This is a genomic window from Kosakonia sp. 1610, assembly GCF_050435845.1.
GTDB classification, from domain to species: Bacteria; Pseudomonadota; Gammaproteobacteria; order Enterobacterales; family Enterobacteriaceae; genus Kosakonia; species Kosakonia cowanii.
In genome coordinates, this window is record NZ_JBNDKZ010000003.1 from 1 (window position 1) to 56,380 (window position 56,380).

The 56,380-nt window shown below is 47.3% G+C and carries 61 protein-coding genes, 1 tRNA gene and 2 pseudogenes (1 of these 64 cut by a window edge); 40 read left to right on the plus strand and 24 right to left on the minus strand.

Features of this window, described 5'->3' with window-relative positions; translation table 11 throughout:
* The first annotated feature begins 18 nt into the window (after positions 1 to 18).
* From ABIC80_RS10590 to ABIC80_RS10645, 12 genes and pseudogenes are all read left to right on the plus strand, one after another.
* A complete protein-coding gene (locus ABIC80_RS10590) occupies positions 19 to 147 on the plus strand; it encodes an HNH endonuclease (protein ID WP_429177408.1) in 129 nt (42 codons plus the stop codon).
* Positions 141 to 686 (plus strand): SMI1/KNR4 family protein, encoded by a 546-nt coding sequence (locus tag ABIC80_RS10595; protein ID WP_429177029.1) that lies wholly within the window; start codon positions 141 to 143, stop codon positions 684 to 686. Before ABIC80_RS10590 ends, ABIC80_RS10595 begins: the two co-directional genes overlap by 7 nt.
* 280 nt (positions 687 to 966) lie before the next feature.
* Positions 967 to 1,333: pseudogene (locus ABIC80_RS10600) on the plus strand (RHS repeat-associated core domain-containing protein); the annotation flags it as partial.
* A 165-nt stretch (positions 1,334 to 1,498) separates the two neighbouring features.
* On the plus strand, positions 1,499 to 1,720 hold the full coding sequence (locus tag ABIC80_RS10605) for a hypothetical protein (protein ID WP_429177032.1): 222 nt from the start codon (positions 1,499 to 1,501) through the stop codon (positions 1,718 to 1,720).
* Between the two features lies 1 nt (position 1,721).
* Positions 1,722 to 2,051 (plus strand): hypothetical protein, encoded by a 330-nt coding sequence (locus ABIC80_RS10610; RefSeq protein ID WP_429177035.1) that lies wholly within the window; start codon positions 1,722 to 1,724, stop codon positions 2,049 to 2,051.
* Between the two features lie 363 nt (positions 2,052 to 2,414).
* Complete coding sequence (locus ABIC80_RS10615; protein WP_429177038.1) at positions 2,415 to 2,669, plus strand: hypothetical protein; 255 nt, start codon at positions 2,415 to 2,417, stop codon at positions 2,667 to 2,669.
* 12 nt (positions 2,670 to 2,681) lie between these two features.
* On the plus strand, positions 2,682 to 2,852 hold the full coding sequence (locus ABIC80_RS10620) for a DUF6756 family protein (RefSeq protein ID WP_429177040.1): 171 nt from the start codon (positions 2,682 to 2,684) through the stop codon (positions 2,850 to 2,852).
* 373 nt (positions 2,853 to 3,225) lie between these two features.
* Positions 3,226 to 3,422: pseudogene (locus ABIC80_RS10625) on the plus strand (RHS repeat-associated core domain-containing protein); the annotation flags it as partial.
* A gap of 18 nt (positions 3,423 to 3,440) precedes the next feature.
* Positions 3,441 to 4,031, plus strand: a complete 591-nt coding sequence (locus tag ABIC80_RS10630) for an imm11 family protein (protein WP_429177410.1) — start codon at positions 3,441 to 3,443, stop codon at positions 4,029 to 4,031.
* 935 nt (positions 4,032 to 4,966) lie between these two features.
* Positions 4,967 to 5,296, plus strand: a complete 330-nt coding sequence (locus tag ABIC80_RS10635) for a hypothetical protein (RefSeq protein WP_429177042.1) — start codon at positions 4,967 to 4,969, stop codon at positions 5,294 to 5,296.
* A 948-nt stretch (positions 5,297 to 6,244) separates the two neighbouring features.
* Entirely contained in the window at positions 6,245 to 6,565 is a 321-nt protein-coding gene (locus tag ABIC80_RS10640) for a DUF7716 domain-containing protein (protein ID WP_429177045.1), read from the plus strand.
* A gap of 39 nt (positions 6,566 to 6,604) precedes the next feature.
* Entirely contained in the window at positions 6,605 to 7,147 is a 543-nt protein-coding gene (locus ABIC80_RS10645) for an SMI1/KNR4 family protein (RefSeq protein WP_429177048.1), read from the plus strand.
* 278 nt (positions 7,148 to 7,425) lie between these two features.
* Here ABIC80_RS10645 and ABIC80_RS10650 read toward each other — a convergent pair whose 3' ends face one another.
* Positions 7,426 to 7,743, minus strand: a complete 318-nt coding sequence (locus tag ABIC80_RS10650) for a hypothetical protein (protein WP_429177051.1) — start codon at positions 7,741 to 7,743, stop codon at positions 7,426 to 7,428.
* Positions 7,744 to 8,333: 590 nt separating this feature from the next.
* On the opposite strand from ABIC80_RS10650, the gene ABIC80_RS10655 reads away from it, so the two are divergent.
* The 8 genes from ABIC80_RS10655 to ABIC80_RS10690 all read left to right on the plus strand — a co-directional run bounded on the left by ABIC80_RS10655 (position 8,334) and on the right by ABIC80_RS10690 (position 12,804).
* Positions 8,334 to 8,666, plus strand: a complete 333-nt coding sequence (locus ABIC80_RS10655) for a hypothetical protein (protein WP_429177054.1) — start codon at positions 8,334 to 8,336, stop codon at positions 8,664 to 8,666.
* Positions 8,667 to 9,009: 343 nt separating this feature from the next.
* Positions 9,010 to 9,372 (plus strand): hypothetical protein, encoded by a 363-nt coding sequence (locus tag ABIC80_RS10660; protein WP_429177057.1) that lies wholly within the window; start codon positions 9,010 to 9,012, stop codon positions 9,370 to 9,372.
* 752 nt (positions 9,373 to 10,124) lie between these two features.
* Complete coding sequence (locus tag ABIC80_RS10665) at positions 10,125 to 10,985, plus strand: DUF6387 family protein (RefSeq protein WP_080893857.1); 861 nt, start codon at positions 10,125 to 10,127, stop codon at positions 10,983 to 10,985.
* A gap of 175 nt (positions 10,986 to 11,160) precedes the next feature.
* Complete coding sequence (locus ABIC80_RS10670; RefSeq protein WP_080893858.1) at positions 11,161 to 11,379, plus strand: helix-turn-helix transcriptional regulator; 219 nt, start codon at positions 11,161 to 11,163, stop codon at positions 11,377 to 11,379.
* A gap of 139 nt (positions 11,380 to 11,518) precedes the next feature.
* Positions 11,519 to 11,836 carry a hypothetical protein gene (locus tag ABIC80_RS10675; protein ID WP_000030115.1) on the plus strand — a complete coding sequence of 106 codons (318 nt, stop codon included), beginning with the start codon at positions 11,519 to 11,521 and terminating at the stop codon, positions 11,834 to 11,836.
* A gap of 65 nt (positions 11,837 to 11,901) precedes the next feature.
* Positions 11,902 to 12,138 carry a hypothetical protein gene (locus ABIC80_RS10680; protein ID WP_080893859.1) on the plus strand — a complete coding sequence of 79 codons (237 nt, stop codon included), beginning with the start codon at positions 11,902 to 11,904 and terminating at the stop codon, positions 12,136 to 12,138.
* Positions 12,139 to 12,208: 70 nt separating this feature from the next.
* Positions 12,209 to 12,505, plus strand: a complete 297-nt coding sequence (locus ABIC80_RS10685) for a hypothetical protein (RefSeq protein WP_000032534.1) — start codon at positions 12,209 to 12,211, stop codon at positions 12,503 to 12,505.
* Between the two features lie 62 nt (positions 12,506 to 12,567).
* A complete protein-coding gene (locus ABIC80_RS10690) occupies positions 12,568 to 12,804 on the plus strand; it encodes a DNA-binding protein (RefSeq protein ID WP_217076034.1) in 237 nt (78 codons plus the stop codon).
* Between the two features lie 48 nt (positions 12,805 to 12,852).
* Here ABIC80_RS10690 and ABIC80_RS10695 read toward each other — a convergent pair whose 3' ends face one another.
* Both ABIC80_RS10695 and ABIC80_RS10700 read right to left on the minus strand, forming a co-directional pair.
* A complete protein-coding gene (locus ABIC80_RS10695; RefSeq protein ID WP_080893861.1) occupies positions 12,853 to 13,320 on the minus strand; it encodes a DUF4756 family protein in 468 nt (155 codons plus the stop codon).
* 93 nt (positions 13,321 to 13,413) lie between these two features.
* Positions 13,414 to 14,082, minus strand: coding sequence for a DNA-binding protein (locus ABIC80_RS10700; protein ID WP_368898949.1), 669 nt, complete (start codon positions 14,080 to 14,082; stop codon positions 13,414 to 13,416).
* A 1,043-nt stretch (positions 14,083 to 15,125) separates the two neighbouring features.
* Between ABIC80_RS10700 and ABIC80_RS10705 the strand changes: the two genes are divergently transcribed.
* The 5 genes from ABIC80_RS10705 to ABIC80_RS10725 all read left to right on the plus strand — a co-directional run bounded on the left by ABIC80_RS10705 (position 15,126) and on the right by ABIC80_RS10725 (position 17,156).
* Positions 15,126 to 15,407 (plus strand): hypothetical protein, encoded by a 282-nt coding sequence (locus tag ABIC80_RS10705; protein WP_429177059.1) that lies wholly within the window; start codon positions 15,126 to 15,128, stop codon positions 15,405 to 15,407.
* A 103-nt stretch (positions 15,408 to 15,510) separates the two neighbouring features.
* The gene (locus ABIC80_RS10710) at positions 15,511 to 15,714 is read left to right on the plus strand and encodes a hypothetical protein (RefSeq protein ID WP_429177062.1); all 204 of its coding nucleotides are present in this window, start codon (positions 15,511 to 15,513) and stop codon (positions 15,712 to 15,714) included.
* Position 15,715: 1 nt separating this feature from the next.
* Positions 15,716 to 15,916 (plus strand): CPCC family cysteine-rich protein, encoded by a 201-nt coding sequence (locus tag ABIC80_RS10715; protein WP_080893864.1) that lies wholly within the window; start codon positions 15,716 to 15,718, stop codon positions 15,914 to 15,916.
* 423 nt (positions 15,917 to 16,339) lie between these two features.
* Positions 16,340 to 16,870 (plus strand): membrane lipoprotein lipid attachment site-containing protein, encoded by a 531-nt coding sequence (locus tag ABIC80_RS10720; protein ID WP_080893865.1) that lies wholly within the window; start codon positions 16,340 to 16,342, stop codon positions 16,868 to 16,870.
* 10 nt (positions 16,871 to 16,880) lie between these two features.
* Positions 16,881 to 17,156 (plus strand): hypothetical protein, encoded by a 276-nt coding sequence (locus ABIC80_RS10725; protein WP_080893866.1) that lies wholly within the window; start codon positions 16,881 to 16,883, stop codon positions 17,154 to 17,156.
* A 92-nt stretch (positions 17,157 to 17,248) separates the two neighbouring features.
* Here the strand turns inward: ABIC80_RS10725 and ABIC80_RS10730 are convergent, their stop codons facing one another.
* Complete coding sequence (locus ABIC80_RS10730) at positions 17,249 to 18,211, minus strand: hypothetical protein (protein WP_429177065.1); 963 nt, start codon at positions 18,209 to 18,211, stop codon at positions 17,249 to 17,251.
* Between the two features lie 93 nt (positions 18,212 to 18,304).
* Entirely contained in the window at positions 18,305 to 19,801 is a 1,497-nt protein-coding gene (mobQ, locus tag ABIC80_RS10735; protein ID WP_429177067.1) for a MobQ family relaxase, read from the minus strand.
* 837 nt (positions 19,802 to 20,638) lie between these two features.
* Here mobQ and ABIC80_RS10740 point away from each other — a divergent pair.
* On the plus strand, positions 20,639 to 20,950 hold the full coding sequence (locus tag ABIC80_RS10740; protein WP_429177068.1) for a conjugal transfer protein TraD: 312 nt from the start codon (positions 20,639 to 20,641) through the stop codon (positions 20,948 to 20,950).
* Positions 20,951 to 21,578: 628 nt separating this feature from the next.
* Here the strand turns inward: ABIC80_RS10740 and ABIC80_RS10745 are convergent.
* The 5 genes from ABIC80_RS10745 to ABIC80_RS10765 form a co-directional block, all read right to left on the minus strand.
* Complete coding sequence (locus ABIC80_RS10745; RefSeq protein ID WP_429177071.1) at positions 21,579 to 24,488, minus strand: type III restriction-modification system endonuclease; 2,910 nt, start codon at positions 24,486 to 24,488, stop codon at positions 21,579 to 21,581.
* A 2-nt stretch (positions 24,489 to 24,490) separates the two neighbouring features.
* On the minus strand, positions 24,491 to 26,374 hold the full coding sequence (locus ABIC80_RS10750) for a site-specific DNA-methyltransferase (RefSeq protein ID WP_429177073.1): 1,884 nt from the start codon (positions 26,372 to 26,374) through the stop codon (positions 24,491 to 24,493).
* A gap of 11 nt (positions 26,375 to 26,385) precedes the next feature.
* Positions 26,386 to 26,670, minus strand: coding sequence for a hypothetical protein (locus ABIC80_RS10755; protein ID WP_080396139.1), 285 nt, complete (start codon positions 26,668 to 26,670; stop codon positions 26,386 to 26,388).
* A 178-nt stretch (positions 26,671 to 26,848) separates the two neighbouring features.
* Complete coding sequence (locus ABIC80_RS10760; protein ID WP_429177076.1) at positions 26,849 to 28,096, minus strand: tyrosine-type recombinase/integrase; 1,248 nt, start codon at positions 28,094 to 28,096, stop codon at positions 26,849 to 26,851.
* Between the two features lie 179 nt (positions 28,097 to 28,275).
* Positions 28,276 to 28,351 (minus strand) — tRNA-Phe (locus ABIC80_RS10765).
* Positions 28,352 to 28,533: 182 nt separating this feature from the next.
* On the opposite strand from ABIC80_RS10765, the gene ABIC80_RS10770 reads away from it, so the two are divergent.
* Together ABIC80_RS10770 and ABIC80_RS10775 are read left to right on the plus strand one after the other, a co-directional pair.
* Positions 28,534 to 29,379 carry an AraC family transcriptional regulator gene (locus tag ABIC80_RS10770; protein ID WP_200580388.1) on the plus strand — a complete coding sequence of 282 codons (846 nt, stop codon included), beginning with the start codon at positions 28,534 to 28,536 and terminating at the stop codon, positions 29,377 to 29,379.
* 38 nt (positions 29,380 to 29,417) lie between these two features.
* Positions 29,418 to 30,023 (plus strand): LysE family translocator, encoded by a 606-nt coding sequence (locus ABIC80_RS10775; RefSeq protein WP_124970485.1) that lies wholly within the window; start codon positions 29,418 to 29,420, stop codon positions 30,021 to 30,023.
* Here the strand turns inward: ABIC80_RS10775 and ABIC80_RS10780 are convergent.
* From ABIC80_RS10780 to aspA, 5 genes are all read right to left on the minus strand, one after another.
* Complete coding sequence (locus tag ABIC80_RS10780; RefSeq protein WP_042718485.1) at positions 30,020 to 30,595, minus strand: transcriptional regulator; 576 nt, start codon at positions 30,593 to 30,595, stop codon at positions 30,020 to 30,022. The two genes, ABIC80_RS10775 and ABIC80_RS10780, sit on opposite strands and share 4 nt — an antisense overlap.
* 46 nt (positions 30,596 to 30,641) lie before the next feature.
* On the minus strand, positions 30,642 to 32,336 hold the full coding sequence (locus ABIC80_RS10785; RefSeq protein ID WP_429177078.1) for a protein-disulfide reductase DsbD: 1,695 nt from the start codon (positions 32,334 to 32,336) through the stop codon (positions 30,642 to 30,644).
* The gene (gene cutA, locus ABIC80_RS10790) at positions 32,312 to 32,635 is read right to left on the minus strand and encodes a divalent cation tolerance protein CutA (RefSeq protein WP_042718488.1); all 324 of its coding nucleotides are present in this window, start codon (positions 32,633 to 32,635) and stop codon (positions 32,312 to 32,314) included. The genes ABIC80_RS10785 and cutA overlap by 25 nt, the downstream gene beginning before the upstream one ends.
* An 84-nt stretch (positions 32,636 to 32,719) precedes the next feature.
* Positions 32,720 to 34,021: an anaerobic C4-dicarboxylate transporter gene (locus ABIC80_RS10795; RefSeq protein WP_094419171.1), complete on the minus strand. Its 1,302-nt coding sequence runs from the start codon at positions 34,019 to 34,021 to the stop codon at positions 32,720 to 32,722.
* 115 nt (positions 34,022 to 34,136) lie between these two features.
* Positions 34,137 to 35,573, minus strand: a complete 1,437-nt coding sequence (aspA, locus tag ABIC80_RS10800; protein ID WP_023478344.1) for an aspartate ammonia-lyase — start codon at positions 35,571 to 35,573, stop codon at positions 34,137 to 34,139.
* 338 nt (positions 35,574 to 35,911) lie between these two features.
* Here aspA and ABIC80_RS10805 point away from each other — a divergent pair, with 338 nt between their 5' ends.
* Entirely contained in the window at positions 35,912 to 36,376 is a 465-nt protein-coding gene (locus ABIC80_RS10805; RefSeq protein WP_042718491.1) for an FxsA family protein, read from the plus strand.
* A 31-nt stretch (positions 36,377 to 36,407) separates the two neighbouring features.
* Here ABIC80_RS10805 and yjeH read toward each other — a convergent pair whose 3' ends face one another.
* The gene (gene yjeH / locus ABIC80_RS10810; protein ID WP_042718492.1) at positions 36,408 to 37,664 is read right to left on the minus strand and encodes an L-methionine/branched-chain amino acid transporter; all 1,257 of its coding nucleotides are present in this window, start codon (positions 37,662 to 37,664) and stop codon (positions 36,408 to 36,410) included.
* 237 nt (positions 37,665 to 37,901) lie between these two features.
* Between yjeH and ABIC80_RS10815 the strand changes: the two genes are divergently transcribed.
* Positions 37,902 to 38,195: a co-chaperone GroES gene (locus ABIC80_RS10815; RefSeq protein ID WP_007372708.1), complete on the plus strand. Its 294-nt coding sequence runs from the start codon at positions 37,902 to 37,904 to the stop codon at positions 38,193 to 38,195.
* Positions 38,196 to 38,239: 44 nt separating this feature from the next.
* The gene (groL, locus tag ABIC80_RS10820; RefSeq protein WP_042718495.1) at positions 38,240 to 39,886 is read left to right on the plus strand and encodes a chaperonin GroEL; all 1,647 of its coding nucleotides are present in this window, start codon (positions 38,240 to 38,242) and stop codon (positions 39,884 to 39,886) included.
* Positions 39,887 to 39,973: 87 nt separating this feature from the next.
* Here the strand turns inward: groL and ABIC80_RS10825 are convergent, their stop codons facing one another.
* Positions 39,974 to 40,681: a winged helix-turn-helix domain-containing protein gene (locus ABIC80_RS10825; RefSeq protein WP_429177081.1), complete on the minus strand. Its 708-nt coding sequence runs from the start codon at positions 40,679 to 40,681 to the stop codon at positions 39,974 to 39,976.
* 493 nt (positions 40,682 to 41,174) lie between these two features.
* Between ABIC80_RS10825 and ABIC80_RS10830 the strand changes: the two genes are divergently transcribed.
* From ABIC80_RS10830 to ABIC80_RS10845, 4 genes are all read left to right on the plus strand, one after another.
* Positions 41,175 to 41,615, plus strand: coding sequence for a hypothetical protein (locus ABIC80_RS10830; RefSeq protein ID WP_042718497.1), 441 nt, complete (start codon positions 41,175 to 41,177; stop codon positions 41,613 to 41,615).
* Positions 41,616 to 41,692: 77 nt separating this feature from the next.
* A complete protein-coding gene (locus tag ABIC80_RS10835) occupies positions 41,693 to 45,757 on the plus strand; it encodes an Ig-like domain-containing protein (protein WP_429177083.1) in 4,065 nt (1,354 codons plus the stop codon).
* A gap of 155 nt (positions 45,758 to 45,912) precedes the next feature.
* Positions 45,913 to 46,269, plus strand: a complete 357-nt coding sequence (locus ABIC80_RS10840) for a DUF4156 domain-containing protein (protein WP_429177085.1) — start codon at positions 45,913 to 45,915, stop codon at positions 46,267 to 46,269.
* A 319-nt stretch (positions 46,270 to 46,588) separates the two neighbouring features.
* Positions 46,589 to 48,232, plus strand: a complete 1,644-nt coding sequence (locus tag ABIC80_RS10845) for a methyl-accepting chemotaxis protein (protein WP_305207011.1) — start codon at positions 46,589 to 46,591, stop codon at positions 48,230 to 48,232.
* 78 nt (positions 48,233 to 48,310) lie between these two features.
* Here the strand turns inward: ABIC80_RS10845 and epmB are convergent, their stop codons facing one another.
* Positions 48,311 to 49,339: an EF-P beta-lysylation protein EpmB gene (gene epmB / locus ABIC80_RS10850; RefSeq protein WP_429177088.1), complete on the minus strand. Its 1,029-nt coding sequence runs from the start codon at positions 49,337 to 49,339 to the stop codon at positions 48,311 to 48,313.
* Between the two features lie 41 nt (positions 49,340 to 49,380).
* Here epmB and efp point away from each other — a divergent pair, with 41 nt between their 5' ends.
* The 3 genes from efp to ecnB all read left to right on the plus strand — a co-directional run bounded on the left by efp (position 49,381) and on the right by ecnB (position 50,391).
* Positions 49,381 to 49,947: an elongation factor P gene (gene efp, locus ABIC80_RS10855; protein WP_076769010.1), complete on the plus strand. Its 567-nt coding sequence runs from the start codon at positions 49,381 to 49,383 to the stop codon at positions 49,945 to 49,947.
* Between the two features lie 57 nt (positions 49,948 to 50,004).
* Positions 50,005 to 50,136, plus strand: coding sequence for an entericidin A/B family lipoprotein (locus tag ABIC80_RS10860; RefSeq protein ID WP_042718504.1), 132 nt, complete (start codon positions 50,005 to 50,007; stop codon positions 50,134 to 50,136).
* A gap of 108 nt (positions 50,137 to 50,244) precedes the next feature.
* On the plus strand, positions 50,245 to 50,391 hold the full coding sequence (ecnB, locus tag ABIC80_RS10865; protein ID WP_023478333.1) for a lipoprotein toxin entericidin B: 147 nt from the start codon (positions 50,245 to 50,247) through the stop codon (positions 50,389 to 50,391).
* A gap of 29 nt (positions 50,392 to 50,420) precedes the next feature.
* On the opposite strand, the gene ABIC80_RS10870 is transcribed toward ecnB, so the two are convergent.
* Positions 50,421 to 51,020, minus strand: a complete 600-nt coding sequence (locus ABIC80_RS10870) for a helix-turn-helix transcriptional regulator (protein WP_429177091.1) — start codon at positions 51,018 to 51,020, stop codon at positions 50,421 to 50,423.
* 266 nt (positions 51,021 to 51,286) lie between these two features.
* Here ABIC80_RS10870 and sugE point away from each other — a divergent pair, with 266 nt between their 5' ends.
* Positions 51,287 to 51,604: a quaternary ammonium compound efflux SMR transporter SugE gene (gene sugE, locus ABIC80_RS10875; protein WP_023478475.1), complete on the plus strand. Its 318-nt coding sequence runs from the start codon at positions 51,287 to 51,289 to the stop codon at positions 51,602 to 51,604.
* On the opposite strand, the gene ABIC80_RS10880 is transcribed toward sugE, so the two are convergent.
* From ABIC80_RS10880 to frdA, 5 genes are all read right to left on the minus strand, one after another.
* Positions 51,601 to 52,131, minus strand: a complete 531-nt coding sequence (locus ABIC80_RS10880) for a lipocalin family protein (protein ID WP_042718507.1) — start codon at positions 52,129 to 52,131, stop codon at positions 51,601 to 51,603. The genes sugE and ABIC80_RS10880 overlap by 4 nt on opposite strands.
* Positions 52,132 to 52,214: 83 nt before the next feature.
* A complete protein-coding gene (gene frdD / locus ABIC80_RS10885; protein ID WP_094419183.1) occupies positions 52,215 to 52,574 on the minus strand; it encodes a fumarate reductase subunit FrdD in 360 nt (119 codons plus the stop codon).
* 10 nt (positions 52,575 to 52,584) lie between these two features.
* On the minus strand, positions 52,585 to 52,980 hold the full coding sequence (gene frdC, locus ABIC80_RS10890; RefSeq protein ID WP_242388396.1) for a fumarate reductase subunit FrdC: 396 nt from the start codon (positions 52,978 to 52,980) through the stop codon (positions 52,585 to 52,587).
* Between the two features lie 10 nt (positions 52,981 to 52,990).
* Positions 52,991 to 53,725: a succinate dehydrogenase/fumarate reductase iron-sulfur subunit gene (locus ABIC80_RS10895; protein WP_054803043.1), complete on the minus strand. Its 735-nt coding sequence runs from the start codon at positions 53,723 to 53,725 to the stop codon at positions 52,991 to 52,993.
* Positions 53,718 to 55,508, minus strand: coding sequence for a fumarate reductase (quinol) flavoprotein subunit (gene frdA, locus ABIC80_RS10900; RefSeq protein WP_023478379.1), 1,791 nt, complete (start codon positions 55,506 to 55,508; stop codon positions 53,718 to 53,720). Before frdA ends, ABIC80_RS10895 begins: the two co-directional genes overlap by 8 nt.
* Before the next feature lie 307 nt (positions 55,509 to 55,815).
* Here frdA and epmA point away from each other — a divergent pair, with 307 nt between their 5' ends.
* A protein-coding gene (gene epmA, locus ABIC80_RS10905) for an elongation factor P--(R)-beta-lysine ligase (RefSeq protein WP_346439928.1) crosses the window boundary here: on the plus strand, positions 55,816 to 56,380 show its 5' portion. It continues 413 nt past the right edge of the window; the window shows 565 of its 978 coding nt (coding positions 1–565); its start codon is at positions 55,816 to 55,818; its stop codon lies beyond the right edge, outside the window.

The window sequence follows — 56,380 nt, forward strand, 5'->3', positions numbered from 1 at the left end:
AAGGCCGCCCAGAATTTATTGCGGGAAAAAGGACTTACCCCACATCATCTGAGCACAAATACTATAATTCTCGTTCCGGGAGACCTTCATGGCAACGTGCCACATATAGGCTCCGCATCAGATATGAGGAGAACCGGAAGATGCTAAGAAAGTTAGAAAGCTTCGGAGCAGTGCCAGCATCCTTACCGAAGGATGTCTTGAGGCAAAACGTCAATACGCTTGAGAGTATCACTACTAAACTCCCTGACAACTACAGAGATTTTTTGCTGCATTTTGGCGCGTCAATACTGTTCAATGTGACGGTTGTTTTCAGAGCACGACAAGCCTCGCCCTGGGCAGACACCAAAGGCTTTGATTCACTAGAGTCCTTATACGGGCTTTGTAAAGGTAGTAATGAATATACGGTTTTTGAAGCCTTAGATACCTACCGGGAAGATTTGCATGACCAATGGCTTCCTATAGGAGCTTCGGCGGGGGATAACCAGATTTGTATTTGCCTCAAAGGAGCCCTGTTCGGGCAGGTCTGGTACTGGGATCACGAGGCCGATCCTGTCTTCAATTATGCGGAAGTTGTTTCTGGCATGACCAAGGTAGCAAATACTTTTGAAGAATTTATTGGATTGCTTGAATCCCGGGATGAAGAAGTAGATATGTCAGGTGTGGTTAAAGTTGATCTGGATTTTTAAGGTTCACTAAAACGCTTCATGCAGAAAATGAAAGCCTCCTTAAGCAATTCCGCGCGCTGACACCAAGCTATGCAAAACTTCGTGCTGAAATAAAAGTCGTCAGGGAGGAGAACGAAATCAACGGTTACATCAAATCTGCAGTGGCAGCGTGGCTATCTACGACGGGATTATGATGATGACCACCATGACTCCGCTGGGCGTGCTTAGTGGCACTATCATTATAGTTAATGGCGTTAACACCATTTCCTGTGCAGCTGCACGCACCCTACTTGCCCGTTGAACGGGGCCGCAGGGGCGCTTTGAAGCGCACTACCCTTATGACACGCTGGGCAGGCGCATCCGCAAGACTATCACCACCGGTCATGGCATTAGTGAAACGCGTTTTCTCTGGCAGGATACCGTCTGTTGCAGGAGCAACATCAAGGCGGGCAGTGCAGCACCGCGCTGATGCACCAGCCCCTGCGCTATGCCGGGCAGCATGCAGACAGCGAAACCGGGCTGCACTACAACCTGTTCCGCTATTACGACCCACAAACGGGAAGGTTCATTGTTCAGGACCCTATAGGTTAAGTGGTGGGCTGATCTTATATACCTATGCGCCCAATCCTTTAGGTTATATTGATCTGCTAGGATTGACTGAAACATCTCTGGTTAAAGGCGCTCCATTTCCTGATGGAACTAAAGTTTAGAGAATTAGTTTTGATGGCCCTTATAACTTCGATTTTAATCCGCGGGAAATTGATGCCATCAACAAAGGTAAATTAAATCCCCCAGGCATATCTGTTATCAGAGCTGATAGTGCAGATGGGGCTGTGAAAATATGGAATAATACATTTCCAAATCGTCCCGCAGTTAGTGCTGGAGAGGTTCATGCTGAAGAACTCAGGAAAGTTGGTTTTGATGTTATTCATGATCCTTCTTCAAAAGGAGTTTTGGGGCAAAATCATGCAAGGTTAATCCATCCTGACGGATTCGATGGATTTAGTGCTAATAAAGGAAAGCTTTCCAGTAAGTTCAAAATTTGCGAGGTGTAGAATGTTTGATTATGTTATTTCTCATAAGACCAATGAAATATACGCAACAATTAATTACGAAAAACATAGCAACATAGACTATTTCCATGAAGGAACTATATTGGAATTTAAATTCCCTGATGCTTTGTACGCTCTTATTGTGGATTATGATGGAATTATGAGTGCGATGGCTTTATCAATTTTAGATGAAGTAGAAGAGAAAATACAAAATTATGACCTCAGGCTAAAAAATGCAAAGCAAAGGATGTTTTGCATTGTTATAAAAGATAAAAAAGAGATTTCTTTTTTTACAAAATATCCAACGGGTCAAGGGTGGCGGGAACTGTATTAAGTAATTTAATTTATTTGAACCGGGGTTATTAGGTTCCCCCAATTTTAATAATTTACTGTTTTTAATGCTTGCGAAAAGCATAGCAATAGCGTATCAGCAGCCGGACGGCACTATAATCTGTTTCGCTATTAAAACCCACAGGCCGATGATTCATAATTCAGGATCCGATAGGGTTGGCTGGGGGCTGGATCTTTATTAATATGCGATAAACCCGCTAACACGGATCGATCCATCTGGTCTTGTTACTGTTGAACACAAGCCAGATTTTGATTCTGCAAGAAGAGCCGGAGGAGCTAATTGTTGAAACATTCATTATAAAGGCCCCCAACATCCACACCGTTCAAATACGAAAGGAACAGGCCAATGTTGAATGAACAAAACTCAGAGTTAAGAGCAGAAATTGAGGATGCGTTTAGTAAAGCAGGTATTGATGACTATGTTGTGGTCAACGCAACTGCCATAATTGAAAAGATTAAAAAAAATTATGTCTCTAGAAACCCACGAGCCTGGTGGTTATCTCTTGAAAATAAAATTGATACCTTGCATTACGAATATAATGCTGGATGCAAATATATCGCCGAGCTCGTAAAAAATAAATTTTCTCAAGCCCATAACTAGTACGTTTTCTTCTTGGCTGATGAAGATAATGAACAAATGTACTTATACAAGACACCTCTCAGCGCGTTAGTCTTTGTTATAGAGCAATGCCGATATTTCGAATATTATGTGGTTTCTGGAGAACTGGCATGGTTAGTTTGTGAAAACGATCATGGTGAGATTATCGTCTGTTCAGCCAACTGATTAACCAGGTATTTAAAGAGGATCATAAATGTAGAGGTAATAAAATTTAATGTTAGCTTTTCTGGATGGATTAGCGTTTATTGTAAATATTGACATGTTAACTTTAATATGAGGAATACATGACATTAAAATCTTCAGAACGCTGTTCGGGGAGATGTTTTTATGCAACAATAACTCCCTGGCAAAATTAAATCCCTCCTCAAAGCATTCGCAAGCACACTTTATATCTAAACAGTAACAAATCTGGTTAAATGAAACTGAACTTATTAAAATTCTAATCAATTTAACAGGTTAAGTACTTTTCATGTAAGCTCCCGATCTGAATCTTGGAGACGCTGCATCATCATTTTTGTTGCACTTAATTGCTATTCATTATGGCAGCTTTTATGAGGTCCGCCACCAGACTGACGGCTTCGCACGGTTGGCGCAGCAGCCCCTGTGGTATGCCGGCAGCGAAACCGGCTGCATTACAATATGTTCCGCTACTATGACCCGCACAACGGCCGCTTCATCTTCCTGAATCCTATAAGGCTGGCATGGGGTCTTAACTTTTATCAATATGCGCCTAATATGAACAGAGGTGAAAAAATGAATTATATAATTTCAGAAGAAGAGAATACATATAACATGGTTGATTATCTTCACAATATATCAACGGATTTTTCGTTATTCAATGAAGGTATCAGCCTTAGTGGTGTTGATTGCATCTTAAAATATAAAGTCAAGAATAAATTCAGCTTTAATCAAATAAAAAATTGTCATATAATCTCTACAACTGGTCCAGACTTGGTTAGCGCGCAATTGAGGAATGTTCTCGAAAGTGAAATACCAATGGAAGTTGAGTTTTTCGACGCTGAAATAATTTATGGAAACGAGATCATAGATGGTTTTAGTGTGATAAACCCTTTAGCAAAGATAGATTGTTGCGATATGGTTAAAAGCGAATATGAGTTGACTAATTTCGATCCAAATCATCCCACTTATATGTTTCTATATACAGTAATATTGAGCGAAATATCTGGTGGAGCTAATATTGTTAGGTGCAATGAACAGCCGAATTTAATTGTAATTAGTGAGGAAGTGAAATCGGCAATCTTAAATGCTGGCTTGAAGGGTATCAAGTTCTGTCGCGCGATAGATCTGACATATGGTGGCCGGTCTATATGTGAGGCAAGTTAAATACATTGAAGAATAAATTCACTGTAAAAACTAAGATAAGTAAAGTATTAGCATAAATTGCCGGGTAAGGATCAGCCTTGTCCCGGCTCATAACAGTAGAAAATAAGATTCATTTCTTCCTGAATCAAGTCAGTCTGTAGCGCTCTTCTTTACTAGTGGAGATAATGGCAAAAGAAATTAAGACAAGGTTTCTATCATCAAAAAATTGGCGTAACAGGACTCATCCAGCGCGGTAGGACTGATTTTCAGCAAGACGATGAAGTAACCAAAATGGGTTATGGAGGGGAACCATTCCAGGTTGTTCAGTGGATGTTTCAGACAATATAGCAAAAAATATGCATTTTTACCCAAAATTAGATGGAATTGGTGCTTCGGGATAAGCTGAACTGGAACAATTAAATGATCCGAGAGTTAAAGTGACATTGAGTAAACGAGTCCAGACCAAGAGGCGCTAAACAATGTATGAGGTCAAAGTTGAATGGATATCAGCGCAAGATGGAGGAAGGGAAACCCCTCCTCCAGTCGGCGATTATTTTGCTGTGTCGAGATTTCCCGAGGATACAAATTGGCAGAATAATGCCTGGAGCGTTGCTTTCAAATTTCAATCAATAAGAAAGATCAGGGTAACGATGAGTATGTAAGTGAAGGAACTGTTCACTTCCTTATGGAAGATGCTCCACATGAAAGAATGGAAAAGAATAAATATTTTTATATATATGAAGGCCCAAAAAAAGTAGCTAAAGTTTTTTATTGGACCGAGTATCTAGATAAGGAATTTTCAAGTTCTTATCTAGAATGTATTCCCAAAGCGCTTTTAAAAATTAAGCAAATAATTCATGCTGATAAGAAACCCTGCGATATAATGAAGGGCATCTCATATGAGTAACACTTAGGCATGACCAATACACAAGTTGATGCAGGAAAAGGTAAATACTGTGGATGAATTAACTGAAAAAGATGTAAAGCTTAATCAAGGTGAGATTAACGCTTTAAAAAAAGCCATACTTTATTTGAAGTTTGAGTGTGAGGAGACAAGTTCATTAATTTTTTCGGGTAGTGAGTTAATAAACTCAGCCTTTGATAAGCTTTTAATTAATAGTGATTCATATGAACGTGAGATGAAATTTTATTCCAGAGAAAATCCAGATGCTAAGGATTTTATTGAGAAGAAAATTAAACGGCAAGAAGTTTTTAATGAAAGGGACAGCGAAGAAAATTTAATTGATAAAGAATATGTTCGTTGTTGTATGCATCCGTTTAAGTAAGGCGAAGAATAGTGCTTTTTTGAGCTCTTGTTGAACCTGCGATACTGGAGCATCTGTAGCGCTAAAGTGGGCACGGCGATATAAATTACAGCGATGATACTGGAGGCCGCCTGTTGAAGGATTATGAGTCCTGCCAGGGTAATAGCAGTGCGTTTGCCTATGACACCGCCGATAACATTGCCGCCAACGATGACCCGGTCACTGACAACCGTCTGCAGCAGTATCAGGACGCACATTGGGCTACGCCGCCAAAAAGCGGTGTTAGTCAGTACAAACTGGCAATTGGTAGAGCATACATTCATCCAACAAGATTCAGGAGTAATCAAACATGTCCATATTTTTAGAAGAATCTTAAAAAAACCTTAGACCAGAGGACTTAACATAGCTTGAATAGCAATATAATTTTTCTCTGCTTAAGCATTTTGTAAAAAATTACCTGAGCTACAAGGATGGTTATCTTCCTACTTCAGATGAAATAACTCCTTACCTTTTTTAGTGCTTTTATATCTATAAAATATGGGCGAGTCCTGGTTGAGGGAAATTATAAAGATCTCATCGAAGGGTTCCCTGAATTAAAACAATTAGATGATCGTTAGTGATAAAGTATTGAAATGTAATCGTAAATAAGCCCGTGGTTTACTATAAATATTTGTTGTCTAATGGAGATATTCACTTTTATGAGTTCGTACAAGTAAACCGGCAGTATGCAAATGGTGAAGCCAGTCAGCATTATAAGTGATTTGCGCGATCGTCTATTAAGCAGCTTTAATGACTGCATCTGTAAAGAGACGATGATCCCGGAGATCGAAGTCTTAGTCTCAACTTATGCATTTGCAAAATACTAATGGTTGTTATTAATTAAACTCCTGCAGCGACTACCATGTTGCTTCCTTAGGTAGTTCTTCATCTACAATCAGATGCACAAAGTAACTAAATCCAGGAGAAAGCATGCCATTAATCTCGATTAGAGAATTACTCTTAAATCCGCAAACAAATCCGGAAGGCTGGCTTTTCCTGCCGCCAGAGAGCGAAAAATGGTCGTTAGACACGCAAGGCGTTTTCTCTTCTGATAGTAGTGATTACGAACCGGGGTCGGACAACCATCTTCCAGAGCAGATTAAGCAAGAGGGTTGGATTGAATCTCTGGATAATGCCACTATCGAAGATATAGTCTGTAACGCTCAGGAACAACTCGGTACTCCAGGCGAAAACAGCCTTTTTCAGGCATTCAAATTCTATTTCGATAATGATGCTTTTATACAATTCTGAAGGCTTTCAATAGCCTCACCACCTACCTTGAGTACAGGTATGCTTAAACTGCGTGTAGCACCATTGAGGCCTGCTTTCCCTACAAGTGATATCTGTGGCGAGAAAAAGGTGGTTGCAACAGGTAAAGAATTTGTACCCAACCTTAAAAGTGCCTACAAACCCACCGGAGAACTTCTAATGTACCTTTCAGATTCTGAGAAAACACTGACTTCAGATGACATAAGTAAATTTAATGAGCTCTTTAAAAATAAACTTCCGGAATCTTTTAAGAATTTTTATCTTAAAAATAACGGTGGCTATCCTCTGAATTACGAAGATGGAAACATTTTTATGCTGGGTGGGTTTGTACCAATTACCTATGGAGAACTTCCTATCGAAAGGGTGTATTATGACCTTTTCGAGTCATTTGTAGAAATAAAAGATATGTTGCCCTTTGCTTATGACTATGGAGGGAATTCTTTTCTGCTCTCTTTGAGAGAAGATGATTCTTTCGGAGAGGTTTTTGTTTTTTTGATGGATGAAAAGGAAGTTGTATTTATATCTGATTCATTTTCTGATTTTTTAGAGGAGTTGTTTGCTTGAGCTCGGGGTAAAGGAAAAATAGAGTATGGATATCATAGTCGAATTATCCACGTCTGAAGCTTTACAGGGTTTTTATATCAAAAGAATACTTAACAACTAAAAGGAAGGATGATTATAATATCTCATCTACCTTATCATTCGCCCCAAACTTAGAGCATGAATATCCTTCCGGTGGTACTGCTGGATTTGTATCGCAAGAGCCGCGCGAGACTAATAAAGTCGTTATACACTATGGCATTTCAACAAAATCGTTTGTGACCTGATGCCAAACGCTTTGACTAAGGATTGATGCGCTGCGTTTGAAAACGCCACGCTTTGTACATGATGACCGGAGGCTGAGAGAACCAGGCGATTAGCAATCCTATAACCAGCGAAACGCCTCCGGAAATGATGTTGTGCCTTGCAGCAAAGGCGATTAAAGCGATAAAGATCACCGTTGCTCCAAATGTGATACCCACAATAACCCTAAAGCGGTTGCTAAGCTCGATCACAACGCTCTGCAGTGATGATCCGTGTCGATCAATGTTTTTTTTGAAATAGCATAATTCCCTTTCAGTGAAACCTGATTCAATAAGCTCTTTTTCAAACTCAATCATGGGCGCTCCTGCAGCCAAAACATTAATATGTTTTATCTTAACTCAAAGAAAACAACCTGAAAATCCGTACATATCTTAGCCAGCGCATCATAGATATCGCGCCACCGAAGCGATCAAACACAATGTTTCTTCGCTGACAGTATGCTTCAGTTTTCCCATACCGATGCTACGTTAATTAGCGCTTGCTTTCTAAGCAAATTCGCAACCCTAAAGTATAAAAGTCACAAACACGTCTACCGGGTTTTAATCAGATGCGCACTCTTTCCATTCTCTTCTGGTTCGGTGCGCTGCGGTAGGGGTAAGCTTCGGCCAGGCAGTATTTTAAAAAGCATTCGTCTAACAATTATTAATAATAGTTGTGTATCAAAGCTTCTGCGTAATGCATAAGTTGAACACTCTACTGTTTGCAAATCCCAATTTCACGAAAGTATAAAGGCGGGAACTGTACCGCCTTCTAAAAAGTTCATGTTGATCGATTAAAGCTGGAGTTCTTTACGCGGTAGGATATCCTTCTGACATCGTCTCTCATCTGCCATAAGATCGGAGGCATAAACTTCAAGCTGAGCAAATCAAGTCCTGAGGAGAAAGGTATGGTAGAAGAAAAAGAGAAAGCATTACATCTAAGCCAGGGAGAAATAGTGGCTTTAAAAAAAGCAATTATGTACTTGAAGTTTTCATGTGAAGAAACAGAGTCGTTGATGTATGCAGGAAGTCCCCTAATCAACTCTGCTTTTTCTAAAATTATCGAGGTCGATGATCTGGGATGGGCGGCAAAAGAGTTTTATAGTAAACGCCATGAAATAAATGAGGAGTTTATCTCACGCAAATTAACGATGATGGAAAAGGAGAATGGCAGACCACATGATGACGCCATTATGGAACAGTTATTTAGTGAATGCCTTTATCCATTTGCAAAAAGATGAGGGGTATAAAAAGCTGGTATTTACAGGTGCTCATTTTTATATAAAATTGGATATGTAAAGCCCGAAACCAGCTTTTACTACTATCTTTCCCGCGATATTGTCCTGCAGACTGGGCTTGTAGTGTATCGTTCAGGATCCTATTGGTGGAACGGATAGATAAAATTTATACTTACCTTTTAACCTACCGGGGCACAACGACTGTAAGGCTTGAACTGCCAGTTAATTAATATTATATGCGTATGCACAACTATATGATAAATATGTGTAAAATATGGACTCTTAATAGTAATATTGCTGATTCTGAATTTCCTGCGGCTGATAATAAAAGAGGTTGTTGAATTTTATGGAAATCAAAAATATCGAAACCGCTGATTTTCGTGTGCTAAGCACATCTATAATCGCTAATAAGTTTATAATAAAATTCGAATCAATTTATGATATTGTAATAAAGCAACTCATTGAGAACGTTAATCTTGTTATTTATGACTGGTCCAGTTTCGAAGCAAAAATTTATATTGCCAATGCACCAAGGGAGTCATTTGTAGAAGTAAACCTGACCTCCGATAAGATGGAGTTTTTTGATTTTATCCAGGGAATTGAAGCTTATGAAGATTATTTATTACTGCAAGGATTTAGCAGGGAATCTGGTAACTGGTTAGAGTACCGCTTCAAGAGTGGAAAATTTTATTTTCAAACGGCCTGCTGATACCTCTCATTCGTATCATTAGATAAAATGTCAGCCAAACGAAATCAGTAAAAAATTAATATTAATTGCGTAGTTTGAATAAGTTCCTCAATAGTGATTAGTACACTCCTGTACCTGTTAATGATAATCAGCGCCGAGAAAGCATTCCTACGAAAAGGCGCTTTTTGGGAACAGACCGTCAGCATTCTTCAAGAGAACGAAGCCGGGGTTGCTGTTCCGCAAGCATGTTAGCCCAGATGCTACTTTATGCATCTGGCACAGGGGATCTCGGGGCATGAAAGTGGTGGAAGTGAAGCTTTAATCCGTAGAAGTCATATTTGGGGCGACCAGCTCGTCGCGCTGGCCCCGAAGGGGTGAGCCGCTTGCGGCGAATAATCGAACGGAGTTCGATGGAGAGTCCGGTTGCAGGAAAGCAAAAACCCAGCCATAGGCTGGGTTCTCTGAATAAGTGGTGCCGGACTCGGAATCGTAGTTTGTGTTAACAGTATGAAATAAATGTAGAATAATCATAATCACCTTAAGTATACCAACTAATGTACCATCAGTTTATAAGTGTGATTGCAAATAAAGTCAATTATATTCAATTGGTTATGACAACATACCCTGCCAAATCTTACTGAACAATCTTCAAGTCTGGACTGATTGTTCCGATGCTTTTCCCTGCTCCATTCAATAGATTACTGCCATCAAATCCGATATGTTTACTCATAACATATCAAAGCGATAAGTAAAGCCAGAAGGATAGATACCTCATGACCAAAGCGGAGATCGCCAGCGCTGTTAATGAGTGGTTCAACATTGAAAATTACAGCGTGCTTAAGGATTTGACAGTAGAACAACTTTTTCAAGAGATAGAGAACAGGATTGTCGCTTACCGCATGGGGCAAAACAGTGGGGAGTTGCCTCCTGAAAGCCGTCGCAGGCATCAGAACTATTACGAAGAACTGATTGAAGGTAAGGTCGTGTTTGGTGATGTTTTCGGGGGGCCAGAAAAAAGACTGTCTTCCAGCTATGCCATCAAGCCTGTCACACATCAGGAGCTATGGGAGGTGGCGGGTTATGTGGCTGCTTTCGATAAATACGTTAACCCGGAAGGAAAACCCCTACCTCATATGGAAGTCTCGCATTATCTGAAGGAAGCCGGGGTAAACAACGAAGGGTTGATGCTTGTTCAAATTAATCTGGCAGAAACATCACCCGAAGAAATCATCAATCACCTGAAAGTCATGGTTCCTGAGTGGAAACAGCAGCTACAGGCTCCTGAGCCTCCAGCCAGAGATTTTCGCTTTGGGGTCAGCAACCTTAAAAAAATACTCGATTACAACATTATCCCCATCATGGACCTGCTGTACTGGGCGCAGGATGAAGAGGTCAGGATTGGTATGCCACAACTGACCAGCTTTTTATACCCTGATGAGTTTAAAGACGGTATCCGTGATGTTGATAAGGTGAAGTCAACAGATCATCCTCTGGCAGTTAAGTATCTGACAAACCTTGCTCACTATCGCTCTTTTGTCGATTTTACATATAGATACGACGACAGAAGACACTGGAATATTCAGGATCTAATCAGAGCGGAACTTGGTAAGGATGAGCAATCCGATCAGGACTGATCTTCCAAAAGGCGGTGTTTTGCGCAATGTAAATATCGCCTATATTCACTAAGGCTGAACATACCCTATTTTTCCCATTCCAAAAATCTGCGTAAAAAACTTCTTCTCGAACGTCCCTCTTAAATCACAAGAAAAACCCATACAATTATCTCATCGAACAACACAGGAGATAAATATGGTTCAAATCAAAACAGATAAACATCCCAAGCTTATTCGTTTACCTGAGGTAATGAACAGAACTGGATTCGGGAAAACATGGATATATGAGCTTATTAAAGCGGGCTGCTTTCCCTCACAGATAAAAACAGGTGTAAGAGCAATCGCCTTTATTGAAAGTGAGGTGGATGCGTGGATTGAACGAGCTATTCAGGCATCACGAAAACAAGCAGTTTAACAAATATTATCCATATAATGATCTAAGGAGGTTTTATGTAAACATAAGAAAATAAAACTGTTGTAAATAATATCCCTTACCAAAATCATACAGATTTCTGTAGGGGGACGTTCACTTAAAAATAAAGAAGGAAATAAAAATGAGCAAAGCAATAACAGAAGTCCACGAAATCAAAGTTTACAATGAATCTACCAGATTATTCCTTGTGAAGTCATTTTATTGCTATGAGCTTTATATCAGTAATATGCAGGAATACATGGGCGATAGATTTGTTAAAATGGTTGAAGACAGAATATATATGGATGATGTTTTTGACAAGGTAATAGAAAACAGTAAGGAAGGATTTAATAAGTTTCTTAAGGAGTGTAAAAGCTCAGGCTCTCTCAGAGATGTTTTATTCGATGAGGTCAAAGTGAATCTGAGACATATGCACAACGTTATTTTTAACTCAAACTAATGGTCATGTGGTCAATATATGGCCCCGCAAGGGGCTAATAATCAACTCAATAAAGGAACATTTAAATGAATGATAATATTGCAATATCAGTAAGTCTGCTATGTGAGCAAACGCCTGAAATATTCTGCACCATCCAAGCAAGCGTCAGTACGTTCATTGCGCTATGTGGGTATTCAGCAGAGGAAGTAATGGATGATGAAAACCTTACAGACGCACTGAACAGGTATGTTAATAACGAGCTTGTCAGTGAAATGGATTTAAGATACGGATCAGTGAACATTAATCTGGTTTATAAAAAGTAGTTATCTCTTTATCCCTATTCCGGGGCTAAATAAAATAAGTCAAACAAATATGTAAAAATGAGGATTAATTATGTCTAAAGAAACTGTAGTAACAAATAAGTCTACACAGCTGTTCCTTGATCTTGCTATAAGATCATTGGAGGCAAGCTGGAAGCTTTTTCAGGAAGTGAATGGAGATGGAGACGCTAATGACTATCTTGATGATCCTGATTTCATGAGTCCATTTATTATGAACATCATTGACCATATTCAGAATAACTTTGAGAGATTTACAACCCAAGAAGGTGATAGTGGGAGTATTAATGAAGTTAACTTCGAGCAGATTGCTGTTGTGTTGGTGTGCCATTCAGAACGATTCAGGAAATGAGTTCTAAAAGTTGCCCCGCAAGGGGCTAACTAAAAAACAGTAAATAAAAACAGGAGCCAAAAATGATTGATGAATTTCATGTAATGTATATGTATAAAAAAATCCAATCAGAAGCTGCTACTACCGACATCAAAACACTGGAACAGTTTTTGAAGAAGTTCCGCAAAGTTGTTGCGGAGCGTCGGGAAGAATACTATCAGGAGATTGGTGAGAAGAAGGCACAAAAGCTAAGGGCAGAAAGATTACAACGGTTGCTTAAGAAAATGGAGCGTGATCGTGTATCATCACATGAGTTATAAAATAAAACCACCATATTGGTAATATACTGCCAGTATGGTAGTTTTATTCTAGATAGAAAATTTTCGGCGCTTTGTTGCTGATGCATTAAAATCAGAAGATATATCTGAAAGTTGCTCAAGACTTTGCTCAACAGAACGCTGGAACTCAATAGCAGCTTCTGTGCGCTGTTTTATGACCAGAGCGACGAGTTCATCAGGGCTTTTCTCAAGTAATGACTTTCGGTAGATAATGGACTCCTGTACTTTTTCAAGCTTTCTTGACGCAAGGGCTGATGCGTGACTGACAGGGTTGAGTTCTTCAATAAATTTCTCGAGCAACGATTTTTTCTTCCTGTCTAATCTCAGAAGTTCGGTATGCGCCGATTTAAATTTCTTGGCTTCACTCAACGGTGAACCATCGGTTCTTATCCTGCGATATTCCTCCCTGTATTCAGACATCGTTGGATATTTTTTTAATGCTTTGATGGTGTTCAGATACTGAATTAAATCATCGTTGTCTAATTTTACTTTCCTCATATATACCTCGTAAATAAAATAGTGAATATATTTATATTACGAGATATAGTGTAAGTGTCAAATTACAGCATGGCGTTTAAATAATGTCTATGGCTATTCTGCTTGTTCAAATAAGTATTCAGGAGTCTCATCAGGGCGCTGTAGTTTCAAATCCCCATTATTCATAGATGGTTCACTATTGCTGTCCATATCATTACTTTCATCAGTTTCTGATCTGAAAGTATAAACGTTATCAAATCTTTCTTTATCATCAACAACAAATCCCTGTGCTTTTTTGACATTAGGTCGTTGTTTGGCATTTATAGAATGAGCTTGTCCTTTGAGGAATATGTTAGAGTTCATAAATAGATCTCCATCTTTATCAATGATAATCCCTTTCTTTTTGAGTTTTTTAAAGACAAGAGACATGTTTGACTTTTTAATGTCCAAGTCGCGGCATAGTTTTGCCTGTGAGATATGAAAGCAGTTTCCAAACTCCATGATATTTAATATCCTTGCGATAACTTTCAGTTCATTCTTTGAAATATCAAGTTCTGCGAGTTGCTGGAAGTTTTTCGTAAACATATGAACATAATCAACATCTTTCTTTATAGATTTAATATTTTCCTTTCTTGAATAGATGTTGGTCGTATCTTTATGTGTGCTGTGATAATGCTCAAATATTAACACCTTTTGTTCACTGGTGAAATGATGGTCATCAATATACTGTGTTAGCTGGAAGGGTGATAAATCACTGAGGGCGTTAAAATCGATCTGTGTCATTGTATTTTTCCTTTTGTTATTATTTTTATTAATACATAACAGATTAAACACTATCATCAATAACAAAGTCAAAAATAAGTGGAAAAAGTTTTGAAATAATGGAGATCTATCCACAGATCATGGACCATAGAAATGGTCATGGTACACAGACTGGAATAAGTTTATTGAGAGTGGAATGTCCGCCAGTTTTAAATAATAGTTTCAGTATGGAACTATAGTTATAGTTTTTGCTAACAGGGGTTATAGGAAACTATAACCTGAGTTATAGATATCGATAACCTTAGTTATAGGAAGCTATAACCTTTTTTCTGTAATCTATTGTTTTACAATGGAAATAACGGCTGTAATATAATAATAAGTTTAATATAGTAAAAGGGGATGTGTGCCTGTTGAATGGCACCTGTTGTTTTATGGATGGCACTGAAGGTTTTCAATAATGAAAATGAGTGGCATTGGATTTTTCTTAATTGATCTGTTCAGAAACATTTTGCGTTGAATTTTGCGTTGAAGTTTGTTCGTGCCTGATGAAAATGGCACCTGTGGTGTTATCTGCGTGATTTTCCTTACTCTGTTATTACAGCGAAGTGATTGTTTTCTACAATCACGAACCGCTGCTGTTGCTGTGATTGGTTCAATAATTATTCTTTAACGTTATTGACGTCTTCGACGTGATCTTTTTTTGGATAAATCCATCATTAACAGGGATGAACCCTGTTTCAGCAATGTGATTGTTTTGGACAATCACGAAGTGCTGCTGTGGATATTGTTTTTCTGTAAACTTAAGAATAAATGCTATATATCGAAAAAAGGATCCTTTCCATATTGCAATCAAATAATGGAAAATGTGTTAGCCATTAAATCCCGTTGGATATCAGCGTCAGGGCGTAGCCGTGCGGCAGCACATGAGCGTTAGCTCATAGGATAAATATCTTTTCAAAAGAGAGTAATAAACAGGCAGTAAACCTGTTCTGAAGGGTAAGTTAAATTGGATTTTCTTCAAAAGGAAATGGTATTTTTTTATATAAGACAAGGAGAAGCATACAATGAAAACTATAAAAATAATAAACATCTTTAAAGCGAAAGAAAATATTCCCTTTGTGACCTGTTTGATCACAAGCATGGAGGAAAATGAAAAAGGAATAAATCTCACGCTGGAAACAGGAACACCGACTACAAATGGTCAAAATTGGAAGATAAAAGAGTTTGATACTGTTCAAGGAGCTTATAAAGGTAAGGAAACCTCGTGGGTTGTGACAAAGGAGTCGCAAGATACAATATACTCTCACCCAATAGATGCTGACGTAGCAAGGAAACTTTTGAAATGATGAAAAATACAGTATTCTAGGAACCGATTTTGATCTTGATCTTATAAAGATATTTGATGAACTATCGGCTATTGATTTTTCGCAGGGTATAGAATCACAAGTAATGGTCTTAGATGAGGATTTATTACAATTATCATTTAAGTCTGGTGTTATTGTTGATGTTGGTTGGTATCCCGCGTTTGAAACTAATGGTGAATTTATTATTAATCGAATATCTAATGGTTGTTGGGAGGCTCCGGAGTCTAAATATAGTGTGGGATGGGATAAAGAAGAACTAATATCGAAAATTAAAAAAGCAATTGGATGAAATGATAAATCGTTCAGTACATTTATGCCCCTGTTGCCATAAATATGAATTTTCGGAAGTCGGGAGCTATGAAATTTGTCCGGTTTGCTATTGGGAAGATGATCCTGTTCAAGAAGAAGATCCAAGTTATGGTGGTAGGGCTAATGTAATGAGTTTGAACGAAGCCCGTAAAGCCTATGCTGAAAGACGTAAAGTCAAATAACAATTGACGCTGATTTAATTAGGCAGCACAACAAACCATGAGTGCTGCTTCGTTCCTTATCCCTTCGAACATCCAGCCAAAGCCCCCCAACTGTGGCGTTCCATTGCTGACCACCACTATCAATCAATTGATATAAAAGATCGATAATTTATTATTGATAGCTTTTGTCGATTAAAAACGATCTATCGATCGATTATTTAATTGTTTTAATCGATCGATATTATATGTTTGATAGGCTATGACTATTGTTTGATTTTTATCGATCGATTTAAACGATATGACGAACATTAAAAATAATTCAATTCTATCAATTGGTTAAACAGACTGTTTGTGGGTCGGGTGCGATCCGCTTCGGAGTAGGATCTCTTTTCCTTTCAATCCTGCCACGAACAGTCAGTTCATTAACGTTGATGGAATATGAAGATGAAAAAAATCTTACTCATGGCAGGCGCTGCGTTAGTTCTGGCGGGGTGTGGTGAAAAAGGTGACTTTGAGAAAGCGATCAACGCCAAAATTGGTCAATCGAAAACCTGTTTTTCACTCCGAAACAATGACGTCACATTTCCTGTCCAGCTCTCCAAACCGCGATTTGATGAAACAGGGACTGGAACAGGGTCTGTGATCCTCGACGGTCTCGTAGAACAGGGCTTAATGGCCTTTGTCAAAGGCTGGGATAACAACACGCTTGGGATAACAGATGAAGGTAAACAAGCCAAAATCTGGGATGCCAAGGAAGGTGTTTGTATTGGTCGCCGCGTTGTTGATGAAGTGAAGGAATGGACCGAGCCGGGCAACGGTAATCAGAAAGTTGTTCGCGTCACCTATACGTGGAAATTAACTGATGTTCCATCATGGGTGGACAAAAGCACATTCTCTGGCGTGAAAGGGATGAACGGACCTGCTGATGGTGCCATGAATCTTGTTAAAACCAGCAATGGCTGGAAAGCGCTCTAAGGGGGCTATCATGGAAAACAAAACTATCCAGTGTCCGTTTTGCCTGAAAGAAAGTCAGAGAGGCGTCTATGTCTGCACCGGCTGCATGGCGACGGTTCTGTATGGAGCCTACCCCGGCTGGTATGCTTTCGTGGTTATATTATTGACCTTCGGCCTGTCTATACTGATCGGAATGTCTGCAGGAATGGCTGGGGCGACTATTAGCCTACCAATAATTGCGGCTGTTGGATTTATAGCTGGTAAGGCGATATTCTCTGATAATGTTGTGTTCAGGCGAAGGATGTAATAACTATAACTTTTTGTATATCAAAACAAACTACATCTAAACATTAAGGTGTGGTTTGTTTTATTTAATTGTAAGTATTTAAAGTGCAAGTGTTATAGTATTTTTGAATGCCATTCGGGTGTGTTTGCATCAACCACGATTGTTTTAACTCCAAGATAGGAATATGTGGCTTTTGTTTTTTCAATAAATCGACGATCTTTGCTTATGAAATAATCACATGCAGTAGCATATATAGCATGAGTATGGTCATGGAGACTTGACTCGGTCTTTCTCAAAGGTTCAAGTTTATATCCATGCCGCATAAGTTCCCTCATGACAATATCAATCATATTTTCTATAAAACTAAACACGCCTTTCATTTTATAAAAGCATTTTGATGGGTCAGATAATAATTCATTAGCTAAGAAGTTGTAGTATCCGTTAGTAGTCTCTATTTTGTATTGGGCTACTCTCTCGACTAACCGATTTATGTTTTCATCATAAGGGTGTAAAGAAAGTCCATTGCTTATTAGTTCCTGTGAGGCATCAGCTTTTGATTGTAGTGAAATAAAACCGTGAATTAATATGTTTTTATTTTTTGAGAGAGTTAATATATCTATCGGATTCTTTTTGTTTATTGAATCTAAAAGAGTTTCTTTTTCTTTACTGGATGTTAATTTAAATTTATTATGCCCATCATTGAGTACTTCCTTTTGGGATTTTTCTGCGTGTGCGTTTGACGCAATATTATCATAAACACGAGTGAAACAATCCAATGGCCTTTCACGAATTACAATTATCCCTTTTTTTCCAAAAGGAGCTTCAAGAACATTGCTGCCATCATTATAATATGGAAATAGCTCGGTGTTATTTGTCAGTTCACCAATGCCACTCAGGTTTTTCAGGGATTTATCCATATCAACTCTACCAGATTGAATTCCTCTGGCAACTTCTTCTATATGTGCTGGTGAATACACGAAAGTGAATTCTTTATTTTTTAAAATTGATGAAAAATCAGATGTCTCTCTCTCTAAAATATCTAAAAAAATATTATAATCTAAATAGATCTTTTTCAAAGCATTAGTCCATTATGTATTTAAAACGGTTTAATGCTATCCCAAATTTTGTTTTGAGACAAGGGTTTATTTTTGTGAAAGGGAATGTATTTTTTATTTATATTTTGAATGCTTTAGTTTAGGGGAACTGAACGTTGAGTGCTCAGTAAGTTCTTGTGTATATAATTTCACATCGTGGTCGCTTACCGAATGTGTATTTTTCTGACGACTTGGGAAACGGCTGATCTCATCCGGTGTTGGCTTGTAATCATCGTGGTTAAATTTAGCTTGTTTCTCATATTCATTACGTAAAACACGAAGACCTAATACCTCATCAAAGACATAGTTTTCAGCAATACGTTTATCATGTTCTTCACTGATAATATCAACTTTAGTTTTGTTCGTTTTAGCCCATATGAATTTATCTCTGATAAAATCAACTAAAAGGGCAGTGAAGCGTTTAAAAATATTATCCTGACGCGAAATAGGCTGTTTCCTCTTAACTCGTTCAGGGGCGCTTCTGAATGCCCTGTTTGGATTTTGCGAGGAGGATTTTTTCAGAATAGTATTTGTTCCAGTATCAGAAATACTGACCGAGGGTTTTTTACCAGCAACAACCTTACTGACTTTGGACTTATCACGATAGGATTTAACGCCACGCATACGAGTATGAGGTGCTGGTGCTACCAATACAGGTCTTTGTGTTTCATGAGTAGAAGAGCCGGAACGCGTTTCTGGTAATACGATCTCTTCTGGTTCAGCAAGAGCAGCTACAGTGAAGCTTCTGGCATCAACGACGATTTCAAGATCAAGTTCACTGAAGGTCTTGTAGACTTCAACGGCTTCTTGCTTGGCAGCATCACGAACAGCTTGTTCTGCGGTTCTTTGCTCTTGAGCAAATTTAGTTCGCCATTTACCACTATGAATACGCTTCATGGCAGGGCGGTTTGTTTCAGCGGCTTTAGCTAGCCATAGCGCTTGTTCTTCATTGTCCAGAGCAACCGCTGCTTTCTCTAATGCTTCCTCATGCTGGGCTTGGAGAGAGCGATGGTCAATACGTTCTGACGAGCCAGCGGCAGCGAGGTAGCTGTTAGCCATAGCTGACCATGATTCACGCCATAAAACAGACATTTTTCTGTCGTTCCAGCTTCTTTCCTTTTTACCAAAACCTTCTGGTCCTATAGTTTTTAATGTCAACATAACGTGAGCATGTGGGTTGTCGCTATCAAGATCATGAAAAGCGATGTCGGCAATCATGCCTTTATCAACGAAATTTTTCTGGCAATACTCAAGGACAAGTTTTTTCTTATCATCATTGGTTAGCTCAGAGGGGATCGCAACATCGAAATAACGAGCTGTTTGACCATTTTGCTGACGCTCGACCCGTTCAACTTCATTCCACAATGCTGTAGAATCTTTAACAATATGTTCTGGAGCATTAACAGGTGCTAATATGAAATGCCCGTACAAATCAGTACGGCGACTATAATCATAGGTATCACCTGTTCTTTCATCTGTTATACGTGTACGAGCATGATAGGCAGCTTTCGCAACGGAAGATCTACCTTCAGAACGTTTCACAATTTTAAAATCAAGATGAAAAATAGCCATATAATAAAAACAACCTCAAAATAAATTTAACTATCAAACCAAAATATAAATCTCCAATACGACTCAGTTGGTTTTAGTTTTTCGTAAGAAAAACTCTGGTGTTGACGTTGACCTTGTTTCCGAAGGAAACGGTGTTAGCCTGCGGCAGGCAACCGTCGGTAGACCCCACACGCTCACGAAGTGAGTGTATAGGTGGGCATTGCTTTATTTTTATATCTCCTAAAGGAGCTAAAAATAACGACAATGTTTTAAGTTTTTCTATAGTTAAATAATAACTCTAGTTTTACAGACTGTGAAATTAAAAAGGTAGGAATCGGATAAACGGTTGAGGTAGGATAATAATATTGGATTCTGGTGTTTAGAAAACGCCCGTAAGGGCAAAAGTAGTTAAATTAGTCTCCCGCCGTAAGGCGGGAAAGCAGAATTTAAGATAAATAGTGAAAATTATAAATACTTTTATGTGTTGCACAATTCACAGGTTAAGACCAGAAATCAGAGTCAAAAAGCAAGAGGTGAAATTGTTTTCATTGATTCAATAAAATAAGTAACGCGGAGAGTATCAGGTAATTAATGTTAGTGCCTGCATTCGTATGTGTTGCATGTTTTTATTTTGAGATTACTGATATCATATTTTTAAAAACAAAACATGATTTTTCGGGATAAATCCTATCATTAACAGGGATGAACCCTGTTCCAGCAATGTGATTGTTTTGAACAATCATCTCGCGCTGCTTTATTTAATCTGGAATAAAAAGTATTCAACCTTCTGCCTACGGTTTGACCTTTTCCTTTTTTAATTGTATTCCATGTTTTTGACAACTAAAAGGAAAAGTAATTATGAATACGGATGATAAAGGTAGAAAGCCGAGATCAGAAAAAACCATTAAGCAAAAAATAGCATCAGCTCAAATGCGTCTGAATCGCCTTAAGAGTAAAGAAAAATCTCTATCCAAGAGCGCAGAGACACGCTTAAAGATCATTTTGGGTGCAGAAGTAGCTAAAGCTTTTGGCTGTAAAGTAGAAGAAGTGGATAAAGAATTAATATTAGGACTGATATTACATTCATCGAATATTAGCATTGAAGATAAAGCAAGATTAAAATTACGAGGAAAAAGGTTTCTTGAGGATATGGTTGGGAGGCAGAAGTGAAGTGTCTATAGCCGTGAGAAACTTTTATATAATTTGATGCTTTAGCTTGACATGTATAATCTTATGATTTATTTAAATGGTAGGTGTTTTATCCTATGTTGATGTTCCGAGCGCCCTAATAAGCTGTGAGCCGATCGATCCAGAGTGAATAGGATAGAAATAAAAATGCTATTATCTATCTCTGGCTCTTTTATAGGAAACAGCAACGGGGAAAGGAGTGTCAGCTAATAGCAGCCTTTTAAAATGCTCTCTGGTTGTTATATACCTTGTCCTCATATTCATAAATATAACATAAGATATAAAAGAGATAAGGCATCAGGAATTTGTTTTGATCCTCCAGACTTTTATGGAGCATTAAATTTATTTGTGATTGGTGGCTATGGATAATATTTTTCAAATACAGGAAATATATTTGACAATCGATATTTAATATTGTATTTAATAAGTGTTCCTTGAGAACATTCACTTAAACGAAGTGTCTGATTGCCCCACATATGGGGAGGTGTTTACAGTCCAATGGGCTGATTGATTTGCCCCAAGTGTGGGGATATGTATTCTCTCCAATGGAGAGTTCCCTTCAAGGGAAAACGAAAGGGCCGTAAGGCCCTTTTCCATTTAAAAAATGTTATCATCCAACTTGTTTAATCAGTTCGACTATTTTGTCTGCAGAAAATTGTGTTCTAAACTCGACTTTGACAGATTTACTTATTTGACTGAATAGTGCTTGTGCATGTTTTATCTTACGTTCTTCTTCAAGTCTTAAACTATCCTTCCCATCTACATTTTTTGTTTCGATAATAAAGTTTAAGTAATCACCGCTTGTTGTTTTGACGACATAAGCAAAGTCTGGGGAATACGTGTATCCACCTGCTACCGGAATTTTAATAGAGTTCTTCGGTATCTTTGTAAAAACAGCTACAGACTGGATCTCTCCATCTGTTATGTTGAGCCTTTCAAGCTCTGAGTCATAAAAGACTTCTTCAAAAAGATAAGAATCCAACGGTGGTTTTGTGTTGTCATTCAATATACCAAGATCACTTGATAATACCTCACTCACAGGCTCACCGTCTGCATTAGTGAACTTTGTAGGATGAATTGAACCTGAAATCACATTATATCCAAGGCTGAATTTGTTAAATGAATTGTTCAACAAATACTTGCTAAAACCAGATTTAATCTTTCTGATTGTTTGAATGTTCAGGTATTCAGTGATATTGATAGTGTCTTTTATATCACAAAAAACCTTATGTAAAGTGTCGTGTTTAGCAAAAATAGTTTGTGACAAGTTATCAAGAAATTCCCGATAGCTCATTGTGTTTAGTTTGGCAAAGTTATCATCATCACTGACGATACTTTTCGACATTGCCGTATCATTATGAATATAAATTCTATCAATGCGAGTATGAACGCCTGATTTAGTGAATCTTTCTGTTTCTTCGAGCATAAATGACTTGAAAATGGATAAGAATTCATTTTCGCTATTTATTTTATACTCAATCACTGCTTTTTGATTTATCAAATCCCATAGTTCTTTCAGTTCACTGAACTTACCAACACGCATTTTAGTACGTCTTTTTCCATCAGTGGCTTTTTTAATTTTGCTTGGTTTCACTCCTGTAGGGAATGCTGTCGGATATTTGGCTTTTAAGCGGCTATAGGCATCTGAATCTTTGAAGTTGTCATTATCATCAATGATCCCATCATCAAAAATTTCATTCATGAGTGTTCTGGATGAAAGCTCAGGATACTGAGATAGTATTTTATCCTTAAGTTCTTGAGTAAACTTACTTGGCACAGTTTCTTTGAAAGAGCTATCGTTGACCTCTTTGACAAGAGAATCGACAAAATCTTTTTCTGTAAAATCAACATAATAGTTGAGAGTAAAATTGCGGTCCTTCACACGGCACATGTATTCATTCACTGGAAGACGTAAACCACGCCCTACCTCTTGAAGTTTAGATGTGGTGCTACCGCTCGAACGGAGCTTACAAATCTGAAAGACATTTGGGTTATCCCATCCCTCACGCAATGTCCATTTAGAGAAAATGAAACGGCGAGGATTTTCTAAAGACAATAGCAGCTCTTTATCATGAAGGATTTCGTTGATTTCCTGCTCAATTTTATCATCTTTATCACTATTATCTTTTGAAAAATAACCACCATGAACAGAAGATATATCCTTAACAGTTTTTTCAAGGAAGTTTCTATAAAACTCATCTTTCTCTGTTTTTAACAGTTCATTAGCTTCTGCCAAAACGTATTCTTCGAATTTAGTTTTCAGGCTTCCGGCAATATCATTACCATCACGATAGCCTTCAATGTCATCAATGAAGAAAAGAGTAAGAGGCTTTATGCGTGGCCTTTGTGTCAGATACTCTTTTTCTAACTTAAAGTGTTCTTTGACAGCTTTACGCATCATGTTATCAGCAAGTGTCTGATCATAAGAATAGGGGTTTATCGAGCTACCAATTTTTAGCTCAATACCATTACTCAACACTGCTGTATTCTTATTTAAAGCGTCAAGAGTTAAATCATGGATCGCACTATGCGTCTTAGATAGTGATTCACCTTTGGCTAACTTAAATGTTTTTTTATTACTATTTTCGTTCAGTTCAAATGTAGCTTCTTTTCCGTCAGACTTGACGAACTTGAGGTTGGCATTACCATCACCAACAATATCCTCAATGTATGCATCAATACCTTTAACAAGATCTTCATTGAATGCATCTACGGCTGTAAGACGATAAACTAAGTTTTTATAGCCTTCACTAAAGGTTGCGCCATAGCGGATGATATATTGAGCATTAAATTTTTCAATATTTTCCCATGTCTTTTTACCAGTAGGAAATTTATGAGGCTCATCAATGATAATGAATGGTTTTATCGCACTAAGTGCAGAAAATGGGGTATCAAACTGATTATCAAGCAAGCCAACATCATAAGTGTCAGTCAAAGACTTAGAGTTAATCATCCCTGAGTTGATCACAAGAACGTGTATATATTTCTTATTGAAATTACTTGCTTCAACAAAATCATGGATAGCTTGAGGCATATACGATTTTGTATTTTTACCCGAACTTTTCTGGCTTTCAACAACGTAAGTTTTTAGTTCACGCTCGTAATCGTCTCTAAAGTGTTCTTTTAAAGCATCGCTTTTTAAAAAGTTAACTGTTCCTGCTTTGATAGATAGGGTAGGAACAATGATGATAAACTTGTTAATACCAAATGATTTGTTCAGGTCAAAAATTGTTTTGGTGTAAGTATAAGTTTTACCTGTACCTGTCTCCATAGAAACATCAATTACGTTGCTTTTAGCATCGTAATTATCTTTTGAGTGCTCAATACCATTGAACTTCTGAACATTTTTTATGTTGTTGTAGTATAGCTGTTCAGTAAGTCGCAATTCAGGATTAGCTAACAGGCGGATAGCAACATTATCCGTCTGATGAGGTGTTGCGGAAACAAAAACATTCATCACCGCGTCAACACCTGCCTTTTGATGGGGTAAGTTCTTTTCGAATGTGAACCCTTTTGACATAATTAATTCCTCACCACCAAATCTAAATCAATCGCTTTTTTATTAGCATAACTTTTTAAAGCTTCATTGAGTTCCATCTGTTTTGCGCTTTCAAAGTTGCTGCCATAAATCACAACTTTGTTAGGGGCAAAGTCTTTGTTTGAATCCAGTTTTAGAAGTAATGCTTTCAGTGGCTTACTGGTAAAGTTAGGCGCAATCAGATACAAACGACCATCGCATAAGTGTGCTTTGTAGCCATCAAGATCAACATCTTCAATTGGTGTTGTTAACAAACTACCATCATACACACACCATGTAGTTAATAAGGTGTCATACTGTTCAGGAGTCAATACAACATCATCGAAGAAACTAAGGTTAGAAAGTGTTAGCTCTGATTCATTTTTCGCACGGAAATCATTTACTGTTTCAAAGATTTTGAAACCAATATCTCTATTATAATCTGGATTTGCTTTTTTTATCTTTTCTCCGGCCTTGATGATTCTATCTTTTGTAATATCAAAGATTGTTTTATATCCTTTATCGTACGCAAAATCATCATTTTTCAGTTTTTCATCAATTTGCACCAATATAAACTTTCTATCGGCATTGTCATTTTTGTTCAATTCTAAGATTGCATGAGCTGTTGAACCTGAACCACCAAAAAAATCAAGAACATAATCGCCATCAGAAACAACTATGTTAATCAAATCAGATAGTAACTTTAAAGGTTTTGGATTATCGAATGGATGAAAATCAAACAAATCTAACAAATCACTACTTCCATCGCTAGTTGTACCTGATTTATCAAGTAAAGTTTCATTAATGAGAATTGATCTTGGTTTTTTCCCTTTTGGTAATCGTTGTTTAAATTGTACGGACCAACCTCCATCTTCCTTTTGGATTAATCTGACGTCTCCTTTTTCTAAATCACTTTCAAATCTATTTCTTGAGCGAAGCCAGCTAATCTTATTACCGTTATCATCATATTCAAGCACTGTACCATCAGGGCAAGTTATTGGATAATATTGTTTCCCTGATTTTCTTTTAAACGTGTCCCAATAATATTTTGATTCATTATCTTCTTGATTGTATCTTGACAAATACTCTGGCTTGTACGTTTCAAACAAGCGCTCAAGACTACTTTTATTTTTTGAGTACATTAAAATATACTCATGTTCAATTGCTACATGAACAGAATCATTTCCGCCACCTTTTTTATTCTTCCACACAAAGTCAGTGATAAAATTATGCTCACCAAAAACTTCATCGCACAATATTTTTAATTGGGAATGTTCGTTTTCATCAATCGAAATGCATATAACGCCTTCATCACACATTAATTCTTTAGCTACATATAAACGTGGATAAATAAACGTCAGCCATGCACTATGGCTGCTTGAGCCTTTTGTAGTAAATTCAAGAATGCGTGTAGCTTCATCAAGACCAATACCAGCCAGCTCAGAAAGCTGTTCAGGCGTAAACTTGCGATCATCCTTATAGGTGAACCCATCAGAACCCGTGTTATATGGCGGGTCAATATAAATCATTTTAACCTCCTCCGTATAAGCATTAATCATATGCTTTAATACTTCGAGATTGTCACCTTTGATTAACAGATTTTGGCTATTTTTGTTCTCATCTCGTTGGTTATGGTCTTTATCTTCTGTCAGCAAAGTCTTCGGTGGTAGGTTAGCCAACAGCCGGGCATAGGACTTACCCAGCCAGTTTAAGCTGTATGATTCTTTAGAGAGTTCAACATCTGATGATTTAACGATCTCAAGCAGCTTTTCTTGAATAAACGCTCCGTTTTTATCAAAACACTGCGGAAAGTTAGCCTTCAAAACAGCAATCTGCTTACTGTTAGCAGTTTCAACTTCTGAAAAAATCGTTTCTTTTTGCATATCCATTTTAAACCTGATTATTTATTGTTCGATTTAGTGGTGTTTTTGATTGAAACTTCACTTAAGCCTATGCGTAGTAGTTCTGCAGCTGCACCATCTATACTTTTGAAAACTCGTGCTTCGTAAGGCTGTCTGGAGCTACTTAAGACTAATGGCTTACCTTCCCACTCTGAACTATCAAAAATCACGGTATACTCCCCTTTAGAGCCTTCTATTGTTGCTCTATCAAGTAGACCTGATTTGACTCTTTCCTTAGCCATCGAGCTAAGGATAAAATTTCCACCATTAAGACCTGATATCATGGTTATTCCTCGGTATTTAATACTGCTACGATATCAAATATTGCTGAAAAATCATAATAGAATGATGTAGTAGCCATCAACCAATGATGGCCATTCAAACACATTCAAAACAAAGAGTTACATGCAGTTATGTGATAGGTTATCAAGCAGTTAGCAGTAATTTTCTAACTCAAAGTGTTCACCTGTGGGCAAACTCAAACGGCCTGACCGCTCTTTCTCGATTGGCATCAAGATAATCAGCCCACCACTGTAGCATTAGCCTCCGCTCATCGAGATGTTCAGCAAGATGGATGTAAGCGGCGCGAACATGGTTACGCTCCTGATGGCTCATCTGACGTTCTACAGCATCTTTTGACCATAAGCCGGATTCGATTAAGGCACTACAGGCCATAGAGCGGAAACCATGTCCACAAACTTCTGTTTTGGTGTCATAGCCCATTTTACGAAGCGCGTTGTTGATAGTGTTTTCACTCATGGGTTTATAAGCATAGTGATCACCAATGAAGATGATTTCCTGATCTCCACTGAGCTTCTGAATTTCTCTCAAGGTGGCTAAAGCCTGCTTGCTTAATGGAACAAGGTGAGGGGTTTTCATCTTTGAGCCACGGCTGGAGTGTTTCACCCCTTGAAGTTCGTCACGTTCTGCAGGTATCGTCCAGAGCGCATTCTTGAAATCAATTTCAGACCAACGGGCAAAACGCATCTCACTTGAACGAACAAAAGTCAGTAAAGTGAGTCGAACAGCAAGGCGGGTTAGCTGTCTTCCTCTATAGCTCTCAATACGGCTGAGAAGCTCTGTAATGCGTTCAAATGGAAGAGCCGGGCGATGGACTCGTTTTGCTGTTGCAATGGCACCTGCTAAGTCCTGTGCAGGATTACTATCAATAATACTGTTATGGACAGCATATCGCATGATAGCGGTGATACGTTGCTGGAGACGAGCAGCAATCTCAAGATGCCCGGACTTTTCAGCCGCCTTAATTGGTTGGAGTAGGTCACGGGTTTTGAGGTCGGTAATGTTTCGTTTACCAATAACAGGGAACACATGGTTGGTAAGGCTGTTCAGCACTCTCTCTGCGTGAGTTTCTGACCAGTTGATGTTGCTTGCATGCCAGTCTCTGGCAACGGACTCAAAAGCAAGAGCGTCGCTTTGCTCTACCTTTTCAGATTTTTTCTTTTCAGAGGGGTCAATACCAGCAGCAATTAATCTTCTGGCATCATCTCTACGGTTACGGGCATCAGCAAGAGATACAGCAGGGTAGACCCCAAGAGCCAGTAGCTTTTGTTTTCCTGCAAAGCGGTATTGTAGACGCCAGTATTTGGAGCCATTGGGATGAATAAGAAGATGCATGCCGTTGCCGTCAGTGAGCTTTACTGGCTTGTCAGCGGGCTTGGCATTTCTTACTTTGACATCAGTGAGAGCCATCGTTTACCCCTCCCTGTGATGGTACAAAACGTATCGAACTAACAATACCAACAGATATACCATCAAGGCAATGTGGATGTTGATGAATGTTAGTGAACGTCAGTGAGGGGGATAAAGTAGATAGTTTGTTGACTTTAAAACAAAAAACGGACGTCAGTGGACGTCCGTGTATGAATAAGTGGTGCCCGGACTCGGAATCGAACCAAGGACACGGGGATTTTCAATCCCCTGCTCTACCGACTGAGCTATCCGGGCAACGGGCGGCATTAAACCGTAATCGCCCGTGGGCGTCAACCAAATTTCTCGAAATCCCTTTCAGTTGCTCAACTTTGCGGCAAAACGCGCAAAACCGCGCCGAAAATCGGCGGCTGCACAAATCTTCCAGACTTTTACATATCGTTGATGAATGCTATTTTTCGATAGTATACGGAGGCGAAATGTCTAAAGACTGGCTTGAGCTGCGACAGCATGCGGATACGGGGATTGAGACCATCCGCGCCCATTTTGAAGGGCATGCGTTTGATCCGCACTGGCATGACAGCTATCTGGTGGGCATCACCCTGTCTGGCACCCAGCAGTTTCACTGCCGCCGCGAGCGCCACCATAGCCGACCGGGGGACGCTTTTTTACTCGAGCCGGGCGAGATCCACGATGGTGATGCGCCGGTAGAGGGCGGATTCACCTATCTCACTTTTTACCTCGACGATCGCTGGCTCAACACCACGCTGCGTGGCTTGTATGACGCGGTGCCTTCCAGCTATGCGCTGCACTTTTCCCATACCATCGCCCGTGAACCGCGGCTGATTCGCACCATTGCGCAAACCTTCTCCGCGCTGCACAGCGACGAGATGCGCATTGTCCAGCAGGGGACGATGGATGCGCTGCTTGGCGAGCTGACGCACCACTGCCAGTGGCGCAAACGCATCCCGACGCAGATCCAGAGCGTGGCGATTGCCCACCGCGCGCGGGATTATCTTCACGCGCATATCGGTGACAATATTGGTTTAACGGACCTGGCGCGCGAAACCGGCACCGATCGCTTTACGTTGACGCGCTGTTTTAAGCGCGAGTTCGGTTTAAGCCCGCACGCCTGGCTTGTTCAATTGCGCCTTACCACCGCGCGGGCGCAGCTGGCGCGAGGCGATCAGCCCGCCGATGTTGCTGCTGCCGTGGGATTTGCCGATCAGAGCCACCTCGGGCGCTGGTTCCAGCGCGCTTATCGTATCTCTCCTGCGCACTACCGCAGGCTCTGCACAAACCTTCCAGACGACGGCCCGAAATAACGCGACATTGACAGGCTCATATCCAAAGGAGCCTGACAATGACCCTGCTGTATACCCTCCTGCCGTACTTACTCTTTGCCTTTGTCGCGTCGATCACTCCCGGCCCGACCAATATCCTGATCCTCACCAGCAGCCAGCGCTTCGGCGTCAAAGCCACGCTGCCCGCGGTGATAAGCGGCTGTGCCGCCGCCAGCGCGATTGTGTTTTTCTCCGGCGCGGGCGCAGGGGAGGTATTGCAGGATCACGTAATGGTGAGAACGGTGATGAGTTGGGCAGGCGTGGTGTGGTTAAGCTGGATGAGCTGGCAGCTGTTCCGTGCACCAGCCACCGATCTGCACGGCGAGGCGCAGCAGCCGTTCACTGCGCGCGCGGCGGCGATACTGCAACTTATTAACCCGAAAACCTGGATGATGGCGTTAGCGGTAGTGAGCCTGTTTGCCCCACACAGCGGTCATCCGCTGCGCGAGGTCTCGGTGATGGCGCTGCTCTTTTTCATTATCTCGGTGATGAGCCTGTTCGGCTGGGCGCTTTTGGGCAAAGCCGTGAACCGACTCTTTCGCACCCCGGCCTCGCTCGTCACCTTCCAGCGCGTGATGGCGCTGGGTCTGTTTATCTCCGCGTGGGCGGGGCTGCTGAGCGCTTAGGTCAGCGCGCCACCCTTGCGGCAGCGGGCAAAGCGCAGAATATCCTCTGCCAGCCGCTGGGCGGTGTCGACATCTGCCTGGCTGCGGTTGACCAGCATACGGCTGAGACACCCTTCCAGGATCAGCTCCATCTGCTTCGCCACCATCGCCGCATCGTCCACCTCCAGCTCGTTCAGCAGCTTGTGAGAGAAGTTGTACGCTTCAAGCTTCTGCTGATCCGCCAGCTGATGAATCGGGTGATCCGGCGCGGGGAAGAAGGTGCAGGCGGCGATAAACAGGCAGCCCGGATAGCGGTTGTTGCTCACGCACTCGGTCAGCGCGGCGTAACGCGCCAGCAGTTTTTGTTCATGGTTGAGGCTCTCATCCAGCAGCAGCTGGCGGCGCCAGGTATCGATCTGCTGGCTTAAATAGCGCAGCGCATCATAGAGCAGCGCCTCTTTATCGGGCCAGAAACGGCGGAACTCCTCCAGCGGATAGTCGACGCGCTCGGCAACCATTTCAAGAGTGGTGTCCGCAATGCCTCTTAATTCAAGCAGTTGCAATGTCTGGCTTAAAACGTCTTCGCGTTGCACAGTGGTCTCCTCCGTTACTGCGTCAAACTACCCCACCAAGTGTTGTTTACGGGGCGTGATTGCGCAAATGGTCGGCAAAGGCGTCGGCAGGCATAAACCCGGTCACCCGGGCCGCTTGCTGCTCTCGCCCTTGCGCGTCAAAAAAGAGCAGGGTAGGTAACCCCAGCACATTCAGATGGCGCAGAAGCGCGGCATCCTGTGCGTCATTAGCCGTCACGTTGGCCTGTAATAACAGCGTGTTTTTCAGCGCCGCCTGTACCTTTGGGTCGCTGAAGGTGTACTTCTCAAACTCTTTACAGGCCACGCACCAGTCAGCATAGAGATCCAACATGACAGGCCGATCGTTGGCCTGCGCCAGCGCCCGGTTGAGATCGTCGACGGTTTTCACTGAGGTGAAGGCCAGCGGCGCATGGGCCTGGGCCGCGGGCGCGCCGAAGGCCCAGTCCTGCAATGGACGGGCGCACACCAGCGCCGCGCCGAGCAGGGCGATTTGCAGCACCCGCATGATGGGGCGCGTGGCGTTGAGGCTGGTGATAAAGGCCCAGCCGAAGAAGGCGACGCCGAGCAATGACCAGAGCCGCAGCCCCCAGGCTTCACCCAGCACGCGCTCCAGTAAAAAGACCGGCAGGGCGAGGATCACAAAGCCAAAGGCGGTTTTGACCTGCTCCATCCACGGCCCGCTTTTCGGCAGCAGGCGGTTGCCGAACACCGTCACGAGGATCAGCGGCAGGCCCATGCCGAGGGCGTAAAGGTAGAGCGTGCCGCCGCCGAGCCACAGATTCCCGCTCTGGGCGATATAGAGCAGGATGGCGCTGAGCGGCGCGGTGGTGCAGGGCGAGCAGATAAGCCCGGCAATCGCCCCCATGGCAAACACGCCGCCGACGGAGCCGCCCTGCTGGCGGTTGCTCCACAGCGTTAAGCGGGTTTGCAGCGCGGAGGGGAGTTGCAGGTTAAAGAGGCCGAACATCGACAGCGCCAGCAGGCTAAACAGCAGCGACAAGCCGATAAGCACGTAGGGGTGTTGCAGCGCGGCCTGGAACGACAGCCCGGCGGCGGCCACCACCAGCCCCAGCGCGGTGTAGGTGAGCGCCATCCCCTGCACGTAGATAAAGGCCAGCAGCAGCGCGCGCGGCGTGGCAAGGCGCTGTTTGCCACCGAGCACAATGCCGGAGATCAGCGGGTACATCGGCAATACGCAGGGGGTGAAAGCGATACCAATGCCGATCAGCAGCGCCCAGAGGGCGGAGAAGGGCAGCGGGCGCTCGGGCGCGGTCTCAGTCGTTGGTGCGGCTTTGGGTTCAACAACCGGCGCGGCAGCGACCTCCATCAGCGGCACCACTTTGGTCTCCGGCGGGTAGCAGAAACCGGCATCGGCACAGCCTTGATAAGTGACGGTGAGCGTCGCGCCTTTCCCCGCCTGCGCGATGTGTAGCGGCAGGTTCAGCTTCTGGCGGTAGATCTCGGTTTTGCCGTAGAACTCATCTTCATGCATCTCGCCTTTGGGCAGTTCGAGCGCGCCGATCTGCGCCTGCGCTGGCGTGACGCGGATCTGCTGGCGGTAGAGGTAGTAACCCTCTTTCACCTGCCAGTTGAGCGTCAGGTCATGTTGATGCTGTTGAAAATCAAAAGTGAATGCCTGGTCGGCAGGCACAAAGTCAGAGCGGCCGGGCGCGTCGAACAGCCCGGCGAAAGCGGATGTGCTGCATAACAGCAGGATCAGCGTAAGGATGCGTTGAGCCATGTGAGGTAGTCGTGCTCTCCGTGAGAAACCGGCAGCGCCAGCAGTTCAGGGGTTTGATAGGGGTGATGCGATTTCAGGCAGGCGAAGAGATCGTCCAGGTGCGCGACGTCGGTTTTCAGCAGCAGTTGCACTTCATACTCCTGCTCCAGTTTGCCTTCCCAGTAGTAGAGCGAGGTTGCTCCGGGGAGGATCGTCACGCAGGCGGCGAGTTTGTCCGCCAGCGCTTTGGCCGCCAGATCCTGGGCGGTGGCTTCATCCGGGGCGGTGCAGAGTACAACAACGGCGTCGGGCGTGTTCATTCTCAACCTCCTGAAAGCGAAAGCAGGGACTATAGCATGCGACGCGGGAAGATCGGGCCGCCGGGCAGCCCGATTTATAGACTTTTACAACAAGATAGTGCCGAAGATAAAGCCGAGCACCACGCAGAGCGCGATGGCGATGACGCCAGGGATCAGGAAGGGGTGGTTGAAGACGAATTTGCCGATGCGCGTTGAACCGGTGTCATCCATCTCGACCGCTGCCAGCAGCGTCGGGTAGGTCGGCAGCACAAACAGCGCCGACACGGCGGCAAAGGAAGCCACGGCGGTCAGCGGTGAAACGCCAAGCAGCAGCGCGGCAGGCATCAGCGCTTTGGTGGTCGCCGCCTGCGAGTAGAGCAGGGTCGCGGCGAAGAAGAGCACCACCGCCAGCAGCCACGGGTAGCTGTGGAGCAGATCGCCCGCCACCATCTGGATATCTTCGATATGGTGTTTGACGAAGGTATCACCGAGCCACGCAACGCCAAGCACGCAGATACAGGCGCTCATGCCGGATTTAAAGGTGCCAGCGTTGAGGATCTCGCCGGTATCAACTTTGCAGCTCAGGCAGATAAGCGTGGCGATGGTGAGCATAAACACCACAATCGCTTCGTTACGCGGCAGCACCGGGTTGGCAATAAGCCCCACCGTCGGGCTGATGGCGGTGGCGTAGAGCATCACGGCGATAATGCCGACCAGAAAGAGCATCACCGAGCGTTTGGCGTGGGGCTTCAGGGCGAACACCTGCTCACCGCGCAGCTTCACTTCCCCTTTCGCCAGCCGCTCCTGGTAGACCGGATCGTCCTTCAGCTCGCAGCCGAGGAAGTTACAGACAATGGCGGTCAGCATCACGGCAATCAGCGTGACGGGAATACAGATCGCCAGCAGCGTCAGGTAGCTGACGCCCAGCGGTTCAAGAATACCGGCAAAGAAGACCACTGCCGCAGAGATGGGCGAGGCGGTAATGGCGATTTGTGACGCCACCACGGCGATAGAGAGCGGGCGCGAGGGGCGGATGCCCTGCTCTTTTGCCACTTCGGTGATCACCGGCAGCGTGGAGAAGGCTGTGTGGCCGGTGCCCGCCAGAATGGTCATAAACCAGGTGACCAGCGGGGCGAGAAAGGTGATGTACTTCGGATGGCGGCGCAGCAGGCGCTCGGCGAGGCTGACTAAATAATCCATCCCGCCCGCCACCTGCATGGCGGCAATCGCGGCGATGACCGCCATGATGATCTCGATGACGTCAAACGGAATGGCGCCGGGTTGAATTTGAAAGAAGAGCGTCAGCACCAGCACCCCGAGGCCACCGGCAAAGCCAATGCCGATCCCCCCGAGCCTGGCGCCAAGGTAGATGGCAAGTAAGACGAGGACAAGCTCTGCAGCAAACATAGTGGGCTTCCTTGTTTTCCAAGTGATATGAAATTGTTATTGGTAAGTAACCACCCAAAAGAAAAAGGCACGTCGCGGAGGACGTGCCTTTCATATTTTTTAACCTGGGGGGAGGTTACTGTTCGCTTTCATCGGTATAGCGTTTCGCTTTATAGGCCGGGTGCATCAGGTTCTGGGCAGAGAAGATATCATCCAGCTCCGTTTCCGTCAGCAATCCGCGCTCGAGCACCACTTCACGCACGCTCTTCCCGGTTTCGGCGCAGATCTTGCCGACGATATCGCCATTGTGGTGGCCGATAAACGGGTTGAGGTAGGTGACGATACCGATGGAGTTATAGACGTAGCTTTCACACACCTCTTTGTTGGCGGTGATGCCGTTAATGCATTTTTCCAGCAGGTTGTAGCAGGCGTTGGTCAGGATGTGGATCGACTCGAACATCGCCTGGCCAATCACCGGCTCCATCACGTTCAGCTGCAGCTGACCCGCTTCGGAAGCCATGGTGACGGTGATGTCGTTACCGATCACTTTAAAGCAGACCTGGTTTACCACTTCCGGCACAACCGGGTTCACTTTGGCCGGCATGATAGAGGAGCCTGCCTGCAGTTCCGGCAGGTTAATCTCGTTCAGCCCGGCGCGCGGCCCGGAGGAGAGCAGGCGCAGGTCGTTACAGATTTTCGACAGTTTTACCGCCAGGCGTTTCAGCGAGCTGTGCACCATTACATAGGCACCGCAGTCGGAGGTCGCTTCGATCAGATCTTCTGCGGCCACTACCGGCAGGTTGCTCACTTCCGCCAGCTTCTGCACGGCGAGTTGCTGGTAGCCATCCGGCGTGTTGAGGCGGGTACCGATAGCCGTTGCGCCGAGGTTCACTTCGAGCAGCAGTTCCGCGGTACGCAGCAGGTTTTTGGTCTCTTCATTCAGCAGCACGTTAAAGGCATGGAACTCCTGGCCGAGGGTCATCGGCACCGCATCCTGCAGCTGGGTACGGCCCATTTTCAGGATATCTTTGAACTCCACCGCTTTGTTTTCAAAGCCTTCGCCAAGCTGTTTGATGGCGTCGATCAGTTTGACCACCGAGGTGTAGACCGCGATGCGGAACCCGGTCGGGTAGGCATCGTTGGTGGACTGGCATTTGTTGACATGATCGTTCGGGTTGAGGAACTGATACTCCCCTTTCTGGTGGCCCATCAGCTCAAGGCCGATGTTTGCCAGCACCTCGTTGGTGTTCATGTTCACAGAGGTACCCGCGCCGCCCTGATAGACGTCAACCGGGAACTGGTCCATGCATTTGCCGTTGTTCAGCACCTCATCACATGCGGCAACAATAGCGTTAGCAATACTTTTAGGGATGGTTTGCAGCTCTTTGTTCGCCAGCGCTGCGGCTTTCTTCACCATCACCATGCCACGAACAAACTCAGGGATGTCGCTGATCTTGTTGTTGCTGATATAAAAGTTTTCAATCGCTCTCAGAGTATGCACGCCGTAGTAGGCATCCGCTGGCACTTCCCTGGTACCTAACAAGTCTTCTTCGATACGAATGTTGTTTAACATGTGAACCTTCTTTTTCAAGCTACGAATGAATACACCAATCACACAATATTTATGTGGTTATGTGTCTTTTTCGACCGACGATTATTCCCTCAATCGGCCAGAAGAGTGAAATTATATGCTGGCGCGGGCGAATTGCCGTAATCGGGATCACTTATTATCTTACTGGACCCATCATAATTACCAATATGTGAAATAAGTCACCGCTGCGTAACAAACAAAACTTTACACCGCCGGTGAAATTGAATTTTCCAGCTTTGCCACCATCTCATCCCTATGCGATTTCGCAGACTCATTTTAGCAACGGTGAGATGACCGTTGCTCGTTTACAGGAGAAGCCAGTGCGCTGGATACCGTTTATTGCTTTTTTCTTATACGTTTACATCGAAATTTCGATCTTCATCCAGGTGGCTCACGTCTTTGGCGTGCTGATGACCCTTATCCTGGTGCTCTTCACCTCGGTTATCGGCATGTCGCTGGTGCGCAACCAGGGCTTTAAAAATCTGATGGCGATGCAGCAGAAGATGGCGGCGGGTGAAAGCCCGGCGGCCGAGATGATCAAGAGCGTGTCGCTGGTGATCGCCGGTCTGTTGCTGCTGCTGCCCGGTTTCTTTACTGACTTCCTCGGCCTGCTGCTGCTGGTGCCGCCAGTGCAGAAGCTGATCACCCTCAAGCTGATGCCGCACCTGCGCTTTTCGCGCGGGCCGGGTGCAGGCGCCGGGTTTGGCGGTGGCGACACCTTTGAAGGCGAATATCAGCGTAAAGATGACCCCAACAACCGTCTGGATCATAAAGACGATCGTTAAGCTCCGCTGCCCGGCCTCGCCGGGCATTTTTTTATTCCGACACAGAACGAACCGTTGTGGTGCGCCGCTTCGGTAAAAAGAGCCACAGCGCCGCCAGCATCACCACCGCATACAAACTCTTCCAGCCTGGAATGATCAGCAACAGCAGGCAGAGCACGCTCCCCAACATCGCCAGCGCCTTATAGCGCCCTTTCAGCAAGCGACAGCCCGCCAGCATGCAGAGCAGGTAGATCATGATAAAGATGCCGTTGGCGTAGATGATCAGCGTGTCGAGATTGATGTTGAAGGCGTAAATCGCCAGCGTGCAGGCCACGCAGCAGAGAATCACCGCGTTGAGGGCATTAAGCGGCAGCTGGCGCGCCGAGAGTTTTGCCAGCGCGCTGTCGGGCTTGTACGCGGCCTGCGACCACACCAGCCGCGCGAAGCTCTGAATATAGATATTGAGGCTGGCGAAACAGGCGAGATAGCCAATAATGCAGGCCACCCACAGCGCCTGCTTGCCAAAAAGATCGACGACAATCACCGGCAGCGACGCCGCTGCGCCGAGATGATGCCAGAGATCGAACTTCAGCACCGCCACGGTACAGGCCCAGTAGACGGTGCCCGCCAGCAGCAGGCCAATCATCAGCGCACGGGGGAAATCCCGCTCCGGGTTTTTGAACTCCGAGGCGAGATGGGCGAACGCCTCCAGCCCGACAAAACACCAGAACATCACCGCTAATGAAGCGGACATCTCAGAGAGGGAAACCTCGCCGAGCGGTGGGAAGGGGATATCGCGCAGCGTAATGCCGCCGCGCCACCAGATGGCGACCAGCAGGGCAACGATCAGCCCGGCGATAATCGATTGCAGGTTGGCGCTGGAGCCCGCTCCGCGCGTACCGATAAGCCAGATCAGCGCCAGCGTCATCAGCTCCGCCATCAGCAGCATCGGCCCCTGCCAGCCAAAGAGCCCCTGCCAGAAACCGGCGGCGATATGCAGTGCCGCAGGCAGCCCAACCGGGATCACCGAGAGAAACAGCCAGCCAGTCACCCGCTGCAAACGCGGACCAAACGCCATGCCGACAAAGTGGGCGACGCCGCCAGCGCTGGGGAAGTGGCGTCCGAGAATGGCAAAGACAATCGCCACCGGGAACACCAGCACGATGAGTAACGGCCACGCCCACAGGCTGCTGTTACCGGCCGCCAGCGCCGCAAGCGCCGGAACGGCGAAGACCCCGGTGCCGAGTAACGAGGTAGAGAGTAATCCAACACCCTGCGCCAGCCCCAGCTCTTGTTTTAATCCGCTCATTTTTTCTGTTTGTCTCTTATCGGGAGCCTCGATGGTAGCACAAGCTGTTTTACTTATGGCTCGCCGTTCCCCGCCAGTAAAGGGAGGGGGCAGTCGATTGCATTTTCAAAAATTTTTTTTGTTTTACCCCTTGAAGGGGGAGAGGCCTAACCCCATCTCTCAGGTCACCAGCCGGATAACCCCATGGACCCGGCCTCACCATAACTGATAAAGACTTTCTCAAAGGAGAGCTATCAAATGAGTATTCGTCCGTTACATGATCGTGTGATCGTCAAACGTAAGGAAGTTGAGTCTAAATCTGCTGGCGGTATCGTTCTGACCGGTTCTGCGGCAGGCAAATCAACTCGTGGCGAAATCATCGCTGTCGGTAAGGGCCGCATCCTGGAAAACGGTACTGTTCAGCCGCTGGACGTAAAAGTGGGCGATATCGTGATTTTCAACGATGGTTACGGTGTGAAGGCTGAGAAGATCGACAACGAAGAAGTGCTGATTATGTCCGAAAGCGACATTCTGGCAATTGTTGAAGCGTAACAACGCGCGCGAACGAACCTGAACGAATTTAAGGAATACAGAAAATGGCAGCTAAAGACGTAAAATTCGGTAACGACGCTCGTGTAAAAATGCTGCGCGGCGTGAATGTTCTGGCAGATGCAGTGAAAGTTACCCTCGGTCCGAAAGGCCGTAATGTGGTTCTGGATAAATCTTTCGGTGCACCGACCATCACCAAAGATGGTGTTTCCGTAGCACGTGAAATCGAGCTGGAAGACAAGTTCGAAAACATGGGCGCGCAGATGGTGAAAGAAGTGGCCTCCAAAGCGAACGACGCTGCGGGCGACGGCACCACCACCGCGACCGTTCTGGCACAGTCCATCATCACTGAAGGTCTGAAAGCCGTTGCTGCGGGCATGAACCCGATGGATCTGAAACGCGGTATCGACAAAGCTGTCGCTTCTGCCGTTGAAGAGCTGAAAGCGCTCTCCGTACCATGCTCTGACTCTAAAGCTATCGCTCAGGTTGGTACCATCTCCGCTAACTCCGACGAAACCGTAGGTAAACTGATCGCTGAAGCGATGGATAAAGTCGGTAAAGAAGGCGTGATCACCGTTGAAGACGGTACCGGTCTGCAGGACGAGCTGGACGTGGTTGAAGGTATGCAGTTCGACCGTGGCTACCTCTCCCCTTACTTCATCAACAAGCCGGAAACTGGCGCAGTAGAACTGGAAAGCCCGTTCATCCTGCTGGCTGATAAGAAAATCTCCAACATCCGCGAAATGCTGCCGGTTCTCGAAGCCGTTGCTAAAGCAGGCAAACCGCTGCTGATCATCGCTGAAGATGTGGAAGGCGAAGCGCTGGCAACTCTGGTAGTTAACACCATGCGCGGCATCGTAAAAGTCGCTGCGGTGAAAGCACCGGGCTTCGGCGACCGTCGTAAAGCAATGCTGCAGGATATCGCAACCCTGACTGCCGGTACCGTTATCTCTGAAGAGATCGGTATGGAGCTGGAAAAAGCGACCCTGGAAGATCTGGGTCAGGCGAAACGCGTTGTCATCAACAAAGACACCACCACCATCATCGATGGCGTGGGCGAAGAGGCCGCTATTCAGGGCCGCGTAACGCAGATTCGTCAGCAGATCGAAGAAGCTACTTCCGATTACGACCGTGAAAAACTGCAGGAGCGCGTAGCGAAACTGGCAGGCGGCGTTGCGGTAATCAAAGTAGGTGCTGCGACCGAAGTTGAGATGAAAGAGAAGAAAGCCCGCGTTGAAGATGCGCTGCACGCAACCCGTGCTGCCGTTGAAGAGGGCGTGGTTGCCGGTGGTGGCGTAGCGCTGATTCGCGTAGCCAGCAAACTGGCTGAGCTGAAAGGCCAGAACGAAGACCAGAACGTGGGTATCAAAGTTGCGCTGCGCGCAATGGAATCCCCGCTGCGTCAGATCGTGCTGAACTGTGGCGAAGAGCCGTCTGTTGTTGCCAACATGGTTAAAGCGGGCGACGGTAACTACGGTTACAACGCTGCGACCGAAGAGTACGGCAACATGATCGACATGGGTATCCTGGATCCGACTAAAGTGACCCGTTCTGCACTGCAGTACGCGGCTTCCGTAGCCGGTCTGATGATCACTACCGAGTGCATGGTTACCGATCTGCCGAAAAGCGACGCGCCTGATTTAGGTGCTGCTGGCGGTATGGGTGGCATGGGCGGTATGGGCGGCATGATGTAATGGCTGCCGGACACGTGCCCGGTAAACCGGGCGCGGGTTCAACGAAGAGGAGCGGGCTTAATGCCCGCTCTTTTTTTTGCCTGCGTTTCAGCCCGCAGGCGAGTTGGCCGGGCAGGCCAGCGGGGCTTTATCGCGCGTTGGCTCCTGCTCAACGGCCAGATCGTCCACCAGCGTCATAAATTTGAGTTTGTCACTCGACGCCAGCAACCGGGGCTCCTCCTCGCTCTCCGCCGGCATAAAATCGCACTGGGTGAATGTCACCACGCTTTTGCCAAATTCAGGCAGCGGCGCGCTGAGGGTGCGGCTCTGCCACAGGCCAAAGAGCATAAAGGTGCACAGCAAAAACAGCACCAGCAGCGCCAGCGCGCCGTACTGTTTACGCGCAATCAGCGGGTCAGGCGCGGCTGGGATTGGTGCCGGTATTGGTGCAAGTGCTGGTGCCGTCACGTCATGCTGCTCCGTGAGGGCGATAACGGAGAGATCGCGGCTGAATATAAAGCCGGTTTTGGGAATGGTTTTAATCACCTGCGCGCCCAGGCCATGGTCCGTCATCGTTCTGCGCAGCAGTGAGATGTACTGGTTGAGGGTATTGTTGGTGGAGTGCAGGCCATACCGCTCCCAGACCGCCTGAAAGATCGCATCGCGTGTCACGATCTCGCCGCGATGCTCAATAAAAAAGAGCAGCAAGCGGCTGCCAGCGAGGGTTAAAAATCGTTTTTCATTTTCAGTGCCTGCGCCCCATATTGCGCCATCGGCGGGTCTGAAATAGATTTCCTTATCTATAATAAAGAGCATATTGATACCTTTCATGATGCTATTCATCATGGAATAAATTAAAAAGAAGAAGTTAGATACTTCTGTAATAGCGAAATTAATTAATAGTTACTTTAACCTGTTAATTAAATCACGCTATTCAGAATTATGAGACTGCATAGAAAATGTAACCATATTGTCGATGCTACCTATATTGTCAATAAATAAAGCCGCTTTTTTTCAGTTTTAAGAGACGCATCCCGACAATTTACCAGAGAATTCTCCATGAATGACCGGGATTTTGTTATTATTTTTTTTATAATAATTATGCGTAACGCTGAAAGTGGCTTATATGACGAAAATTTATCTTGTTTGTATCAAATGTTCCGATATAAATAGCTAAAAAGAAGAGTGCGAATTTATTATTGAACCTTATTAGGCGCGTGCAGTGTGTGGGTGGTCATATCCTCACGGCACTCGCACATTTAAAACTTGGTATTTTTGTTAATGGTTTAATTTTAAGGGGAAAAATAAAATGAACAATTTAAATGCCATTATATTAAGCAGCGCGTGCGTATTGCTTCTCTCCGCCTGTACAGGTAACAAAAACACCCCAAAAGAGAGGGTTTCAGCAGCCAGCGCCAGTAGCGCCAACGCGCCACAGGGCGTGGCGGCAGAGCGCAAATCGCCCTTTTTCGATGGGATTGTTATTGCATCAACTAACAATGCCTGTATCGACAAATTTAACTTCATTCGCGGCACGGACACCTCTACCTATAAAAACTACTCTGATGATTATTCAAAAATAGGCGAAGGCTACAAATTTCTGAATATTAATAAAAACATCATGGGTAAAGAGGCGAAAGAGATCTACACCATGCAGCTCGATCTCAAGCTGGATACCCTGTGCGCGAAGGCGCACTACACGAGTTACCAAATCGTTAAAGAAAAGATGCGCAACCTTGCCAATATCTGACAGAGGCATCGCCAATTTCTCTTTTAAACGCCGTTTTTAAAAACGGCTTTTTCGTGTTTTTCCTTGATGACGTAATAATGAAAACCAGACAACTTCCCGGCTGGAAGCGTGGTACCGCGTGGGGAATTATCGCGCTCCAGTTATTCAGCCCACTCTTTTTTCCCTTCACCTCTGCGGCGCAGGTAACGGAATATGCCGATTACCGCAGCATGGATGAAACCATGGCCGGGCTACAGGCGCTCATCAGCGAGCCCAGAATGTTATCCCACGCCATTTCACCGGCGGTTGCACCCCAGCCGCAAAATAATCCGCCTTTGCCAACGCTAAATATAGAGCCGCCGCCGGTTGAACCGACAACGGCCGAGGCGTGGCTGGCACCGAAAGCGGCGCAGGCCGCGCAGCTACTGATCTCCGAAGATGTCAGCCGCTCAGCCTTTGCCTACGCCCGCAGCCTTGGCGAAGGGGTGATCAACCAACAGCTTAGCGACTGGATGGATCAAAAAGGGAGTGTCAGCGCGTCGCTGGATAGCAAAGGGAAGGTGAGCGGCGATCTGCTGCTGCCGCTGCTGGAGAGTGAACGACAACTGCTGTTCAGCCAGTGGGGGTTGCGCAAAAGCGAGGCGCGCAATATTGGCAACGTCGGGTTGGGCTACCGTCACCAGCTGGCGGGCGGCATGCTGGGCATCAACGCGTTTTACGACTATGACTACAGCGGCAAGAATGCGCGTCTTGGCATCGGTGGCGAAGCCTGGGCCGATTACCTGAAGCTCTCAGCCAACGCCTATTATGGCCTCACCGGCTGGCACGCCTCGACGCTAAAAGGCATGAAAGAGTATGACGAGCGCCCGGCGAACGGTATTGATGTTCGCCTCGACGGCTGGCTGCCTGCGCACCCGCAGTGGGGAGCAAAGCTGAAATATGAGCACTACTTCGGTAAAGGCATCGCCCTCACGCCTGCCAGCGGGCCGGACGATCTGCAACGTAACCCCTCTGCGATCACGCTCGGGCTTAACTACACGCCGTTCCCGCTGCTGACCCTTTCCGGCGAGCGCACCTTTGGCGACAGCCAGGATACACGCCTTGATATGGCGCTTAACTACCGCTTCGGTGTGCCGCTGTGGCGGCAGATTGCCAGCGACAATGTCGATCTGCACCGCAGCCTGATCGGCAGCAAATACGCCCTTGTCGATCGCAATTACGACATCGTGATGCAGTACCGCAAGCAGCCGCTGGTGGTGCTCTCGCTGCCAAAACAGCTCACCGCGGAAGCGGGCACGACGCTGACCATCCCGGTGACGATTAGCAAAGCGAAGTATGGCCTTGAGCGCATTGAGTGGAGCGCCTCGGCGAACTTTGCCGCCAACGGCGGTAGCTGGCAGCAACCGGCATTGACCGCACTCCATGTGCAGGTTCCGGCCTATCGCACCACGCGCAGCGAAGCCACCAGTGCCGCGCAGGAGTATGTGCTGACCGCAGTTGGCGTTGATAAAAACGGCAACCGCGCTACGCCTGCGACCACCACCCTCCGCGTGATGCGCGCCAGCGAAACGGTCGCGCCGATCGCCCTGACGCCCACCGCACCGCAGCTGGCTGATAACCAGCAGGCCTTTACCCTGACGGCAAGCGTGGTGAAGGAGGGCCAGCCGGTCGCCGGGCAGCGCGTCACATTCCATATTGCTCAGCTTGCCGACAGCAAAGGCAAACCGGCGGCCACGCTGTTTAACGACCAGGGGCAGGATACTATCTCGCTCAGCGCGGTGAGCGACAGCCAGGGTCTGGCGACGGTGAAGCTGAAGAGCCGTGTTGCGGGTGAAGGCGTGGTCTCCGCCACGTTACGCAATGGTAACAGCAGCAGCGTGCGGGTAACATTTATCGCCGATACCGCCACCGCCACGCTTTCCGCGTTCGATATTATGACGGATAACGCGCTGGCGGATGGAAAGCAGGCCAATGCGGTGCGTGCAACGGTTACTGACCGCTATGGCAACCCGCTGGCGAACTACGCGGTGGGCTTCTCGGCGGATAACGGCGCGACGCTGATTGGCGGCAATGCGGTGCTGACCGATGTCCGTGGTCAGGCGACATTACTACTGACGCATACGCGCGCGGTGGCGACGCAGATTACCGCGACGGTTAATGGCCAGGCGTTGACGCAAACCGTTAACTTCAGCGTCGATCGCCAGAGCGCCCGCTTTATCGAGAGCCGCGTGGCGCAAGATGCGCTGGCCAATGGCCAGGCGGGCAGCGTTATGGTGGTCAGGATCGCCGATGCGTTTGGCAACCCGGTACCGGGCATGGCGATACAGTTTATTCCCGACAGCCCGGTCAGCGTTCTGCCCGCGCAGGCGCTTACCGATGCGCAAGGCGTGGCGCAAACCACCTTAACCAGCCGCCGGGCGGGAACCTTTAACGCCACCGCGAAACTGGTTGGCACGCCGCAGGCCGCGCAGGTGAGCACCCGCTTTATTGCTGACAGCACCACCGCGCAGCTGCCCAATGAAAACCTGCTTATCTCGCCCGATGGCGCGATCGCTAACGGGATTGCGCCGAATGGCGTCACGGCCACCGTTGTCGACGCCAATGACAACCCGATCCCCGGTGTTACCGTCAACTTTAGCGTGTCACCAGGCGCAACCCTTGCCGCGACGACCGCCATTACCGGGCCGGATGGGCAGGCGCAAACCACGGTGGTTAGCGATATCGCTGGCCTCTACACGGTGACCGCGACGGTAAACGGCAGCACCCTGAGCAAATCGACGCTGTTCATTGCCGATGTGGTCACGGCGCAAATCTCAGATGCCAACCTGGTGGTGGAGAGCAATGGTGCGGTGGCGAACGGCAATGCGGTCAATAGCCTCTCGGCGACGGTGACCGACGTGAAGGGGAACCGGCTGAGCGGTATCACCGTTGATTTCACCGTCAGCGCGGGCGCAGTGCTGACCCGCACACAGGGCGTGAGCAATCTGGATGGTCAGGTAACCACCAGCGTTAACAGCCTGCGCGCCGGACGATTTACCGTAACGGCCCGCGTGGCGGGAACCTCGGCCAGTAAAGCGGTCGACTTTATCGGCGATATCACGACCGCTGCGCTGGCGAGCGTCACGCTGGAGGGATCAACCACTGATAAAACCGCCAACGGCACAGACAGCTTTACCTTCCATGCGCGGGTCAAGGACGTCAATAACAACCCGGTCAGCGGCGCGACGGTGCAGTGGTTACAGGATAAAGGCGTTGCCGCCACCATCAACAGCCTGAGCGTGACTAACGATGAGGGGATCGCCGTCGCTCTGCTTGAGAGCACCACGACAGATGTGATGAATGTGCAGGTTTCCGCATCGCTTAATAACGAGGCCAGCATTGATGCGGACAAAACGGTGAGTTTCCATCCGCAGCAGGTCAACCTGCGCGGCGGAGTGTGGGGAGCCCAGGCGGTATGGGGCTACAGTAACCCTGCACCGGTTGTCGTACCCGGCGCTGAGATCAAACTCTTTCATAGCAAAGGCGACGCGCAGGCGGTCTACTCCACCCAGGCCAACAGTAACGGCAGCTACAGCCTCAATGTCTTGTCAGGGAGCTACTATGTTGAGGTTACCGCGCCGGACTACTTCCCGTTGCAAACCACGATTACGGTCGTCAGAGGAACACTCTTTGCCCAGGATTTCACCCTGACGCATCGCCTGAAGGGCGCAGTGGCGAAGATTGTCGTCAGCTGGAACGCCACGCCGGCGAATCTCGACGCGCACCTGATTGTGCCGCCAAAAGCGAGTAATCCCGGCGGGGCCAGGCAGCATGTCTACTATATGACGACGCACCCGGTCGGCGCAGAAGCGGGGCTGGAGAATGACGTGCGCAATGGCTATGGACCGGAAACCGTCTCGATTGGCAATTTCCACCCCGGTGCGTACTGTTACTCGGTACACAACAGCCAACCGGCAACCGGCCCGCTGATGACAGGAGCAAAGGTGACGCTCTCCCTGTCGGATGGCCGCAGCTGGAACTGGGCGGTGGAAAACGCCAGCGGATCGCAGCGCAATACGCTGTGGCACGTCTTCAAACTGAACGTTGACTCGCAGGGCAGCGTGAGTGTCGAAACCGTCGGCACCACCTCCTCCGGCCCGCCGTATAAATTTGATGGCTGTTAATCTCAGCAAGCCCTGCCGTAACTGGCGGGGCTTTTTGGCAATTTTCCGCTGATTTATCTGAGCTGCGATGGCGGCGTTTTTCTTTTAGTCATCTTTTTAGTATAAGGTTTAGACACGGACGAACCGCGTCCAGCTCATTGATTACGGGGAATAACATGTCGGTAAAATATTTGGCGGGAATGGTTGGCGCAGCGTTTCTGTTGGCGGGTTGCAGCAGCAGCAGCAATGATCTCACCGCAGGCGGCCAGAACGTGCGTTTTGTGGAAGATAAGCCCGCCGCGCAGTGCAAGTATCTTGGCACCGCCAGCGGCAAGCAGAGCAACTGGCTCTCTGGCCAGCACGGCGAAGAGGGCGGCTCAATGCGCGGCGCGGCAAATGCTCTGCGCAACCAGGCTGCCGCTATGGGCGGTAACGTGCTCTATAACGTAAGCAGCCCGACGCAGGGCGTGCTGTCGAGCTTTGTGCCGACCGCCAGCGAAATGAACGCCCAGGTTTACAAATGCCCTAACTGATCCTTTCCCTTCTGCCCGCCAGCGATGGCGGGCGCGCTGCAATAGCTACTATTTTCCCGCACTCTGTTATTTATTCCCTGCTTGTAAATAAGAGGATTATAATTTTCCTGCTAATTAAATCTCGCCTCTCTGAATATTAAGTTTTCTTAATCTTGGTGCGTTTTTTAATTATATGTTCCTCGTTTTTGTCTTTTTTTAAAAAAAGAGGATATATCGCGATAAAGTAATATTTTCCGCTGCCGATACTCACTTCAGGACAAAACGCGAAGGAGTGTGAAAAAACAATATTATTTCTTGCATGAAGTGTCGGGAGTTACCAATGAATATTACAAAGAGATTGTTACTGGCTTTCTCGTTATTGATTTTAAGCCTTATCGGCACAAACCTGATTGCGATATTTTCCTTATCGAAACTGGGTGAGTCGCAAACGAACTTTAAAGAAAATACCTTACCCAGCCTCGACATGATGAACAAAGAGATGCTGAAAGTGCTGACAATACGTGGCCAGCTCTTCGTTCACGGTCTGACTGAAGAACCTGCCGGGATGGCGGAAATCAAACAGAACGCATTAAAGTTGTATGACGACGTTTACGCCATGCACCAGGGTTACATTAAAGATCTCGTTTCCGATCAACACGATCAAGAACTGTCAAATAAAACGCTGGGCGATTTAGAAAAGTTTCGCGCAGTGATGGATCAATTTTTTAAAGTCTCAGAAAGTAATGACCGTGCTGCCATTATTCAGGCGATGCGTAAAGGCGGGCCGGTTGCCGACAGTATTGCCATATTAATTAACGACTTTACCGAACAGGTTGCTTATAACGGCAAGCTGGTAAATGACGCCGTCTCTGCTAACTCCAGCTTAATTAACCGCTCGATGGTTTTATCCATTTCCGCCACGCTGGTCGCGACGCTGGTTCTCGGTCTGTTTGGTCTCTTTACCGTGCTTAACATCAAGCGTCGTCTTAACGATATGCGCGATGGCATGGAAAATATCAGCGAGAAACTGGATCTGAGCCAGGCGCTGACAACCGGGCGGATGGATGAGATTGGCCGTGCGGTCGCCGCGTTTAACCTGCTGGTTGAGCGTGTCTCTGAATCGCTGAAGATGGTGCGCGCCGCCTCAAGCTCGGTTAACACGGCAGCGAATGAGATTGCGTTAGGCAATAACGAACTCTCAGCACGTACCGAACAACAGTCGGCAGCAGTTGTTGAAACGGCCGCCAGTATGGAAGAGCTGAGCTCGACGGTGAAACAGAACGCCGAGAACGCTCATCAGGCGAGCCAACTGGCGATTACCGCTTCCGATACCGCTGCACAGGGCGGCACCGTGGTCAGCGTGGCGGTAAACCGCATGAAAGACATTATGGAGAGCTCAAAACGCATCTCTGAAATCACCTCGGTGATTAACGGCATCGCCTTCCAGACCAACATCCTCGCGCTGAACGCGGCGGTAGAAGCGGCAAGGGCAGGGGATCAGGGTCGCGGCTTTGCGGTGGTAGCGGGTGAAGTTCGTTCGTTGGCCCAGCGCAGCGCGCAGGCAGCCAAAGAGATTGAAACCTTAATCAGCGAATCGGTGAACTATGTGCAGGAGGGTTCCCGTCAGGTTGACCTGGCTGGTGAAACCATGAGCGGCATCGTTAACTCCGTGATGCAGGTGAAGGATTTGATGCAGGAGATCGCCGCCGCCTCTGATGAGCAGAACCGTGGCATCGGTCAGATTGCGCAGGCGATGTCTGAAATGGATACCACGACTCAGCAGAACGCCTCGCTGGTACAGGAGTCCTCGGCGGCAGCGGGTAGCCTTGAAGAGCAGGCCACGAAACTGCAGCAGCTGGTGGATGTGTTCCGTTTACCGGGCCAGCAGCCGGCTCGCGCCAGCGCCAGCACCGTGAAAGCACCCGTACAGCGTGCGCGTCTGGCACCTGCCGGCGCCGCCGATGAGGGCTGGGAGACCTTTTAAAGTTCCGACACGCGCTTGTATCCCGTGCAAGCGCTTTTTTCACGGTCGCGTTGCGTATTTCGCGACCGTGCTTTTTTTTTACTGTTGACGCAGTTGTAGATCCAGCGGCGTTTTACTCGGCTCACCGCCAATCTCCCGCGCCAGCTTCGGCACCATATACCCCGACACCAGCGTCAGCAGCTCACGCACAATCTCCCGCGCCGTTTCATCACTCACCATAAAGTGCGCCGCGCCCTCTACCCGATCCAGCACATGCAGATAGTAAGGCAGCACGCCCGCGTCGAATAAGGCGTTGCTGAGATCCGCCAGCGTCTGCGCATTGTCATTTACGCCGCGCAGCAGCACGCTCTGGTTGAGCAGCGTGACACCCGCCTGGCGCAGTTGCGCCATTGCCGCGCGGAAATCGTCGCCAATCTCCTGCGCGTGGTTGATATGGTTCACCAGCAAAATTTGCAGCGAGGAGCGGGCAAAACGGGCCACCAGCGTATCGGTGATACGCGTCGGGATCACAATCGGTAAGCGGCTATGAATGCGCAGGCGCTTAAGGTGTGGAATAGCTTCCAGCTGCGCGATCAACCACTCAAGCTCGTGATCTTTGGCCATCAGCGGATCGCCGCCGGAAAAAATGATCTCATCCAGCTCCGGGTGCGCGGCCATATAGTCCAGCGCGCCCTGCCAGTTCCGCTTGTTGCCCTGATTATCGGCATACGGGAAGTGGCGACGGAAACAGTAGCGACAATTTACCGCACAGCCGCCCTTGACCAGCAGCAGCGCGCGGTTGCGGTATTTGTGCAGCAGACCTGGCACTACGCTGCTCTGCTCATCCAGCGGATCGGTGCTGTAACCCGGTGCGGTGATAAACTCTTCGCTGGTGGTAAGTACCTGACGCAGAAGCGGATCGTTAACATCGCCTTTGCGCATGCGCGCGACAAACGCCCGCGGCACCCGTAGCGGGAAAAGCCGCTTTGCTTCGCGTCCGCGCAGCAGGGCTTCATCAGGTTCTATATTTAAAATATGTAGCAGTTCATCGGGATCGGTGATTACATCGGCAAGTTGCAATAACCAATCTTCTCTGGAAGGGGATTTTAGGGTTACAATGTGTGCCATTTTTTTGGCTAAGCTACCAGTTAACAATTTCAGAGGGCCTTATGGCGACTTACTATAGCAACGATTTTCGTGCCGGTCTTAAAATCATGATGGACGGCGAACCGTACGCGGTTGAGGCCAGCGAATTCGTGAAACCGGGCAAAGGCCAGGCGTTCGCACGCGTTAAACTGCGTCGTCTGCTGACCGGTACCCGCGTTGAGAAAACCTTCAAGTCTACCGACTCGGCTGAAGGCGCGGACGTTATTGATATGAACCTGACTTACCTCTACAACGACGGTGAGTTCTGGCACTTCATGAACAACGAAACTTTTGAGCAGCTCTCTGCTGATAAAAAAGCGATTGGCGACAGCGAAAAATGGCTGCTGGATCAGGCCGAGTGCATCGTGACGCTGTGGAACGGCCAGCCGATCTCCGTCACGCCGCCGAACTTCGTTGAACTGGAAATCGTTGATACCGATCCAGGCCTGAAAGGTGATACCGCAGGTACCGGCGGCAAACCGGCTACCCTGAGCACCGGCGCTGTGGTTAAAGTGCCGCTGTTCGTACAGGTTGGCGAAGTGATCAAAGTTGATACCCGCTCCGGCGAATATGTATCTCGCGTGAAGTAATGCGCGCAACCGCGGCGTAGCGCTCTGCTGCGTCGCGGGTTCGTTGAGGCCCGGATAATGAAACGTCTCGCAAAACTCCTCTCACTGCTGCTTATCAGCTGCGCACTGCTCGCAGGCTGCAATACCGCGCGCGGTATCGGCGAAGATGTGCAGACGCTCGGTCATATCATTTCGCACGCCGCCAGCTAATCACTTCCTTTCGTCTTAAAAATCCGCTTTTTTCCCGTCGCTTTTCGGGAATTTGTCTATGCTTAAGTGGCTATACACAAACGATATTGACAATAAAAGGAAGATATTATGGTTAAGAAGACATTTGTTGCGATCTTTTCTGTACTGGTTCTTTCATCCGTGCTGACGGCGTGTAACACCACCCGTGGCGTCGGCGAAGATATCTCCGATGGCGGTAGCGCAATTTCTGGCGCTGCGACCAAAGCACAACAGTGATGACTGCCGGTACGGCCTGTGCCGTACCGTTAGTTTGCCTCTGGTAGTGACAAAAACGGCGTAAAGCGGTTTCCCATCCCCAATTTCATGCGAATGTTTCTTTTGTAGGTATAAACGGTTTTCCCGTTGATCCTCATGTTTGCTGCGATTGCTGCGTTATCTCTGCCTTCCATCCACAGGGTTAATACTTTCTCTTCCTGACGCGTTAGTAGCGGCGTCACGACTCGCCGTGACTGCCTGACCGGGCGCGCCTGCATCATGTTATCAATGGCCTGCGCCACTTTTTCCAGCGGATCCGTCTTTTGCAGGATCGCCGCAATCGGAAATTGCGCGCAAAACGCCGACAGCTGTGTGTCGTGGCCCGACTCCAGCAGCATCACCTGGCAGGATGCGCCGCATACCGAGAAGAGCGAAGCAAGTTGTTGAATATGATGAATTTCATCTTTAAAACTGTGTAAATCAATAATCACCAGATCCGGCTGCCACTGGACAATATGCTCTTTCGCCAGCATCAAATTATGCAGAGCGGTGACAAGGAAAGCGGCGGGAAACAGATCGGTTTGATTGAGCCAGGATTCCATCCCTGAACGGGTGAAGTAACAGCGGTCAATCACAAGCATTTTGAACATATTTTTCTTCGCAGTCAGAGTAGGGCGCACGGCTTCCTGAATCCAGGAAAGCGATTCATCATATTCGCTGGATATGATGAATAAATGCCTGAATTCCGCTGCGAAGAGGGGCTATTTCTTGCTTTAACTTCCTGAAACTGAATGGGGGTTTGTGGGGTTGAAATCCTCAGGTAAAGAAGGGAAAATCTGACACTCAACACCTGGCTGGCGGGACGACCCGACAGCGTCACTTATTATTCGGGGACGGCCCCGTACTGGAGCCAACCATGTCCTGGTTTATTCTCGTCATCGCCGGTCTTCTTGAAGTCGTCTGGGCTATCGGCCTGAAATATACCCACGGTTTTACCCGCATCACTCCCAGCATTATTACCGTCGTGGCGATGCTTATTAGCGTCGTGCTGCTTTCATGGGCAATGAAAACCCTGCCGGTCGGCACCGCCTATGCGGTCTGGACCGGCATTGGCGCCGTTGGCGCGGCCATCGCCGGGATTGTATTGCTCGGCGAGTCCGCAAGCCTGGCGCGTATCGTTAGCCTCTGTCTGATTGTGGCCGGAATTATTGGCTTAAAAATCAGCGCCCATTAATGGGGCTGATCGACCCAGATTAGCTTGTTCACTTCGAAGCCCTGACGGGTCGCGTCTGCCAGCATCTTCTCTTTCACCTCGGGCGAAATGGTCGGGGTGCGGGAGAGGATCCACAGGTAGTCGCGATCCGGGCCGCAAATCAGCGCATGGCGATACTCTTTATCCAGCGAGATGATGTTGTAGCCGCCATAGAACGGGCCAAAGAATGAGACCTTCAGTGACGCAGTGCGCGGGTCGCCGGTGAAGTAGGCTTTGCCGACCGACTCCTGCCATTTGCCGCGATCCGGGTTATAACCCCGGTTGACAACGGTTAAGCCGCCATCGTCGCGCAGGCTGTAGGTCGCGGTGACGCGCTCCAGACCACGCTCAAAGCGGTGATCGAAGCGGGCAATCTCGTACCATTTCCCTAAGTAGCGTTGCGTATCGAAATTCTGCACCACGGTAACGCCTTTTGGCGGTGTGGGTGTGCTGCAGGCCGTGACTAAAAAAGCAGCGGTGACCGCTGCGAAGATAGGCAGTAAACGCATGGTATTCTCCCTCCTGGCTTTTACGTAAGTGTAGAAGATGGCGGGAAATTTGCTCTCCTGCGCATGCAGGAGAGCGTCATGTTTTACAGGAAAATTACGCCAACTAACGCAACGACACTAATAATCGCCGCGAGGCCGTAGAAAATCCATTTACCGTTGGGCAGATGCACTTTCAAATCGTGCATCATATGGTGGATACGGTGCAGACCGCACCAGACCGGCAGCACAATCATCAGGAAGAGAAAAGCGCGGCCAATGAAGCTCTGGGCAAAGGCGATAACGCGCTCATAGCTCAGCGCCTCGCCGGGGAAGAGACCGAGCGGCAGCAGCAGGCCGACCAGCAGGATCATCACCGGCGCGAAGATGGCGCTCCACATACCGCCTGCGCCAAACAGCCCCCAGAACATCGGTTCGTCAGAACGTTTTGGATTCGGGTTAATCATCATCAATTCCTCACCAGAACAGGGCGATAAACAGCACAACCACCGTTACCACGGCAGCCACCACCCAGAGCCCTTTTATCACCGGCTCTGGCCCCATTTTTTCGCCCTTCACAATGATCAGCGACGCTTTCGGTGCCAGATCGAACCAGGTTTTGGTATGCAGCAGCGCCGCCGCCAGCGCGATCAGGTTGAGCAGCAGCGCCACCGGGTTTTGCAGGAAAGCGACAAAGCCCATCCAGCTCTCCGGCCCGTTTTTCAGCGCGAAAAGGCCATACAGCAGCTCCAGGCTGAACCAGACCGCCGGGATCGCCGTCCCTTCGCGCAGCATATAGAAGCGATAAAACGGCAGGGTTTTCCACCAGCTTGACGGCATGGGGCGAACCCAGGCCTTACGTTTAGTCGTCATCATGCACTCCTTAGCGAGGTTTCAGGGTGGCGATAAGAAAGTCTTTCGAACTCTCAATCTTGCCCTGCTGAATGGCGGCGGCCGGGTCGACGTGCTTCGGACACACTTCCGAGCAGTAGCCGACAAACGTACAACTCCACACGCCGTTCTGGCCGTTGAGTTGCGCCATGCGCTCTTGTTTGCCGTGGTCGCGGCTGTCGAGGTTATAGCGGTGCGCCAGCGTAATCGCCGCCGGGCCGATAAACTCCGGATTGAGGCCAAACTGCGGGCAGGCGGCATAGCAGAGGCCGCAGTTGATGCAGCCGGAGAACTGGTGATACTTCGCCATCTGCGCCGGGGTCTGTTTGCCCGGTCCCTGATCCGGCGTGCGCGTATTGCCGATGATATAGGGCTTAATCGCCTCAAGGCTCTCGATAAAGTGGGTCATATCGACCACCAGATCGCGCTCGATCGGGAAGTTCGCCAGCGCCTCGACTTTCAACCCTTTGGTGTAGTCGCGCAGGAAGGTTTTGCAGGCCAGCTTCGGCACTTTGTTGACCATCATGCCGCAAGAGCCGCAAATCGCCATCCGGCACGACCAGCGGTAGCTGAGATCTGGCGCGAGGTTATCTTTGATATAGCCCAGCGCATCGAGCAGCGAGGTGGCTTCATCGTAAGGCACGTCGTAGAAGGCGCTGTGCGGCGCGTTGTCGACCTCCGGGTTATAGCGCACCACTTCAATCTTCAGGTTCTTCATCTCAGACATTGTTCGTCTCCTTCTTCTCACCCGACTCCGCTTCTGCCCCATAGACGCGTTTCGCCGGTGGCAGCGTGGTGATTTTCACGTCGCTGTACTCGAGGCGGGTTGTACCGTCCGCTTCGCGGAACGCGAGCGTATGTTTGAGGAAGTTAACGTCATCGCGCTCGGTGCAGCCTTCGTCGAGACGCTGATGGGCACCGCGCGACTCTTTGCGCGCCAGCGCGGAGTGAGCCATACATTCAGCAACGTTCAGGCCGTGGCCCAGCTCAAGGGTGTAGAGAATATCGGTGTTGAAGACGCTGGAGGTGTCGGTGATGCGTACCCGTTTGAAGCGCTCCTGCAACTCGGCGAGCTTATCGACGGTTTTCTGCATCAGCTCTGGCGTACGGTAAATGCCGCAGCCCTCTTCCATCGATTCACCCATCTCATCGCGGATTTTCGCCCAGCTCTCGGTGCCGTTCTGATTCACCAGCGCCTTCAGACGCTGTTCAACATCGGCGGCCTGAGCGTTGAGCGCATCGTCATTTGCCGGGCTGGCAGTTGAAGCGCGTTCAACGGCCTGTTCACCCGCCAGGCGGCCAAAGACCACCAGTTCCGCCAGTGAGTTAGAGCCAAGGCGGTTAGCGCCGTGCAGGCCGACCGAGGAGCACTCACCGACGGCAAACAGCCCGGCGATGCGCGATTCGCAGTTCTGATCCGTCTCAATGCCGCCCATGGTGTAGTGCGCGGTCGGGCGCACCGGGATCGGCTCTTTGATCGGATCGACGCCGACATAGGCTTTTGCCAGCTCGCAAATAAAGGGCAGGCGCTCTTTGATCTTCTTCTCGCCAAGGTGGCGCAGATCGAGATGCACCACATCGCCGCGCGGTGTGGAGATGGTGTTGCCTTTGCGCCACTCGTGCCAGAAGGCCTGCGACACTTTGTCGCGCGGGCCAAGCTCCATATATTTGTTTTTCGGCTCGCCGAGCGGCGTTTCCGGCCCCATGCCGTAATCCTGAAGATAGCGATAGCCGTTTTTATTCACCAGGATACCGCCTTCGCCGCGGCAGCCCTCCGTCATCAGAATGCCGGAGCCGGGCAGGCCGGTCGGGTGATACTGCACAAACTCCATATCGCGCAGCGGCACGCCGTGCGACAGCGCCATCCCCATACCGTCGCCGGTAACGATGCCGCCGTTGGTGTTATAGCGGTAAACGCGGCCTGCGCCGCCGGTGGCCATTACCACCGCATTGGCGCGGATCTGAATCAGCGTGCCTTCCATCATGTTCATCGCGACCAGGCCGCGCGCGTGGTTGTCATCCACCAGGATATCGAGCACGAAGTGTTCGTCGAAACGCTGAATTTGCGGGAACTGCAACGAGGTTTGAAACAGCGTATGCAGCATGTGGAAGCCGGTTTTATCGGCAGCGAACCAGGTGCGCTCGATCTTCATGCCGCCAAAGCGACGCACGTTGACCGTGCCGTCTTCGCGGCGGCTCCACGGGCAGCCCCACTGTTCAAGCTGGGTCATCTCCGTGGGGCAGTGATGGACAAAGTAGTCGACGACATCCTGTTCGCAAAGCCAGTCACCACCCGCCACGGTATCGTGGAAATGGTATTCGAAGCTGTCATGATCCTGGGCGACGGCGGCGGAACCGCCCTCGGCGGCAACGGTGTGGCTGCGCATGGGATAGACTTTTGAAATCAGTGCGATTTTAGCGTTGGGATGGGCCTGCGCCGCGGCAATCGCGGTACGTAATCCTGCTCCGCCTGCGCCAATCACAGCGATATCGGCTTGAAAGGTTTGCACGACATTCCTCCAGATTATTGTTGTTCCGCAACGATAAGCCAGGTGCGCTTGCCTTCATTACGGAAGAGGTCCACTGCTCCTTTTGGGGTAGCGGGCAGTATATCCGTATTGACTGAGGGGAAATTTGACGTGTTCGAGTGTTTTGCTGTTCTTCGGCGTGATACGGCTTCCAGCTTGATCGATATCATCTCTAAATAGCTCATATCTATTTATTGACGAGGGCTATGAAAATTATTTGTGCAAAATTTGTCTAACCAGATCGATGCGGGTAGACTTCGTGCCCTTGTTAGAAATCGGAGAAAGAACCATGAGCGAGACGGCAACCTGGCAGCCGAGCGCATCCATCCCCAACTTACTGAAACGCGCGGCAATTATGGCGGAAATTCGCCGTTTCTTTGCCGACCGCGGCGTACTGGAGGTGGAGACGCCCTGTATGAGTCAGGCAACGGTGACCGATGTGCATCTGGTCCCGTTTGAAACCCGTTTTGTTGGCCCCGGCCACTCTCAGGGCCTCAATCTCTATCTGATGACCAGCCCCGAATACCATATGAAGCGCCTGCTGGCCGCGGGCTGTGGCCCGGTTTTCCAGCTCTGCCGCAGCTTCCGTAATGAAGAGATGGGGCGTCATCACAACCCTGAATTCACCATGCTCGAATGGTATCGTCCGCACTATGACATGTACCGTTTGATGAATGAGGTGGATGATTTGCTGCAACAGGTGCTCGAGTGCCCGGCAGCAGAATCACTCTCCTATCAGCAGGCGTTCCAGCGCTATCTGGAGGTCGATCCGCTTTCGGCGGATAAAGGCCAGTTGCGTGAAGTGGCGGCGAAGCTGGATCTGAGCAATATTGCCGATACGGAAGAGGATCGCG

Coding starts and splice junctions, on each gene's coding strand:
- ABIC80_RS10595 (WP_429177029.1), top strand. CDS start 141: ATGCTAAGAAAGTTAGAAAGCTTCGGAGCAGTGCCAGCATCCTTACCG.
- ABIC80_RS10610 (WP_429177035.1), top strand. CDS start 1,722: ATGTTTGATTATGTTATTTCTCATAAGACCAATGAAATATACGCAACA.
- ABIC80_RS10615 (WP_429177038.1), top strand. CDS start 2,415: ATGTTGAATGAACAAAACTCAGAGTTAAGAGCAGAAATTGAGGATGCG.
- ABIC80_RS10630 (WP_429177410.1), top strand. CDS start 3,441: ATGAATTATATAATTTCAGAAGAAGAGAATACATATAACATGGTTGAT.
- ABIC80_RS10640 (WP_429177045.1), top strand. CDS start 6,245: ATGCCATTAATCTCGATTAGAGAATTACTCTTAAATCCGCAAACAAAT.
- ABIC80_RS10645 (WP_429177048.1), top strand. CDS start 6,605: ATGCTTAAACTGCGTGTAGCACCATTGAGGCCTGCTTTCCCTACAAGT.
- ABIC80_RS10650 (WP_429177051.1), bottom strand. CDS start 7,743: ATGATTGAGTTTGAAAAAGAGCTTATTGAATCAGGTTTCACTGAAAGG.
- ABIC80_RS10655 (WP_429177054.1), top strand. CDS start 8,334: ATGGTAGAAGAAAAAGAGAAAGCATTACATCTAAGCCAGGGAGAAATA.
- ABIC80_RS10660 (WP_429177057.1), top strand. CDS start 9,010: ATGGAAATCAAAAATATCGAAACCGCTGATTTTCGTGTGCTAAGCACA.
- ABIC80_RS10665 (WP_080893857.1), top strand. CDS start 10,125: ATGACCAAAGCGGAGATCGCCAGCGCTGTTAATGAGTGGTTCAACATT.
- ABIC80_RS10670 (WP_080893858.1), top strand. CDS start 11,161: ATGGTTCAAATCAAAACAGATAAACATCCCAAGCTTATTCGTTTACCT.
- ABIC80_RS10675 (WP_000030115.1), top strand. CDS start 11,519: ATGAGCAAAGCAATAACAGAAGTCCACGAAATCAAAGTTTACAATGAA.
- ABIC80_RS10680 (WP_080893859.1), top strand. CDS start 11,902: ATGAATGATAATATTGCAATATCAGTAAGTCTGCTATGTGAGCAAACG.
- ABIC80_RS10685 (WP_000032534.1), top strand. CDS start 12,209: ATGTCTAAAGAAACTGTAGTAACAAATAAGTCTACACAGCTGTTCCTT.
- ABIC80_RS10690 (WP_217076034.1), top strand. CDS start 12,568: ATGATTGATGAATTTCATGTAATGTATATGTATAAAAAAATCCAATCA.
- ABIC80_RS10695 (WP_080893861.1), bottom strand. CDS start 13,320: ATGAGGAAAGTAAAATTAGACAACGATGATTTAATTCAGTATCTGAAC.
- ABIC80_RS10700 (WP_368898949.1), bottom strand. CDS start 14,082: ATGACACAGATCGATTTTAACGCCCTCAGTGATTTATCACCCTTCCAG.
- ABIC80_RS10705 (WP_429177059.1), top strand. CDS start 15,126: ATGAAAACTATAAAAATAATAAACATCTTTAAAGCGAAAGAAAATATT.
- ABIC80_RS10710 (WP_429177062.1), top strand. CDS start 15,511: ATGGTCTTAGATGAGGATTTATTACAATTATCATTTAAGTCTGGTGTT.
- ABIC80_RS10715 (WP_080893864.1), top strand. CDS start 15,716: ATGATAAATCGTTCAGTACATTTATGCCCCTGTTGCCATAAATATGAA.
- ABIC80_RS10720 (WP_080893865.1), top strand. CDS start 16,340: ATGAAAAAAATCTTACTCATGGCAGGCGCTGCGTTAGTTCTGGCGGGG.
- ABIC80_RS10725 (WP_080893866.1), top strand. CDS start 16,881: ATGGAAAACAAAACTATCCAGTGTCCGTTTTGCCTGAAAGAAAGTCAG.
- mobQ (WP_429177067.1), bottom strand. CDS start 19,801: ATGGCTATTTTTCATCTTGATTTTAAAATTGTGAAACGTTCTGAAGGT.
- ABIC80_RS10740 (WP_429177068.1), top strand. CDS start 20,639: ATGAATACGGATGATAAAGGTAGAAAGCCGAGATCAGAAAAAACCATT.
- ABIC80_RS10745 (WP_429177071.1), bottom strand. CDS start 24,488: ATGTCAAAAGGGTTCACATTCGAAAAGAACTTACCCCATCAAAAGGCA.
- ABIC80_RS10750 (WP_429177073.1), bottom strand. CDS start 26,374: ATGGATATGCAAAAAGAAACGATTTTTTCAGAAGTTGAAACTGCTAAC.
- ABIC80_RS10755 (WP_080396139.1), bottom strand. CDS start 26,670: ATGATATCAGGTCTTAATGGTGGAAATTTTATCCTTAGCTCGATGGCT.
- ABIC80_RS10760 (WP_429177076.1), bottom strand. CDS start 28,096: ATGGCTCTCACTGATGTCAAAGTAAGAAATGCCAAGCCCGCTGACAAG.
- ABIC80_RS10770 (WP_200580388.1), top strand. CDS start 28,534: ATGTCTAAAGACTGGCTTGAGCTGCGACAGCATGCGGATACGGGGATT.
- ABIC80_RS10775 (WP_124970485.1), top strand. CDS start 29,418: ATGACCCTGCTGTATACCCTCCTGCCGTACTTACTCTTTGCCTTTGTC.
- ABIC80_RS10785 (WP_429177078.1), bottom strand. CDS start 32,336: ATGGCTCAACGCATCCTTACGCTGATCCTGCTGTTATGCAGCACATCC.
- cutA (WP_042718488.1), bottom strand. CDS start 32,635: ATGAACACGCCCGACGCCGTTGTTGTACTCTGCACCGCCCCGGATGAA.
- ABIC80_RS10795 (WP_094419171.1), bottom strand. CDS start 34,021: ATGTTTGCTGCAGAGCTTGTCCTCGTCTTACTTGCCATCTACCTTGGC.
- aspA (WP_023478344.1), bottom strand. CDS start 35,573: ATGTTAAACAACATTCGTATCGAAGAAGACTTGTTAGGTACCAGGGAA.
- yjeH (WP_042718492.1), bottom strand. CDS start 37,664: ATGAGCGGATTAAAACAAGAGCTGGGGCTGGCGCAGGGTGTTGGATTA.
- ABIC80_RS10815 (WP_007372708.1), top strand. CDS start 37,902: ATGAGTATTCGTCCGTTACATGATCGTGTGATCGTCAAACGTAAGGAA.
- groL (WP_042718495.1), top strand. CDS start 38,240: ATGGCAGCTAAAGACGTAAAATTCGGTAACGACGCTCGTGTAAAAATG.
- ABIC80_RS10825 (WP_429177081.1), bottom strand. CDS start 40,681: ATGCTCTTTATTATAGATAAGGAAATCTATTTCAGACCCGCCGATGGC.
- ABIC80_RS10830 (WP_042718497.1), top strand. CDS start 41,175: ATGAACAATTTAAATGCCATTATATTAAGCAGCGCGTGCGTATTGCTT.
- ABIC80_RS10835 (WP_429177083.1), top strand. CDS start 41,693: ATGAAAACCAGACAACTTCCCGGCTGGAAGCGTGGTACCGCGTGGGGA.
- ABIC80_RS10840 (WP_429177085.1), top strand. CDS start 45,913: ATGTCGGTAAAATATTTGGCGGGAATGGTTGGCGCAGCGTTTCTGTTG.
- ABIC80_RS10845 (WP_305207011.1), top strand. CDS start 46,589: ATGAATATTACAAAGAGATTGTTACTGGCTTTCTCGTTATTGATTTTA.
- epmB (WP_429177088.1), bottom strand. CDS start 49,339: ATGGCACACATTGTAACCCTAAAATCCCCTTCCAGAGAAGATTGGTTA.
- efp (WP_076769010.1), top strand. CDS start 49,381: ATGGCGACTTACTATAGCAACGATTTTCGTGCCGGTCTTAAAATCATG.
- ABIC80_RS10860 (WP_042718504.1), top strand. CDS start 50,005: ATGAAACGTCTCGCAAAACTCCTCTCACTGCTGCTTATCAGCTGCGCA.
- ecnB (WP_023478333.1), top strand. CDS start 50,245: ATGGTTAAGAAGACATTTGTTGCGATCTTTTCTGTACTGGTTCTTTCA.
- ABIC80_RS10870 (WP_429177091.1), bottom strand. CDS start 51,020: ATGTTCAAAATGCTTGTGATTGACCGCTGTTACTTCACCCGTTCAGGG.
- sugE (WP_023478475.1), top strand. CDS start 51,287: ATGTCCTGGTTTATTCTCGTCATCGCCGGTCTTCTTGAAGTCGTCTGG.
- ABIC80_RS10880 (WP_042718507.1), bottom strand. CDS start 52,131: ATGCGTTTACTGCCTATCTTCGCAGCGGTCACCGCTGCTTTTTTAGTC.
- frdD (WP_094419183.1), bottom strand. CDS start 52,574: ATGATTAACCCGAATCCAAAACGTTCTGACGAACCGATGTTCTGGGGG.
- frdC (WP_242388396.1), bottom strand. CDS start 52,980: ATGACGACTAAACGTAAGGCCTGGGTTCGCCCCATGCCGTCAAGCTGG.
- ABIC80_RS10895 (WP_054803043.1), bottom strand. CDS start 53,725: ATGTCTGAGATGAAGAACCTGAAGATTGAAGTGGTGCGCTATAACCCG.